Source organism: Shewanella sp. SP1S2-4, from assembly GCF_031932075.1.
In the GTDB taxonomy this organism is placed as follows: Bacteria; Pseudomonadota; Gammaproteobacteria; order Enterobacterales; family Shewanellaceae; genus Shewanella; species Shewanella baltica.
Genome location: NZ_JAUOET010000004.1, coordinates 1 through 57,671 on the forward strand (window position 1 = coordinate 1; position 57,671 = coordinate 57,671).

General features: G+C 44.2%; 60 protein-coding genes, 1 tRNA gene and 1 pseudogene (1 of these 62 running past the window's edge). 9 read left to right on the forward strand and 53 right to left on the reverse strand.

What is annotated here, in order from left to right; all coding sequences use genetic code 11:
- Positions 1-1,263: pseudogene (locus Q4Q52_RS06025) on the forward strand (flagellar hook-length control protein FliK); the annotation flags it as partial.
- A gap of 42 nt (positions 1,264-1,305) precedes the next feature.
- A complete protein-coding gene (locus Q4Q52_RS06030) occupies positions 1,306-1,614 on the forward strand; it encodes an EscU/YscU/HrcU family type III secretion system export apparatus switch protein (RefSeq protein WP_311897805.1) in 309 nt (102 codons plus the stop codon).
- Positions 1,615-1,683: 69 nt separating this feature from the next.
- Here Q4Q52_RS06030 and Q4Q52_RS06035 read toward each other — a convergent pair whose 3' ends face one another.
- The 50 genes from Q4Q52_RS06035 to Q4Q52_RS06280 form a co-directional block, all read right to left on the reverse strand.
- The gene (locus Q4Q52_RS06035; RefSeq protein ID WP_006082379.1) at positions 1,684-2,082 is read right to left on the reverse strand and encodes a DUF2802 domain-containing protein; all 399 of its coding nucleotides are present in this window, start codon (positions 2,080-2,082) and stop codon (positions 1,684-1,686) included.
- A 228-nt stretch (positions 2,083-2,310) separates the two neighbouring features.
- Positions 2,311-2,805, reverse strand: a complete 495-nt coding sequence (locus Q4Q52_RS06040; protein ID WP_006082380.1) for a chemotaxis protein CheW — start codon at positions 2,803-2,805, stop codon at positions 2,311-2,313.
- A gap of 7 nt (positions 2,806-2,812) precedes the next feature.
- Positions 2,813-3,820, reverse strand: coding sequence for a chemotaxis protein CheW (locus Q4Q52_RS06045; RefSeq protein WP_311897806.1), 1,008 nt, complete (start codon positions 3,818-3,820; stop codon positions 2,813-2,815).
- Positions 3,804-4,595 carry a ParA family protein gene (locus Q4Q52_RS06050; protein WP_220590720.1) on the reverse strand — a complete coding sequence of 264 codons (792 nt, stop codon included), beginning with the start codon at positions 4,593-4,595 and terminating at the stop codon, positions 3,804-3,806. Before Q4Q52_RS06050 ends, Q4Q52_RS06045 begins: the two co-directional genes overlap by 17 nt.
- Before the next feature lie 66 nt (positions 4,596-4,661).
- The gene (locus tag Q4Q52_RS06055; protein ID WP_311990194.1) at positions 4,662-5,201 is read right to left on the reverse strand and encodes a membrane anchored protein in chemotaxis locus; all 540 of its coding nucleotides are present in this window, start codon (positions 5,199-5,201) and stop codon (positions 4,662-4,664) included.
- Positions 5,202-5,214: 13 nt separating this feature from the next.
- Complete coding sequence (locus Q4Q52_RS06060; RefSeq protein WP_311990098.1) at positions 5,215-6,342, reverse strand: chemotaxis response regulator protein-glutamate methylesterase; 1,128 nt, start codon at positions 6,340-6,342, stop codon at positions 5,215-5,217.
- Positions 6,343-6,362: 20 nt separating this feature from the next.
- Positions 6,363-8,594, reverse strand: a complete 2,232-nt coding sequence (locus Q4Q52_RS06065) for a chemotaxis protein CheA (protein WP_311990099.1) — start codon at positions 8,592-8,594, stop codon at positions 6,363-6,365.
- A gap of 15 nt (positions 8,595-8,609) precedes the next feature.
- Complete coding sequence (locus Q4Q52_RS06070) at positions 8,610-9,347, reverse strand: protein phosphatase CheZ (RefSeq protein ID WP_106651064.1); 738 nt, start codon at positions 9,345-9,347, stop codon at positions 8,610-8,612.
- Between the two features lie 13 nt (positions 9,348-9,360).
- Entirely contained in the window at positions 9,361-9,744 is a 384-nt protein-coding gene (gene cheY, locus Q4Q52_RS06075) for a chemotaxis response regulator CheY (RefSeq protein ID WP_007649667.1), read from the reverse strand.
- A 47-nt stretch (positions 9,745-9,791) separates the two neighbouring features.
- Complete coding sequence (locus tag Q4Q52_RS06080) at positions 9,792-10,505, reverse strand: RNA polymerase sigma factor FliA (protein WP_028761175.1); 714 nt, start codon at positions 10,503-10,505, stop codon at positions 9,792-9,794.
- Positions 10,498-11,379, reverse strand: a complete 882-nt coding sequence (locus Q4Q52_RS06085; RefSeq protein ID WP_006082389.1) for a MinD/ParA family protein — start codon at positions 11,377-11,379, stop codon at positions 10,498-10,500. The genes Q4Q52_RS06080 and Q4Q52_RS06085 overlap by 8 nt, the downstream gene beginning before the upstream one ends.
- 4 nt (positions 11,380-11,383) lie before the next feature.
- On the reverse strand, positions 11,384-12,766 hold the full coding sequence (gene flhF / locus Q4Q52_RS06090; RefSeq protein WP_220590723.1) for a flagellar biosynthesis protein FlhF: 1,383 nt from the start codon (positions 12,764-12,766) through the stop codon (positions 11,384-11,386).
- An 11-nt stretch (positions 12,767-12,777) separates the two neighbouring features.
- Positions 12,778-14,877 carry a flagellar biosynthesis protein FlhA gene (gene flhA, locus Q4Q52_RS06095; protein WP_220590724.1) on the reverse strand — a complete coding sequence of 700 codons (2,100 nt, stop codon included), beginning with the start codon at positions 14,875-14,877 and terminating at the stop codon, positions 12,778-12,780.
- A 184-nt stretch (positions 14,878-15,061) separates the two neighbouring features.
- Positions 15,062-16,192, reverse strand: coding sequence for a flagellar biosynthesis protein FlhB (gene flhB / locus Q4Q52_RS06100; protein ID WP_220590725.1), 1,131 nt, complete (start codon positions 16,190-16,192; stop codon positions 15,062-15,064).
- Between the two features lie 18 nt (positions 16,193-16,210).
- Positions 16,211-17,008, reverse strand: coding sequence for a flagellar biosynthetic protein FliR (fliR, locus tag Q4Q52_RS06105; RefSeq protein WP_220590726.1), 798 nt, complete (start codon positions 17,006-17,008; stop codon positions 16,211-16,213).
- Positions 17,009-17,012: 4 nt separating this feature from the next.
- Complete coding sequence (gene fliQ / locus Q4Q52_RS06110; RefSeq protein WP_006082394.1) at positions 17,013-17,282, reverse strand: flagellar biosynthesis protein FliQ; 270 nt, start codon at positions 17,280-17,282, stop codon at positions 17,013-17,015.
- 18 nt (positions 17,283-17,300) lie between these two features.
- On the reverse strand, positions 17,301-18,047 hold the full coding sequence (gene fliP / locus Q4Q52_RS06115) for a flagellar type III secretion system pore protein FliP (RefSeq protein ID WP_311990100.1): 747 nt from the start codon (positions 18,045-18,047) through the stop codon (positions 17,301-17,303).
- Positions 18,044-18,472 carry a flagellar biosynthetic protein FliO gene (gene fliO / locus Q4Q52_RS06120; RefSeq protein ID WP_063884843.1) on the reverse strand — a complete coding sequence of 143 codons (429 nt, stop codon included), beginning with the start codon at positions 18,470-18,472 and terminating at the stop codon, positions 18,044-18,046. The genes fliP and fliO overlap by 4 nt, the downstream gene beginning before the upstream one ends.
- Before the next feature lie 29 nt (positions 18,473-18,501).
- Positions 18,502-18,882, reverse strand: a complete 381-nt coding sequence (gene fliN, locus Q4Q52_RS06125) for a flagellar motor switch protein FliN (RefSeq protein ID WP_028761182.1) — start codon at positions 18,880-18,882, stop codon at positions 18,502-18,504.
- A gap of 11 nt (positions 18,883-18,893) precedes the next feature.
- Entirely contained in the window at positions 18,894-19,925 is a 1,032-nt protein-coding gene (fliM, locus tag Q4Q52_RS06130; RefSeq protein WP_063884842.1) for a flagellar motor switch protein FliM, read from the reverse strand.
- A 48-nt stretch (positions 19,926-19,973) separates the two neighbouring features.
- Positions 19,974-20,501 carry a flagellar basal body-associated protein FliL gene (gene fliL, locus Q4Q52_RS06135; RefSeq protein WP_063884841.1) on the reverse strand — a complete coding sequence of 176 codons (528 nt, stop codon included), beginning with the start codon at positions 20,499-20,501 and terminating at the stop codon, positions 19,974-19,976.
- 88 nt (positions 20,502-20,589) lie between these two features.
- Positions 20,590-22,779 carry a flagellar hook-length control protein FliK gene (locus tag Q4Q52_RS06140; RefSeq protein ID WP_311990101.1) on the reverse strand — a complete coding sequence of 730 codons (2,190 nt, stop codon included), beginning with the start codon at positions 22,777-22,779 and terminating at the stop codon, positions 20,590-20,592.
- Between the two features lie 259 nt (positions 22,780-23,038).
- On the reverse strand, positions 23,039-23,485 hold the full coding sequence (fliJ, locus tag Q4Q52_RS06145; protein ID WP_006082402.1) for a flagellar export protein FliJ: 447 nt from the start codon (positions 23,483-23,485) through the stop codon (positions 23,039-23,041).
- 29 nt (positions 23,486-23,514) lie between these two features.
- Positions 23,515-24,852 carry a flagellar protein export ATPase FliI gene (gene fliI, locus Q4Q52_RS06150; RefSeq protein ID WP_311990102.1) on the reverse strand — a complete coding sequence of 446 codons (1,338 nt, stop codon included), beginning with the start codon at positions 24,850-24,852 and terminating at the stop codon, positions 23,515-23,517.
- Positions 24,821-25,837, reverse strand: a complete 1,017-nt coding sequence (gene fliH / locus Q4Q52_RS06155) for a flagellar assembly protein FliH (RefSeq protein ID WP_012197384.1) — start codon at positions 25,835-25,837, stop codon at positions 24,821-24,823. The genes fliI and fliH overlap by 32 nt, the downstream gene beginning before the upstream one ends.
- Positions 25,824-26,876: a flagellar motor switch protein FliG gene (fliG, locus tag Q4Q52_RS06160; protein ID WP_006082405.1), complete on the reverse strand. Its 1,053-nt coding sequence runs from the start codon at positions 26,874-26,876 to the stop codon at positions 25,824-25,826. The genes fliH and fliG overlap by 14 nt, the downstream gene beginning before the upstream one ends.
- Positions 26,869-28,551, reverse strand: a complete 1,683-nt coding sequence (gene fliF, locus Q4Q52_RS06165; protein WP_006082406.1) for a flagellar basal-body MS-ring/collar protein FliF — start codon at positions 28,549-28,551, stop codon at positions 26,869-26,871. The genes fliG and fliF overlap by 8 nt, the downstream gene beginning before the upstream one ends.
- A gap of 45 nt (positions 28,552-28,596) precedes the next feature.
- Positions 28,597-28,932 (reverse strand): flagellar hook-basal body complex protein FliE, encoded by a 336-nt coding sequence (gene fliE, locus Q4Q52_RS06170; protein ID WP_311990103.1) that lies wholly within the window; start codon positions 28,930-28,932, stop codon positions 28,597-28,599.
- A gap of 229 nt (positions 28,933-29,161) precedes the next feature.
- Complete coding sequence (locus Q4Q52_RS06175; RefSeq protein WP_106651076.1) at positions 29,162-30,505, reverse strand: sigma-54 dependent transcriptional regulator; 1,344 nt, start codon at positions 30,503-30,505, stop codon at positions 29,162-29,164.
- Entirely contained in the window at positions 30,498-31,580 is a 1,083-nt protein-coding gene (locus tag Q4Q52_RS06180; RefSeq protein ID WP_012089707.1) for a PAS domain-containing sensor histidine kinase, read from the reverse strand. The genes Q4Q52_RS06175 and Q4Q52_RS06180 overlap by 8 nt, the downstream gene beginning before the upstream one ends.
- Positions 31,581-31,689: 109 nt before the next feature.
- Positions 31,690-33,123, reverse strand: a complete 1,434-nt coding sequence (locus Q4Q52_RS06185; protein WP_011847309.1) for a sigma-54 dependent transcriptional regulator — start codon at positions 33,121-33,123, stop codon at positions 31,690-31,692.
- A gap of 286 nt (positions 33,124-33,409) precedes the next feature.
- Positions 33,410-33,820, reverse strand: a complete 411-nt coding sequence (fliS, locus tag Q4Q52_RS06190; RefSeq protein WP_006082411.1) for a flagellar export chaperone FliS — start codon at positions 33,818-33,820, stop codon at positions 33,410-33,412.
- A 6-nt stretch (positions 33,821-33,826) separates the two neighbouring features.
- The gene (locus Q4Q52_RS06195; protein ID WP_311988496.1) at positions 33,827-34,147 is read right to left on the reverse strand and encodes a flagella biosynthesis chaperone for FliD, FliT; all 321 of its coding nucleotides are present in this window, start codon (positions 34,145-34,147) and stop codon (positions 33,827-33,829) included.
- Positions 34,148-34,175: 28 nt separating this feature from the next.
- Positions 34,176-35,546, reverse strand: coding sequence for a flagellar filament capping protein FliD (fliD, locus tag Q4Q52_RS06200; protein ID WP_311990104.1), 1,371 nt, complete (start codon positions 35,544-35,546; stop codon positions 34,176-34,178).
- A 43-nt stretch (positions 35,547-35,589) separates the two neighbouring features.
- Positions 35,590-35,976, reverse strand: a complete 387-nt coding sequence (locus Q4Q52_RS06205) for a flagellar protein FlaG (RefSeq protein ID WP_311990105.1) — start codon at positions 35,974-35,976, stop codon at positions 35,590-35,592.
- Positions 35,977-36,119: 143 nt separating this feature from the next.
- A complete protein-coding gene (locus Q4Q52_RS06210) occupies positions 36,120-36,938 on the reverse strand; it encodes a flagellin (RefSeq protein WP_311890008.1) in 819 nt (272 codons plus the stop codon).
- Positions 36,939-37,206: 268 nt separating this feature from the next.
- The gene (locus Q4Q52_RS06215) at positions 37,207-38,028 is read right to left on the reverse strand and encodes a flagellin (RefSeq protein ID WP_311890010.1); all 822 of its coding nucleotides are present in this window, start codon (positions 38,026-38,028) and stop codon (positions 37,207-37,209) included.
- 94 nt (positions 38,029-38,122) lie between these two features.
- Positions 38,123-39,334, reverse strand: a complete 1,212-nt coding sequence (gene flgL, locus Q4Q52_RS06220) for a flagellar hook-associated protein FlgL (RefSeq protein WP_311897832.1) — start codon at positions 39,332-39,334, stop codon at positions 38,123-38,125.
- 11 nt (positions 39,335-39,345) lie between these two features.
- Positions 39,346-41,271: a flagellar hook-associated protein FlgK gene (flgK, locus tag Q4Q52_RS06225; protein ID WP_311990106.1), complete on the reverse strand. Its 1,926-nt coding sequence runs from the start codon at positions 41,269-41,271 to the stop codon at positions 39,346-39,348.
- A gap of 40 nt (positions 41,272-41,311) precedes the next feature.
- Positions 41,312-42,454: a flagellar assembly peptidoglycan hydrolase FlgJ gene (gene flgJ / locus Q4Q52_RS06230; RefSeq protein WP_311990107.1), complete on the reverse strand. Its 1,143-nt coding sequence runs from the start codon at positions 42,452-42,454 to the stop codon at positions 41,312-41,314.
- A gap of 17 nt (positions 42,455-42,471) precedes the next feature.
- Complete coding sequence (locus Q4Q52_RS06235) at positions 42,472-43,563, reverse strand: flagellar basal body P-ring protein FlgI (RefSeq protein WP_115334213.1); 1,092 nt, start codon at positions 43,561-43,563, stop codon at positions 42,472-42,474.
- A gap of 11 nt (positions 43,564-43,574) precedes the next feature.
- Positions 43,575-44,249 carry a flagellar basal body L-ring protein FlgH gene (flgH, locus tag Q4Q52_RS06240; protein ID WP_006082421.1) on the reverse strand — a complete coding sequence of 225 codons (675 nt, stop codon included), beginning with the start codon at positions 44,247-44,249 and terminating at the stop codon, positions 43,575-43,577.
- Positions 44,250-44,260: 11 nt separating this feature from the next.
- Positions 44,261-45,049: a flagellar basal-body rod protein FlgG gene (flgG, locus tag Q4Q52_RS06245; RefSeq protein WP_006085642.1), complete on the reverse strand. Its 789-nt coding sequence runs from the start codon at positions 45,047-45,049 to the stop codon at positions 44,261-44,263.
- Positions 45,050-45,059: 10 nt separating this feature from the next.
- Positions 45,060-45,803, reverse strand: coding sequence for a flagellar basal-body rod protein FlgF (gene flgF / locus Q4Q52_RS06250; RefSeq protein ID WP_126491503.1), 744 nt, complete (start codon positions 45,801-45,803; stop codon positions 45,060-45,062).
- Positions 45,804-45,975: 172 nt separating this feature from the next.
- Positions 45,976-47,337: a flagellar hook protein FlgE gene (gene flgE / locus Q4Q52_RS06255; RefSeq protein WP_311890017.1), complete on the reverse strand. Its 1,362-nt coding sequence runs from the start codon at positions 47,335-47,337 to the stop codon at positions 45,976-45,978.
- A gap of 81 nt (positions 47,338-47,418) precedes the next feature.
- Positions 47,419-48,189, reverse strand: coding sequence for a flagellar hook assembly protein FlgD (gene flgD, locus Q4Q52_RS06260; protein ID WP_220590745.1), 771 nt, complete (start codon positions 48,187-48,189; stop codon positions 47,419-47,421).
- 24 nt (positions 48,190-48,213) lie between these two features.
- Positions 48,214-48,630, reverse strand: coding sequence for a flagellar basal body rod protein FlgC (flgC, locus tag Q4Q52_RS06265; protein WP_006085646.1), 417 nt, complete (start codon positions 48,628-48,630; stop codon positions 48,214-48,216).
- A 2-nt stretch (positions 48,631-48,632) separates the two neighbouring features.
- Positions 48,633-49,037: a flagellar basal body rod protein FlgB gene (gene flgB, locus Q4Q52_RS06270; protein WP_011847319.1), complete on the reverse strand. Its 405-nt coding sequence runs from the start codon at positions 49,035-49,037 to the stop codon at positions 48,633-48,635.
- Between the two features lie 143 nt (positions 49,038-49,180).
- Entirely contained in the window at positions 49,181-50,020 is an 840-nt protein-coding gene (locus tag Q4Q52_RS06275) for a protein-glutamate O-methyltransferase CheR (protein WP_006082430.1), read from the reverse strand.
- Between the two features lie 107 nt (positions 50,021-50,127).
- Complete coding sequence (locus Q4Q52_RS06280; protein WP_006082431.1) at positions 50,128-51,048, reverse strand: chemotaxis protein CheV; 921 nt, start codon at positions 51,046-51,048, stop codon at positions 50,128-50,130.
- 205 nt (positions 51,049-51,253) lie between these two features.
- On the opposite strand from Q4Q52_RS06280, the gene flgA reads away from it, so the two are divergent.
- The 3 genes from flgA to Q4Q52_RS06295 all read left to right on the forward strand — a co-directional run bounded on the left by flgA (position 51,254) and on the right by Q4Q52_RS06295 (position 52,788).
- Entirely contained in the window at positions 51,254-51,961 is a 708-nt protein-coding gene (gene flgA / locus Q4Q52_RS06285; protein ID WP_311990108.1) for a flagellar basal body P-ring formation chaperone FlgA, read from the forward strand.
- A gap of 75 nt (positions 51,962-52,036) precedes the next feature.
- Complete coding sequence (gene flgM / locus Q4Q52_RS06290) at positions 52,037-52,360, forward strand: flagellar biosynthesis anti-sigma factor FlgM (RefSeq protein ID WP_107948432.1); 324 nt, start codon at positions 52,037-52,039, stop codon at positions 52,358-52,360.
- A 2-nt stretch (positions 52,361-52,362) separates the two neighbouring features.
- Positions 52,363-52,788 (forward strand): flagella synthesis protein FlgN, encoded by a 426-nt coding sequence (locus tag Q4Q52_RS06295; RefSeq protein ID WP_006082434.1) that lies wholly within the window; start codon positions 52,363-52,365, stop codon positions 52,786-52,788.
- Positions 52,789-52,923: 135 nt separating this feature from the next.
- On the opposite strand, the gene Q4Q52_RS06300 is transcribed toward Q4Q52_RS06295, so the two are convergent.
- Entirely contained in the window at positions 52,924-53,373 is a 450-nt protein-coding gene (locus tag Q4Q52_RS06300) for an LPP20 family lipoprotein (protein ID WP_006085649.1), read from the reverse strand.
- Complete coding sequence (locus Q4Q52_RS06305; protein ID WP_006085650.1) at positions 53,370-54,002, reverse strand: FlgO family outer membrane protein; 633 nt, start codon at positions 54,000-54,002, stop codon at positions 53,370-53,372. Before Q4Q52_RS06305 ends, Q4Q52_RS06300 begins: the two co-directional genes overlap by 4 nt.
- A 279-nt stretch (positions 54,003-54,281) precedes the next feature.
- Between Q4Q52_RS06305 and Q4Q52_RS06310 the strand changes: the two genes are divergently transcribed.
- The 4 genes from Q4Q52_RS06310 to Q4Q52_RS06325 all read left to right on the forward strand — a co-directional run bounded on the left by Q4Q52_RS06310 (position 54,282) and on the right by Q4Q52_RS06325 (position 57,171).
- Positions 54,282-55,448 carry a flagellar assembly protein FlgT gene (locus tag Q4Q52_RS06310; RefSeq protein ID WP_311990109.1) on the forward strand — a complete coding sequence of 389 codons (1,167 nt, stop codon included), beginning with the start codon at positions 54,282-54,284 and terminating at the stop codon, positions 55,446-55,448.
- 55 nt (positions 55,449-55,503) lie between these two features.
- A tRNA-Arg gene (locus tag Q4Q52_RS06315) sits at positions 55,504-55,579 on the forward strand.
- A gap of 51 nt (positions 55,580-55,630) precedes the next feature.
- Positions 55,631-56,923 (forward strand): 6-hydroxymethylpterin diphosphokinase MptE-like protein, encoded by a 1,293-nt coding sequence (locus Q4Q52_RS06320; RefSeq protein WP_311990110.1) that lies wholly within the window; start codon positions 55,631-55,633, stop codon positions 56,921-56,923.
- Positions 56,923-57,171: a hypothetical protein gene (locus tag Q4Q52_RS06325; protein ID WP_311990111.1), complete on the forward strand. Its 249-nt coding sequence runs from the start codon at positions 56,923-56,925 to the stop codon at positions 57,169-57,171. The genes Q4Q52_RS06320 and Q4Q52_RS06325 overlap by 1 nt, the downstream gene beginning before the upstream one ends.
- 43 nt (positions 57,172-57,214) lie before the next feature.
- Here Q4Q52_RS06325 and Q4Q52_RS06330 read toward each other — a convergent pair whose 3' ends face one another.
- Positions 57,215-57,671, reverse strand: the final stretch of a protein-coding gene (locus tag Q4Q52_RS06330; RefSeq protein WP_311990112.1) for a hypothetical protein. 551 nt of this gene lie beyond the right edge of the window; the window shows 457 of its 1,008 coding nt (coding positions 552-1,008); the start codon falls outside the window, past its right edge; its stop codon occupies positions 57,215-57,217.

The window sequence follows — 57,671 nt, forward strand, 5'->3', positions numbered from 1 at the left end:
AAAACAACAGATGCAATGCCTGTCAAAGTAACAATGTCAACGATACTGAGCACCCGAGATTCAAGTCAGGTACTCGCTACGCCATCCGTTCTGAGTCATTCATCGCCATCACAAGCAATTCAACCTAGCTCTTCGACTGCGACTTTCGAGCAAATAACAAGGAATTCATCCTCATTGGATGCTGGACTTGTAAAGAAATCGGCTGATACCTCGCATCAAGACCCTAAAACGAATAATAACCAGATAATACAAAACCCTAAGAGGTTGGCTCCAACGCCTACGCTTGCCAATGTAATCACTAGTACTAATATTGGTGCTCAAAGTGCTGAAGCGGTGGAAGTAGTGCCTACTGTGAGTCAAAAAAATATTTTAGGGCTCAATACGCAAAAAAATGATCTACATGGCAATGACACAAAAACCGACAACCCTATGAAGGTGGCTGATGTTTTGCAAAAAGCGTTTAATAAAGCGGGGGCACTTCCTATTGAGTTGTCCCGTTCTAACAACAGCTCAAATTTAGCATCAGAGTTGTTAAAGCACTTACCGCATATAGGATTACCGCCACTCAGTCAGTTAAATGATTTAGATGAGCTCAAGGCCAATATCCTCGGGCTAACGAGTCTTAACCTTGCCACACCTCTGTCAAATCAAGCCTCAATGTTCATGAATGCCAGTGCGATTACCTCACTATTTCAACTACTACTAGGCTTTAAGGCTAATAATAGTTCGAATTCAATGAGTAAGAAATTGGCCGATTATCTTGAGCAACTGCAAGCCAAAGTCGGCTTTTCCACTAAACAACTTGGCCAACTAAGTAAAGCTGGCGGTCTTGATAGCATGGGGAAATTGGCCTCAAACTTACATTTGTACCAACAGGCAAGCAATGAGAATGCAGGCAATTTAGTCTGGTTCTTTGCCCTGCCCTATGGCATTAATCAACGCCACGAGCAATTGGAAGGTAAATTTGAGCAAGAAGTTGATTCAGATGATCCAGAGAAAAAAGCGGGATGGCGTTTACAGCTCAAGTTTAATTTAGCACAAGGTCCACTGCTGATTGCAGCTCAGCAGCACAATCAACAGTTAGATATCCAGTTTAAAGGCAATAGCCAAATGCTACTCAATAAGGTCAATAACTTTTTAACGCCCTTAAGCCAAAAACTATCACAGCTTGGGTTTACGCCAGGCGAGATCACGACACAAATAGCGCAAGTACCAGCAACCTTATTACCTGGTGATCATTTCCTCGTCAAGACGAAGGCTTAGCTAGGGTAGGATACTAAATTTGAATACTTTAGGAATAACCCAATGAGCGAAGAGAGAGAACCTAAACAAGCTGTCGCGCTGAGCTATGATGGTCATAACGCGCCTAAAATTGTGGCAACAGGTGAAGGGCTTATCGCAGAAGAGATTATTGCTTTAGCCAAGGCTAACGGTGTGTATATCCATCAAGATCCCCATCTAAGCCATTTTCTACAGTTGTTAGAGCTAGGAGAGGAAATTCCTAAGGAGCTTTATCTGCTTATCGCCGAACTGATCGCATTTGTGTATATGCTCGACGGTAAGTTTCCCGAGCAATGGAATAATATGCATCAAAAAATTGTTGAGAAGGCATAAAATAAAAAAGCCAATTTAAAGAAATTAGCTTTTAGTGTTCAATAGGCAATAACTATCAATCTTTTGCGATCACTTGCGATGAAGTCGGATCAATAACTCGGCTTCCGCTTTGGGTAGTTCGCATTCTTTAATCAACTCATCCACACCAGCGCCAAGCGCCACCATTTTCATGGCTCGAGTATAAAGCTTTGCCTGTGGGTCCTGTTGAGTTGTCTCTTCTATCCGTTCCGACTGTTGAAGTAGGCGTTTTTCTAACTCAATCACACGACGACCGACTCCGATAGTGCCACTGCGCAACTCTTGCAACTCACGCTTAAATGACTCTCGCTGACGATCACCTTCTTTGACTAAGACGGTTAACGCTTCGACCTTGCTTCTTAGTTTGCTCAATTGTTTTTGTAAAAAGAGTACTAATCCTAAGCATGCGATGACATAGACTAACGCTGCGATCAAAAATTCATCGCCCATTAAAAATCCTTATACTCACTCATAGCCATAAATTAGCAGGCATTCCAACTGAGTTATCTATTCCAAAGTGCTGTACATAAATGACTCAATATCATTAGCCATTGTTCAAACCGCGATAAAATACTTTATCTATCCATAAATCGTAAAGACTTAGAATCATCGATTTATTCGCAAATACACAAAATAGCTGAATGAATTAATATCATTCAGCCTTATCTCGCTAATTGATTAAATCTGAGTCAATTCGGCCCATTCTTCATCGGATAATAACTTGTCGAGATCGACTAAGATGAGTAATTCATTGTCGCGATTACTCACACCTTGAATGAATTTAGCACTCTCTTCCGTTCCGACATTTGGTGCATTGTCGATTTCTGAGCGGCGTAAATAAACCACTTCGGCAACACTATCAACTAAGATGCCAATGACTTGCTTTTCAGCTTCGATGATAACGATTCGAGTTGAGTCATCAACTTCGGCAGACTGCAATCCAAAACGTGAGCGGGTATCAATAACTGTGACAACGTTACCACGTAAGTTAATGATGCCTAATACGTAATAAGGCGCACCGGGCACGGGAGCGATTTCAGTGTAACGCAATACTTCCTGCACTTGCATTACGTTGATGCCGTAAGTTTCATGGTCTAACTTAAAGGTAACCCATTGTAATACTGCATCATCTTTACTTGCAGCGACTGCTGCTACATTTCTTGTATCTTTCATGTTTACCTCAACCAATTGAGTCCTGACAACCTAAACCCGCATTAAGCATTTCAACTAAGGCTTGTACGTGCAAAATGCCACACATCTGCTCTTTCACTACACCCGCTAACCAAGGGCGTTTACCCGCTTGACTACGCCAGTTGACTTGCGATTTATTAATTTTTACCGCATTGACTAAGGACTCACAAGTTAATCCCCAGTTACTGCCTTCTAGTAGTACAAGATATTGATAATTTACCGATTGCGCCAGTTTATCTGAATATTTTTCTGGCATAACCCACGCACAAGTGTCGACAATATTTAATTGCTCTTCCCTATGCGTTTGTACACCGAGAAACCATGCGGGTCTGCCAAAGATATGGTTTATCCGCTCAATTTTAACTATTCCGCCTAAACTGACCAAAGGCACAGCCAATGTCAGCCCTGCTACTTTAAAGAATAGTACCTGAAACTCATCATCGAGCACTTCTTGCAAATCTTTTGTCACACTAGGAGGCGTAATACCGACTTGTGTTTCTGGCACAACCACTGGCTCAACGACTTCTTCAGCAATTATTTCATCATTAACTGGCTCTTCAATAGCAGGCTGTGCTTGTGGTACTTCCACCACGGGTTGAACATCAACAGCAGGCGTAACTTCGACAAAAGATGGTGTCGGTTCTACTGTTTTAGCCTTAAGTACAGGCGCCAGCAATTTTTCTAGCGCTTGCTTATCCACTTGAGAAGCAATCTTACTTACAGGTGCAACAAACTCATGTTGTCTTGGCGTCGCTTTTGGTTGTAGCTGTACCGTTGGCGTTATCGCCCTCTCATGAGCTTGTGATGCAGCCGTACGACCATTTTCAGCCAAGATTGCTGCATCAAGTAATGCCGCCTCCGTCTGATTAGTGGCAACATTTTGATTTGAGTCAGCTTTTACTATGCTTTGAGGAGAAACTGCCTGACTTGGAGCGTCGTCTTCCTGCAGCAATAATGCGAAAAAATCAAAAACAGTTTCATCAACCGATTTTGACATGGCCAAACTCCCCAACTAATAAAAAATCTAATAATCTTTCATAGGCTTTTACACCACGACATCCACTCGCATAATGCGATGCAGGTAAATGTGCCAAACTGGCATCTCTAAACTTAGTATCGACTGGAATCACGTCCTTCCATAGGGTTTCAGTGTATTCTGTGCCCAGCACTTGCAAAGCAGCGGGTGATGCCTTAGTACGTTTATCGTACATGGTTGGCACGACAGTATAGCTGTAACGCGTCTTTTTAGATCGCCCCATCAACTCCATCGTTTTTATCATCCGCTCTAGCCCTTTAATGGCAAGAAACTCAGTCTGCACGGGAATAATAATATGCTGACTTGCCGCAAGGGCATTGACCATTAAAACACCAAGTACGGGTGGACAATCAACGATAGCCACATCATATTCATCAGCAACTAACGCTAATAAATTACGTAAAACTAACCCCATCCCCTCTTGATGACCTAAGGCTCTGTCTAATGTTGCCAATGCCATAGTGGCCGGCAACAAGTCGAGACCATCGACTAAGGTTGGTACTACATGGGATAAAACGAGTTCTTTAGAGAGGCTTTTATGGGCCAGAAACACATCAAATAAAGAGCCAGGAACCTCTTCAGAATCAATGCCTAAATAATAACCTAGCGAAGCGTGTGGATCGGTGTCAATCATAAGCACACGCTTGCCACGCTTAGCTAAGATTCCCGCTAAACTCGCAACCGTCGTGGTTTTGCCTACACCACCTTTTTGATTCGCTATGGTCCAGACTTTCAAGAAGTGACCCCCACATAAATTGATTCAATGCTAATAAATGAGAATATTTAACACGCATTCCAAAGGTTATTGCTCTTCTCTCGTCGTAACTCGGATACCACCATTGGGTAAACTAATCACTTTAACTCCATCGGCATTTTCAGAAATCACCACTGGCAGCATCTGTGCATTTTTCGGTTCAATTGACTGATTAGGTTCAATAGGCGAAGTCGCAGTCTCGACATTCTTATTTGGCGTCTGGAGCAGCGTAGGAACTAAAGGTTGCTGATTAGCGTTATCCTTCGTCGTATCCACCCCAGAATTCTGCTTATTCAGCAAAGGCGGAACACTAATCTGGGTAGATTCAGGACCAATTGTCACAGCCTTTTGTTCACCAGGAGTAGCCAATTGCAGCATAGCTTTAGTTTGATCAGGATGAGACGCTAACCAAGCAGCAATTGCTTCAGCTTGTTCATCAGGGACCATTAACAGTACCTGAGTCGATTCCAAACGATTTATCTCTTCTCTCAACAAACTATTTTTATGCCGATAATCGAGACTCAAGGCGCCAAGACACAAAATAGCAATCGCCATCAGCAAAATGATGAGCACACTATTCGTGCTCATCGGATGCAGACTCTTAGACACGAACAGACTCTTTTAAAATGCATTCAGCCATGTTGTCTAACGCAATCGACTGAGTGGCAATACCAGCACTAGCGACAGCCTGCGGCATGCCATAAACCACACAACTGGCTTCATCCTGCGCCCAAATGGTCGCACCGACTGCTTTCAACATGCGGGCACCTTCTCTGCCATCCGCGCCCATACCAGTTAGCACAACGGCAAGGACGTCACCGCTAAAGGCTTTGGATGCAGAAGCAAAGGTGATATCAACGCAAGGCTTATAGTTCATGTCTGCACTGCCAGCAATGACCTTTAATCGACCACTTGCGCCAGTACGTTCAACCATCATTTGCATTCCGCCTGGCGCTAAATACGCACAACCTGGTCTAAGAAGATCGCCATTCGCGGCTTCTTTTACTTCAATCTTACATAAACCATTCAAACGACTTGCAAATGCTGGCGTAAAAGCTGCTGGCATATGCTGGATTAATAAAATCGGATGCGGATAGTTTGCCGGGAATTGGGTAAGAATTTTTTGCAAGGCAACTGGACCACCAGTAGATGTGCCGATCAGCAGTATTTTATACTGCTTACCGCTTGCACGAATCGACGCTGCTGTTGAGGTCCTCACAGGAGCCGTGGCTGGAGTATGCGCCGCTATACTCGTTGTCCCTAAAACGCTACTTGTTGGACGCACGCTAGATGTTGAAGCGACGACAGGACGTGCAATAGGACGAAACATTCTGCGGCGTCCCAATGCCTTAACTCTCTGCTGCAACAATAAAATAGCATCATCTTTATTGGTAGCAATGTCTTCAAAACGTTTAGGTAGAAAATCTAACGCACCAGCATCTAAAGCATCTAACGTTGCTTTAGCGCCATCATGGGTTAAAGAAGAAAACATCAAGATCGGAGTAGGACATTTAGCCATGATCTCACGGACGGCAGTAATGCCATCCATCACGGGCATCTCAATATCCATAGTGATAACTTGAGGATTAAGCTCAGTAGCCATCTTCACCGCTTCGGCCCCATTTGAGGCCGTCGCGATAACTTCCAGTTCAGGATCTTGATTGACTATTTCACTAACACGTCGTCTGAAAAAACTTGAGTCATCAACGACTAATACTTTAATGGCCATTCCATTCCTTAGCTTGGAAACTAATTCTTACTTTTCGCATAATGCTTTAACAATCCAGGGACATCTAAGATCAGTGCGATACCGCCATCCGATGTAATCGTCGCGCCAGCCATCCCAGGAGTGCCATGTAACATAGCACCAAGGGGTTTAATCACCACCTCTTCTTGGCCTATTAGGGCATCGACCACAAAACCAATTTGCATCATACCTAATTGTACAATCACCACATGACCATGCTTTTTATCGCCATGTTTAAAGGTGGTTTTGTTTCTATGTAGCCAGTGCTCCAAATAGAACAAAGGCACAGCCTTGTTACGCACTATGACAGTGAGTTGTCCGTCGACGATATTGGTCTTAGTGAGATCGAGATGGAATATCTCGTTCACGCTAGACAGAGGTAATGCAAACACTTGTTTAGCGACATCAACCATTAAGGTCGGCATAATCGCCAGCGTTAACGGTACTTTAATCTCAAGTATCGTGCCCTTACCTTTCATAGAATCAATATGCACTGTGCCGTTAAGCTGAGTGATACGGGTTTTTACCACGTCCATCCCAACGCCACGACCAGAAATATCTGAAATCTCGACCTTAGTCGAAAAACCGGGCGCAAAAATCAAATTATAAGCTTCGCTGTCAGTCATTCGCGAAGCTGAATCTTCATCGAGCACACCGCGCGTTATCGCGATTTTTTTCAGTTTTTCAGGGTCCATACCTGCGCCATCGTCTTCGATTTTCAGCAGTATATGGTCACCTTCCTGACTTGCAGATAAGGTAATAGTACCCGTTCTCGGCTTGCCATTGGCTTCACGCTCGTTTGGCATTTCAATACCGTGATCCACAGAGTTACGCACTAAGTGGACGAGTGGATCGGCAAGCGCTTCAACTAAGTTTTTATCTAGGTCGGTTTCTTCACCGACCATGATCAAATCAATTTCTTTATTGAGCGTACGCGCAAGATCACGTACTACCCGAGGGAAACGACCAAACACTTTCTTGATCGGTTGCATACGGGTTTTCATCACAGCGCCCTGTAAATCGGCTGTCACGAGATCTAAATTCGCAAGGGCTTTAGACATTTCCTCATCATCACGACTGATGCCTAAGCTCACTAATCGATTACGCACTAATACTAACTCACCGACCATATTCATGATTTGGTCGAGTCGTGCAGTATCAACACGAACCGTGGTTTCACCTTGAGGCACATTTGCTGAACTTGCTTTAGCAGGTGCTTTCTCTACAACCGCGATGTCTACTTTCGGTTTTGCGGCAACAACGGGGGCTGGCGCTGCAACTTTCGCAGGCTCAGGAGTCACTGCGGCTTTAGGTGCAGCTGCCACAGCTGGCGTGACTGGCGACGCTTTTACGTCAGCTTTCGCAGGTGCTCCGCCTTTACCATGGAGTTCATCAAGTAATCTTTCAAACTCATCATCGGTAATTTCATCGGCATCGACTATAGGTTGAGGCGTAGGTGCGGCGACAACCTTTGGTTTAGCCGGCACTTCTGCCTCGACTTTAAACTTGCCAGAACCGTGAAGTTCATCAAGCAATGCTTCAAACTCGTCATCAGTGATGTCATCGCCCGATGCAGGAGACGCTTTAACTGGCGCAGCTGGCTTAGCGACAACAGGATCAGAGACCACGGCGGTAGCCGCCGCAGGACCTTTTCCTGAGCCATGAAGCGCATCTAATAAAGCTTCAAATTCAGCGTCGTTGATATCATCAATACTTGAAGATGAGCTATGACTTATCTCTATAGGGATGTCTTGTGGGACGGGAGTTTCAACAATGGTTTCAACGACAGGCTCAGGTTCGACAATTTCGACCACCTCTGCAGACGCAACTTCAGATGGCAATGGCGCACCTGAACTCAGCATTTTAAGCCTAGCCAACAAACCCGAATCGGCAGGATCTTGCTGCTCGCCCTGCTGCGTTTGAGCAAACATGGTATTAATTGCATCAACAGCCTGCAAAATAATATCCATCAGCTCTGCATTGACGCTACGTTTACCAGTCCGTAATAAATCGAAGGTATTTTCAGCCTCATGACACACATCGACCATGGGAGTTAAGCTAAGAAAGCCTGCGCCACCTTTAACGGTGTGGAACCCTCTAAAAATGGCGTTTAGCAAGTTAGTGTCATCAGGATTATTTTCAAGCGCAACGAGTTGCTCTTGCAGAAGCTCTAAAATTTCACCGGCTTCGATTAAAAAGTCCTGGAGTATCTCTTCATCTACATCAAAGGCCATCAAATTGACTCCCAGTTAGAAACCCAGACTCGATAGAAGATCATCCACTTCGTCTTGACCCGTTACTACATCTTGACGAAGCTCGGCATTCATTATCGGCCCTTCCGCTTCAATATTATTTTTCTGAGCAATCTGACTTTCAATCATAGGCTGCTCACCAAATACCGTCAGCATAGAAACCAGATTACTTTCTACTTCCATAACCAGATCAATAACACGACGTATCATTTGTCCTGTTAAGTCTTGAAAATCTTGCGCCATCAATATTTGATTTAACAATTCACGCAGTCGAGTCGAGTCATTTGAACTACGGGACATAAGATCTTGGACATCGTGGCAAAGAACCTTAAACTCGCTGAGTTCTATTTCCCGGCGCATTAATTTGTCCCAAGATGGCATGACTTTTTGAATATTTACCGTTACGGCATTGGCCAAAGGTAAACATTCTTCTACCGCATCCATGGTTTTATTTGCCGCTTGTTCAGTCATGTCAATAACGTAATTTAAACGTTGTTTGGCATCGGGAATTTCTGTATTGGCTAATTCAGCTAGACGATTATCAACTTGAAAATCCATTAAAGCGCTATGAAGTTGCCGAGTTAATTTCCCTACCTCTTCAAATAATTCTCGTTGCAGTGGAGCAGCAAGCTCCCGAAATAAATCATCTGCCTGACGTTGCTCACCGACACTTAATAATTCAACCAAGTGCTGAGCTTGTTCGAGCGTGATGAGCCCTGATGTTTGTGACTTCATAGCTCATCCTTGCTCAAGCGAGTCGTTCGAATATTTTATCTAGCTTCTCTTTCAGCGTTGCAGCGGTAAAAGGCTTAACCACATATCCATTCACTCCCGCTTGAGCGGCAGCGATAATCTGTTCACGTTTTGCTTCAGCTGTCACCATTAATACGGGTAAATGCTTTAGCGAATCATCTGCGCGAATTGCTTTTAACAGATCGATGCCTTGCATACCGGGCATATTCCAATCTGTAACAACAAAATCAAAATCCCCCTTTTGCAACATCGGCAGGGCTGTTGAGCCATCGTCTGCTTCTTGGGTATTGTTAAACCCCAAGTCTCGCAACAAGTTCTTGATGATACGCCTCATTGTCGAAAAATCGTCAACAATGAGAATCTTCATATTCTTGTCCAAGGTTTCCTCCGGTGAGCTGACATTCTGTGCTCGATTAATAATTATACTTATGTCCAGTGCTTGAGTTTAGCTTTCAATCGCAACATTGCCTGACTTAATATCTGGCTAACACGCGATTCACTGACCTCAAGAATGGCGCCAATCTCTTTTAAATTCAATGCTTCATCGTAGTACAGGGATAACACTAATGCATCTCTTTCAGGCAATAATTTAATTGCCTCAACCAGCGCAGAATGAAATTGGTTCTCAGCTAATGCTTCAAATGAGTCATCATCGGACCGATCACTCACTGTAAGTATATCCTGAGATACGCCTAAGTCTTCTATCCCTATGATTTTTCCGACAGAAACATCGTTAAGAATATGATGGTACTCATCGAGCGTCATATCAAGTTTTTCTGCAATTTCTGTGTCGCGTGCATCACGGCCCAGTTCTTGCTCTAACTCATCAATAGCATGTGCAACCTTGCGGTTATTACGATGAACGGAACGAGGCACCCAATCACCACGGCGAATTTCATCTAACATCGCCCCTCGTATACGTATGCCGGCGAAGGTTTCAAATTTCGCACCCTTGCCACCATCAAACTTGGATGATGCTTCTAATAAACCCATCATCCCAGCTTGGAGTAAATCATCTAGCTGCACTGAGGCAGGTAATCTGGCGAGTAAATGATGCGCAATTCTTTTAACCAACGGAGCATACTGTTCAACGATCGACGATTTATTGTCTAAACAAGTATACGCAGCGGCTTTATTCACTCGTTTTTTCCTCTTGAAAATCTGGTCGTTGCACTAAACGCTCAACGAAAAACTCCAAATGCCCACCAGGTTGCTGCGGTACAGGCCAGCTCAGAATTTTATTTGCCAATCCTTGATACGCAATCGCCGCTGGTGATTTAGGATAAGCTTCAACTACCAGTTTTTGCTTACGAACTGATTTACGTAAGTTTTCGTCAAATGGAATAGTTGCAACTAATTCAAGGGCGACATCTAAAAATCTGTCGGTCACTTTACTGAGTTTAGCAAATAATTCCATACCTTCGCGTAAACTACGCACCATATTGGCAACTATTTTAAAACGGAACACGCCATGCTCACGGCTGAGGATTTTTATCAGGGCGTAGGCATCAGTTATCGATGTGGGTTCATCACAAACAACGACCAGCACATCCTGCGATGCACGTGAGAAACTGAGCACCATATCTGAAATCCCAGCAGCAGTATCTACGACTAGAATATCAAACTGAGTCCGCATCTCACTGAAAGCGCGAATTAACCCTGCATGCTGCGCTGGGCTTAATTCCACCATCCCTTGCGTCCCTGAAGTGGCTGGCACTATGCCAATTCCCTTAGGGCCGCGAACGATAATATCGTCAAGCTCTGCATCACCAGAGAGAACATGGGAGAGGTTACGCTCGGCACGAATACCCAGCATGACATCGACGTTTGCTAAGCCAAGGTCAGCATCAAGTACCAAGACACGCTTGCCTTTTTCGGCTAATGCCACAGCTGTATTAATGGAAACGCTGGTTTTGCCAACGCCACCTTTACCACCTGTGACCGCGATTACTTTCACTTTTTCGTTATAGGGTTGATTCATCATACGTAAACCACTTGCTTGATCCAGGGTCATAAATCTACTCAAATGCACAGGCCATATTATCTGACCACGCTGTGTCTTGTAATGATTGTTGTTCTGTACTATCTAACGCTGCGAGTGCCTGTTGGGCTAAATCTAAGGTATCCGCAACTTTCATATCTTCAGGAACTCTTTGCCCATCAGTAACATAACTTAATGGTAATCCGTTTTGGATCAACACACTTAATGCCCCTGCTAACGACACAGATTCATCGAGTTTTGTAAGAACGACACCAGATAGGGGAATGCGTTTAAAATGATTGACTGCATCTTGCAATACACGGCGCTGTCCTGTCGCAGACAGTACCAGATAACTGCGGATAGGTATCCTGCTATTTGCAGTTAAATTATCAAGTTGCTGGTAAAGACGCATATCTCGCTGTCCCATGCCAGCCGTATCTATCAATACTAGCTTGCGATTTCTAAACTGATAAAGAATTTGCTCTAATTCATTCAGATCATGAGCTTGCTTTACAGGGCAGCCCATTATTTTGCCATAGGTTGCTAATTGCTCATAGGCTCCGATGCGATAATGGTCTGTCGTTATCAAAGCAACATGCTCTGCACCATGATGAGCTGCAAAACGGGCCGCAAGTTTAGCTAATGACGTGGTTTTGCCGACACCGGTTGGGCCAACTAAGGCCACCACACCGCCCTGCTTAACAATGTCATCACCTTGATTATCAAGCAAGTTAGCGAGACTTTGAGGTAAAGCTCTGACTAATTCTGCAGGCGTATAATGTTGGCTCAGCGCCGCTAATTTATTGGCAACCGCTGGGGAAAATTCTGCCTCAAGTAACTTGGCTTCGAGCATAGCTCCGACAGGGTCGATACGTTTTTTATGTTCTGTCATCAAAGAGGACACTTGATGTGTTAACAAATTACGCAATGAAGCTAGCTCATCACGCATTGCCTCAATATCGGCATTTTGTTTCTGTGATGTTTGTGGCTTCTTATCAAAAGCAGCAGGCGCTTCGCGACGCTCTACTTTGGCAGTAGCCGGCGCTTGTAAGCCCTTAGCCCATGCAGGTAAATCTGCATCAACTTGCTGATGCGACATCTGTTGATTCAAACGACTTTGCTGCTTCTCTAACAAGGCTTGTAATGAGTCAGCAGGTGCCGCAGGCTTTGCACGGGTTTCTACTCGTATAGGCTGCTTAGCCCCTAGGGATACGAGGTCGTCACTCACGTCCATAAAGGTTGGCGCTGGCGCAGTAGCTGCGGTTTTTGCTTTAGGCTCATCATAGTCAACGGCAGCGACAATTTCGATGCCACCATTCACTTTCTTATTTGACATAATGACGGCATCTGAGCCGAGTGTTTCTTTCACTTGGGCCAGTGCGGCGCGCATGTCTTTGGCAAAAAATCGTTTAATCTTCACTTATGCGTCCTCTACTGGCCGACTGCAGATACGATACGTATTTGCTTCTCATCAGGTATTTCTTGATACGAAATGACTCTGAGATTAGGAATAGTATGTTTAACAAAGCGTGACAGCGTCGCGCGTAACATACCTGACGTCAACAATATGGCGGGTTGTCCGACCATTTCTTGCTTCTGAGCCGCATCGGCAAGGGACTGCTGCATGCGTTCTGCAAGACCGGGTTCAATATTTGGACCATCACCACCAGTTGCTTGCATTGATTGATGCAACATCTGTTCCAACTCTGGCGCCAATGTAATGACGGGGATTTCTAACTCTGGACCAGAGATCTCTTGGACTATCATACGTTTCAATGCGATACGTACTGCAGCGGTCAAAACTTCAGTGTCATTACTCTTAGTGCCGTATTCTAACAAAGTTTGCACTATTGTACGCAAGTCTCTGACTGAAACCCCTTCATTTAACAGGTTCTGCATCACTTTTACGACATGCCCGAGTGGCATGACATCAGGAATAAAGCCATCCACCAGTTTAGGCGAGTGTTTCGCAAGCATATCCATCAGTTGTTGCACTTCTTCGTAACCTAACAACTTTGCAGCATTATTGGTCAGCAATTGGCTAATATGGGTTGCTACAACCGTAGCGGCATCAACAACCGTATACCCTAATGTTTGGGCATGCTCACGTAATTCAGGGGCAATCCATACCGCTTCAAGACCAAAAGCTGGGTCACGCGTTTCAATACCATCGAGCTTGCCATAGACTTGGCCAGGGTTAATCGCCAATTCGCAGTCGTGTCGAATATCCGCCTCACCAACAACTACGCCCATTAATGAAATGCGATAGGCATTAGGCGACAAATCTAAATTATCGCGAATATGCACTGCTGGCACTAAGAAGCCCAGTTCTTGGGATAACTTTTTACGTACGCCTTTGATACGGCTTAATAACTCGCCACCTTGACCTTTATCGACCAGCGGAATTAAACGATATCCCACCTCAAGCCCAATAGTATCAACATGATGCACATCATCCCAGCCCAACTCTTTAGGCTCCTTATCTTGCCTCTCTACAGGGCCAGACTTAACTTGCTCTAGGGCTTTAATGCGTTTTGATTCATTACGCTTATAGACAAAATAAGCGGCACCTGCCGTCATAAAAGCAAAACTTAAGAACGCCATATGCGGCATGCCAGGAACGATTCCCATGACAAATAGGACTCCAGCAGCGATACCCAATGACTTATGACTGTCAAACATCTGACTCATCATCATTTGGCCCATATCACCGGATTCATTTTGACGGGTCACCATCAATGCTGCTGCGATTGACAATAATAACCCAGGGATCTGCGCCACTAGACCATCACCGATAGTCAGCAAGGTATAAATTTCAACCGCTTCAGAAAAACTTAAGCCATGCTGAACAATACCTATGATGAAACCACCTAAGATGTTGATCACTAGAATCATGATACCCGCAACGGCATCACCTTTTACAAATTTTGAAGCACCGTCCATCGCACCATAGAAATCCGCTTCACGGGTCACTTCTGCTCGACGTAATCTTGCTTGTTCTTGATTCAAAGTACCGGCATTTAGGTCGGCATCAATTGCCATTTGCTTACCAGGCATAGCATCTAAGGTAAAGCGGGCACTCACTTCAGCAATACGACCAGCACCTTTAGTCACTACCGCAAAGTTGATAATAATCAAAATGATAAAGACAACCAAGCCAACGGCATAGTTACCGCCAATCACCACGGAACCGAAGGCTTCAATCACCTTACCTGCTGCATCGCCACCATTATGGCCCTCGAGTAATACCACACGAGTTGAAGCAACGTTCAGTGCAAGGCGAAGTAATGTCGCCACAAGTAATACCGTTGGAAAGGCGGCAAAATCTAACGGCCTATCGGTATAAATTGCGACTAACAATACGATGAGCGCTAAGGCTATGTTGAATGAGAAAAGTATGTCTAATAAGAATGGAGGAATAGGTAAAACAATCATGGCCAATGCAGCAAGCACAACCATAGGCGTACCAATGCCTTTGAGTGAGCTCAGCCGCATTTGTTTTACTTGACCAAGAGTCGCTTTAACATCCATTCGCTATAACCTAAATTTTGACGTGTAAGAAGCGAAAAGCAAAAAACACGCCAACAAAATCAACCTGACTAATTAAGGAGAATTATACCTATGACTCATTGATATAAAGAAGAAATAATATTGGAACATTCATATAAAGTGACATCATCTTGTGTATCACTCACAAGTGTCAGATGCTGCAAACTTAATATTTCAATTCATCAGGAATGGGCTGATTAAGCGGAACTGGAATAGGTTTACGACCGCGTCCTTTCTGATATTGGCGTAACTGGAATACATAGGCCAAAATCTGTGCCACAGCAGTAAACAATCCTTCGGGGATTTGTTGATCCAACTTAGTCGTATGGTATATTGCTCTCGCAAGCGGCGGTGCAGATACAATGGCTACATCATGGGCGCGGGCAATCTCACGAATTTTAAATGCGACGTCATCAACGCCTTTAGCGATGACAAAGGGTGCAGCGGAGCGTTTTACATCGTATTTAATCGCTACTGCAAAATGCTCAGGGTTAACAACGATGACATCGGCATTGGGTACTTCAGCCATCATTCTGCGCTGAGCCAACTCATGCTGCATCTGCCTTACTCGCGATTTCACTTCAGGCTTCCCTTCAGTGTCTTTATATTCATCCTTTACTTCTTGTTTGGTCATCTTAAGTTGCTTGTTGTGATTCCAAATTTGGAACGGCACGTCGATGACGACAATCAATAAAATAGAGGAACACAACAGGATAAACATCCACACAAGTAAATCTAATGCGTGGTAAATATTACCAGGAAGATGATCACTAGATAGCAACATAATATCATTGAAGTAAAAGCTCAGTAATAAATACGCAGAAAATGCCACCACAGAAAACTTGGCAATCCCCTTCGTCAGCTCAACTAACGCCTGCACACCGAACATGCGCTTCAAACCTGCGACTGGGCTCATTTTACTGGCCTTAGGCATCATGGCTTGGGTAGAGAAATTCATCCCGCCAAGGGATATATTGCCAATGAAAGCGACAACCACAATTAACAGCATAATTTTTGCCATGGGCCAGGCGATTTCGCTCGCGACAACGCCCCATACATTAAACATTTCTTCAGTATCAAAAATTTGCGCCCTGTCCATGGTGAAAACAGTCTCAAATACCCGAGTTAAACTTGTGGCTAGACTTGGACCTAACATATAAAAGCCACATGCAGCGGAAATTAATACCGCTGCTGTACCGAGTTCTTTCGAACGCGCAATTTGTCCTTTTTCCCGCGCCTGTTCGAGACGTCTCCCAGTGGGTTCCTCACTGCGTTCACCGCTTGACTCTTCAGCCATGGGCTGCTCCTAATACCGTCATATCAAACCATCGGCGTTACATTGAAGCGCTAACATATCGCAAAGCAGCACTTGAGCCGCAGTCCACACTTCATCAAAATGGGCCATAACAGGTGTTAAGGTTAACCAGAGAATAAACAATCCGCCAATCATAGTGATCGGAAAACCAATAGAGAAAATATTTAATTGCGGCGCGGCGCGGGTCATCACACCGAAGGACAAGTTCACTAATAACAAGGCAATAATCGCGGATATCGACATAGTTAATGCCGCACCAAACATATACGAGCCCCAATCTGCTAAAGCACGGTAGCTAGTGAGGGTTAATCCTTGATTAGAAATGGGTAGGGTCTCAAAACTCGCCACCAACATACGGATCATCAATAGATGTCCATCGACGGCTAAGAAGATTAATGTCGCCAATAATAGAAAAAAGTTACCAATAACGGGTGTTTGCTGACCCGAACCAGGATCAACCATAGAAGCAAACCCGAGACTGGTTTGCATACCAATAATCTGGCCGGTTAATACGAAAACTTGCATCACCATTTGAGTCACAAACCCCATGGCAACACCAATAATGATTTGCTGCGCAGTAATAAATACTGCACTGAGTGAAAATAGATCGGCATTTTGAACAGGAGGAAGGACTGGTGCTATCGCAAAGGTAATCGCCATGGCTAATAGTAAGCGCACACGAGTTGGAGTGGTTGCGGCCCCAAATACCACCATCACCATTAACATGCTAGCAACCCGAAACAGTGGCCACATATAAGCGGCAATGGTCTGCATTAACGTATCGAGCAGCAGCTCCATTGGATTAGCCTATTACTTGCGGGATGCGATTAACCATCTCGACAAAAAAGTCCATTAGGGTTTCAACTAACCAATGTCCCATGAACATCAAACCGAAAAGTGTCACTAACAATCGCGGTAGAAAACTTAAAGTTTGCTCGTTAATCGAAGTCGCGGCTTGAAACACGGCGACAATCAAACCAATACCCAGCCCAGGTAATACAATTGCAGACACCATCATGACAATAACAGCGAGAGCCTCACGAAAAATATCAATTAGCGCCTCTGGACTCATTTGCATATTCTCCCTTGGCTACCCGAAACTATTCGCTAATGTCCCTAGGACTAAGCTCCAACCATCGACGAGCACAAACAGCATGATCTTAAATGGTAGCGACACTATCATAGGGGATAACATCATCATACCCATGGCCATTAAGATACTGGCCACCACTAGATCTAACACTAAAAACGGCACGAACAACATAAAACCAATTTGAAAAGCTGTTTTTAGCTCGCTGGTAATAAAGGCGGGTATCAGCACGCTCATCGGGGCTTCTTCGGGCGACTTAATGTTTTTGTAGCCTGAAATTTCGATAAAAGTTTTTAAGTCTGTGGTCCTAACTTGACCTAACATAAAGCTTCTTATTGGTTCTTTACCTTTTTCGAACGCTTGCTGCAGGGTTAACTGCTCCTCAATGTAAGGCTTAACCCCTTCGTCATAAATCCGGTCAAATACCGGCGCCATAATAAAAAAGGTCATGAATAAACTCATGCCAATTAATACTTGATTGGAAGGTGTTTGTTGTAAGCCAATAGCTTGACGTAATATAGACAGAACAATGATGATCCGCGTGAAAGAGGTCAACATGATGAGCATCGCAGGTAAAAAACTCAGCGATGTCATCAGCAGTAAAATCTGCATTGTGACTGAGTATTCTGTGGAGCCGTCTGGTCCTGTTATTACAGTCACTGCAGGCAAAACACCATCAGCGGCCCATGCCGACGGCATGCATAACAGAATAACTAAGCCAACTAACGCGAGGATACGTGTTGTCATTGTTTTAATTTCGCCTGACGTAGCCGACTCGCAAAGGAATCAGACTCTATATGAATAGGTTCAACTAACTTATCAATCAAACTCACCTGCTGCGAGCTAACGCCAAGTAAATATTGCTGCTCCCCCACCTGCACTAAGACTAAACGCTCTTTCTGACCGAGCGAAGTCACGGCTATGGTTTTTAAAACACCGTTGGTCGTAGGAACTAAATTGAACCGTCTTAATAAATAAGCTAACGCAAAAATTAAGAGTAAAACCAGAATTAAGCCACCTAACATACTCGCTAGGGTTGCGACTTGGGAAGGTTCAGCCATTTTTGCGGCCGAAGATGTCACAGCTGTTACGCCTTGAGTACTATCGCCTACAAGACTCTCAGTTTTTGCTTGAGATACTGCAGCTAAACTGAGTATTACCGATATGGTCATTCTGGTTCCAACTTTCGTTGATGAGACAATTATTTAAGCTTTTTAATTCGCTCGGTTTGACTGATCACATCGGTTAAACGAATACCGAATTTATCGTTTACAACCACAACCTCACCATGCGCAATCAGCGTACCGTTAACCATCACATCTAAAGGTTCACCCGCAACTCTGTCGAGCTCAACCACAGAACCTTGGTTTAACTGCAACAAGTTACGAATACTGATATAGCTACGGCCCACTTCCATAGAGATAGTGACGGGGATATCTAAAATAGTGTCTAATTTCGCCGCTTCTGCTTTAGAGATAGGTCTCGAATCATCAACTAATTCATCGAGCTCAATCGCGTTAGCTTCTTCTAAAGCTTGTTCTGCCATTGCTGCAGCCCAATCATCCGTATCGTCTGTGCTCATCTTACTTCACCTTATAATTCTGATATATCGCGAGATTTACCCTTGCGCGTCACTAATTGTAGCTCGGATTTAACGGTTTCTGGCCGAGGGATCTTTTCATATATTTTAAGTGCTAGGTTATCTCTAGAACGGCCCATTTTACAACGATATGTCGGTAAATCCTCGATTTTCATCATAATATATTCCGGTAACTCAATCGGAATAATATCGCCCGCTTTAAAATTCATCACATCTTTGAGCGTTAATTCATGTTCCACAATGTTGGCATCGAACCCGACCTTCACATCCATGATTTCATCATGCAATGCCTGCGACCAACGCATGTCAGTATCTTGCTTATCACTTTGAACACCCGCATCGAGCAACTCGCGAATCGGCTCAATCATGGAATACGGCATAGTGATATGGAAATCACCGCCACCACCATCAACTTCAATATGGAATGAGTTAATCACGACAACTTCAGTAGGACTGACAATGTTGGCCATGGCAGGATTGACTTCTGAGTCCAAATAATCGAACTCCACATCCATCACCGGTGCCCACGCATCTTTATAATCTTCAAAAATTATTTTAAGCAATAGCTGTACGATACGTCTCTCAGTAGGCGTAAATTCCCGCCCTTCGATCTTGGCATGGAAACGGCCATCTCCCCCAAAGAAGTTATCCACTAGGATGAACACCAATCTGGCTTCCATTGTGATCAATGCTGTACCTTTGAGCGGACTAAAACGTACCATATTCAGACTAGTAGGAACGAATAGCGTATGTACATACTCTCCAAACTTGAGCATCTGTACACCGTTGATCGACACTTCAGCAGCGCGACGCATCATATTAAACATACTGATCCGCAAATGACGTGCAAAACGCTCATTCACAATTTCCAGCGTCGGCATACGCCCACGAACAATGCGATCTTGGGAAGAGAAATCGTAGGAACGCGCATCATGACCAGCGGAATCAATTTCGTCATCATCATCGACGTCATCAACCCCGTGCAAGAGTGCATCAATCTCGTCTTGGCTTAATAAATCACTCACTATATTGCCTTCGCCTCTTTAGATTACTTACCCACTATCAGTAAAGGGTTATTGCATCACAAAACCAGTAAACAGCACTTTCTCGACAACTTTACGGCCAGTGACCGACTGCAGGGTATTTTGCACGCTTAAGAGTGCTAACTGGCGTAATTCATCTTTACCCGCTTGCGTACTGAGTTTTTGCACATCTGCGCCACTGAAAGTCGTTAAAAGCGCATCTTCAATCAGCGGAATGTGTTTTTGTGTCAGCACATCATCATCTGTGCCACGTACCATTAACTGTACTTTAATCTCAACTAAACGAGCGCGATCAGGGCCAGGCAGGTTAAACAAAAAAGGACGTGGCATAGGCACATAGGATGCGGTAGTCAGCGCACCACTTTCAGCAGGAGTTTCTGTTTGTACGGCTCCGTCAGTTGACGTCGTGGCGTCCTCAGAACTACTACCAAGGAAAAACCATAGGGCACCGGCAATAAGCAGTGCAACTAAAACCCCCACTCCAATAAAAATAAAGAGCTTTTTTTTACTTTTGGGAGCTTCGGTGTTCTCAAGTTCTAACGATTCTTCCTTAGCCATTCACTATTCTCTTTAATTTAGGCAGAAACTCTTACGTTTTATTAATATGAAAACGTAACTATATAAGTCATCGCTATAGGTTACCTACTTAAGCGTAATAATCTATACCTGAATTTACACTAGAAGCTTGATTTAAACCTAAATGTAGCTCTTCTGCCGAGATTTCATCCACATCAGCCCCACTTGAACCGCCACCGTCGCCAAAACTTCCCTCTCGACGTTCACCTTGGCCACCTTGAGACACATGGCTATCCGCTAATTGCATCCCTTGCTCCTGCAGTAACTCGCGTAATCTTGGCATAGCTTGTTCAACTAAATCACGCGTCTGTGTCTGAGTGACATGGAACTGTACTTGGGTCTGATCGCCATGCACTTGAATTTTTACCAGCATATGTCCAAGCTCAGGGGGATCGAGCCTAATTTCAGCATGTTGAATACCTTGACTCACCATAGTGATCAACTGTTGCTTCATCACAGGTGAAAACCGTTGGATCATCTCTTGCATTTGGTTTTGTTGTTCGACACCTTGGCGTAATGACAACTGAACTTGCATCGTTTCCTGACGATTGACTTGTAGTGGCGTCGATGACTGAGCTAAAGCAGAAAATGACTTAATGTCAGTCGTTGATACCTTGTCTTCATCCCCCATAATGAATGGCTTAGCGTCTCTTTGAGCATCGAGTGTCACACTGTACTTCGCATCCTTTAGCAAAGTACCCGCATCCATTGCTACTTTTGAAACATCAACATTGATCTCGGTATCAGTCATTGCGCTATCCTTCGGATCAACTGCGTTACCTAAGATATTCTGTGTATCCAGTGTTGTAACTATAGGCTGAACTTCTACTTTGCTAACCGCAATATCGACATTAGCATTTCGGCTTACTTGCTGGGGTATCGTAATCTCAACATTGCGAACTGTTGGTTTATTACTCTCTACAGAAACAGTATCAGCATCGACCTCGTCCGTGCTAGAAGTATCAATCAGCTTGGAGCTTGCCAAGTCCAATGTATCAACTATTTCATCAGCGATTAAAGATGTTGCAGACATTTCATTCTTAGTAGTCGATGGCGCTAGGGTTTCAGACCGCAAAGTTTGACTCGCAGGGCTAAACTTCAACATTGATTCATCTACGTCGTCAGAAGTTCGCAGTGCCTCAGAATTAAGATCCAACCTTGCTCCCCGCAGTTCAGCGTTTACACTCGCAACTTGATTCGCATATTTATCAGTTGAAAATGATTTATCGTCTTTAAGTTCAGTCACATCAGCGTCTTTCAATATCACGCTTTCTAAAATTTTTGATGGTGCTGTTTCTGCTGCATTTTCAAGCTCTGATAAGTCTAAACTTTCAGATATTTTACTGTTCGGCGAAATGACTTGTGCCTTGAGAGAGGCGGAATGTGATTCAAGGCTTTTATCCATAGACGACTGTGATTTTAATGCCTCTACCGCCTCATCAAGTAAAACTTTCTTCCCCTGTATTGCTTCAACAGATAATTCGTCGGCTGCGTCTTTGTCAGCCCGTATATTTTCAATTGGCAATGCCTCTACTGATATTTTAGTCGCTAACAATCTTTCTTTGGGTAATACCTCTACTGATACTTTATCCGTAGACACATTATTAGTGCTATCAGTCTCATCTGATGACGCAGTATTTAGTTGAAACTGGTCAGTTAACTTTTTGAGTTCTGAGGAAAATGAAATGTCAGTATCTAACATCTTTTGTAGGCCCGATAGCTCGCCATTTGAGGACTTGCTATTACTTTTCTCAGTTGCCAGGTTAACTTCACTTGACGTTAAAATATCAGCCTTACCTTGCGCTGAGCCTGAGATGTCGACAACTGGAAGCTCAGTGTTCATCGCTTTCATTGATGCTTGTATACCCGTCAACTCAACGGTACTGAGAGCATCGCTTTCCAACAAAGTATCACCAGACTCATTATTGTCCTCTTGGGAAGAGCCAAACGGCAAACTCTCTCCCTCTGATGCCGTTTTCTTCATGTCATTTGCCATACTGATCTGGGCGAAGATAAGATTAACGTCAGCGTCATCCGTTGATATGTCTTTATCTTTTACTTTATCAGTAGAGGCGATCTGCACTTTATCGTCAGTATTCGCGACAGCCTTTTTAGGCGCGGAAATAGAAAATGAGCTAGCGGAGACAGACGCAAGTGTAGATGAAAAGTCTTCATTATTAGACTCTTGGGAAGATGTCTTAGCGGAATTGGCCGCAGAGTTGCCTGTTTTACTCAACAGGATATTGGTCATTTGTTGCATAAGTGCTCCCAAACATCACCCAGCAGAAAAAGAAAATGGCTAGGTAGAAACGTCAATTAAACACTGCGGTTGCAGGGTCATGGACTAAATCAAAGCAAATAAGATGCCAAAACTTCAGTTTTTACTGCGGCATATTGAAAAGAATAAAACTCAGGGAAAAAAGTCGAACAAATGTTCTGCACCATAAGCGGCAACAGAAAACTGAACTCATAGAGGTTAGTGAATGGCAAAGATACCGATCATTTAACGCACCATTACACTAACGCTGATGACGGCGATAAAACTGCTGAGAAGCAAATTCATCGGTCATTTTCTGCTCCCGTTTTTGTTCAACAACTTGGCGCTTCTTCTCTTTACTCGCTAAGAGTAATTCCACAGCCTTACGTTTTTTTTGTTTTTCCAACCAATGCTGTTGTCGATATTCTTTTTGTTTTTCACCGTCGGCTACAACGCGATTTTGCTGAGTAATAGCGTCATCAATCTGACGAATAAAGCGATGAAACTGGTGATAGTGACTGGCACTAATGGCTTGGCCTTGCTGGGATTGCATTTGCTTCATGTATTCTAAGCGATAGTTATTGAGTGCACTGAGTTGATTCAGCCGTTTTTGACACTCTAACTGCGCCGACTTTAACAATAACGCCGCTTGTTCTTCGGCATCATTGGCGAGCTTTAACACTAACAACAAGGGATCGGCGTTAGCCATACTAGACCTCGATTAATTCGATGACGCCATTATTTGCACTGTGCGGCAAGTTGCCCGAGCATGACTTGGCTATCGGCAAAACTGAATGCATCACGCATGGTTTGGCGTAAAAAAGCATTCATCGCCGGCTGTAATCGTATCGCGTTATCGATTCGAGGATCGCTGCCTTGGGCATAAGCACCAATTGAAATCAAATCCCGATTTTGCTGATACAAGGAATAGGTTTGTTTCACGCGGCGCATCGCTTCCAAGTGTTCATTGGAGATCACCATAGGTGCTACCCGGCTAATGGAGGCTTCAATATCAATCGCAGGATAATGCCCAGAGTCCGCAAGCGAACGTGACAAGACTATGTGACCATCAAGAATCGCCCGCGATGCATCGGCAATGGGATCCTGTTGATCGTCCCCTTCCGTCAACACAGTATAAAATGCCGTAATTGAACCTTGACCTGGGCCACCGTTGCCAGCACGCTCAACTAAACGCGGCAGCTTGGCAAATACTGAAGGCGGATAGCCTTTGGTGGCTGGCGGCTCACCCACAGCCAAAGCAATTTCCCGCTGCGCCTGGGCGTAACGCGTCAAACTATCCATTAATAACAAGACGTTATAGCCTAAATCGCGAAAGTATTCGGCAATGCGAGTCGAGGTTTCACAGGCGCGCAGGCGCATCAGCGGCGAGGTATCTGCAGGGGCGGCAACAACAACAGAACGCGCTCGACCTTTTTCACCAAGAATCTCTTCAATAAACTCTTTTACTTCACGGCCACGCTCGCCCACCAGCCCAACCACAATAATGTCGGCAGTGGTACCGCGAGTCATCATACCTAAGAGCACACTCTTACCCACACCTGAACCAGCAAACAAGCCCATACGTTGGCCTTTGCCCACTGTCAGCATGGCATTAATGGCGCGAACACCGACGTCCAGCGGCTCGGTAATAGCACGGCGAGATAATGGATTAATGGCAGCGCTATGTCTTGGCGCTTGTTGATCTGTCTGCAACGCACCTAAACCATCTAAAGGCACACCGTTGCCATCGAGCACGCGTCCTAACAGGGACAAGCCGACATTGAGTCCAGTTTGTTCCCCTAAAGGCACCACCCGGGCACCGGGTAATACTCCACGTAATTCTTCGATAGGCATTAAATACAGGAGTTCGCCATCAAAGCCGACGACTTCTGCAATTAACTCGCCCGCCATGGTTTCGATGGAACATAAGCTGCCCACTGGCGCACGGCAACCGCTCGCCTCTAAGGTTAAGCCAACAACACGCACGAGTTGACCACTGGCCACAGCTCGAAATGGCGGCACTTTTTCCTGATGGTGATTCAGCCTATTCAGCAGTTGGTGTTGGCGATTTTGCATCTGTTCCGGCATCCGATTGGGTATCTAAGTGCTCACCTGTGTTTGAGGTAGATTGCATGTCCTCAGTGTCTTGGTTAACCGTATCGACAGCTTGGTCATCAGGCGTTTGATCATCAAGCTCAGACTCAAGCGCCACAGCCACTTGTTTGGCAGTATCTTCAGCTTCAATCGTCTCTTGCAGTTGATGCTGTTTATCACTCAAATGCGCATGTTGATTTCGTAATGACTCAAACACAGTATCGATGCGCGATGAAAGCGTTAAATCCACTAAAGAGCGATGACTGCTCAGAATACAATCGCCTGCACTTAACGTCGGATCGACTTCAAGTTCCCATTTACTGCGGGTCAGTTGGGCGGTGGAATAAAGTTGTTCGACAAGGATCACATCGTCAGGATGCAGCCGAATAGTCACCGCTTGCTCCTTAATGGGTAGCGACTCTATGCCTAAGCGTAATGCCGAAAGCACTTGTTCTGGATGGGTTTTTAATTCGTGGCCTATGACAGATTTAGCTAATGTCATACTCAAGTTCAGTAGGGAGAGCTCAATATCGCCATCGAGTAATTGCAATGGCTTTTCAAATTGCGTTAATAAGGCTTCAAACCGCGAAAGTAAAACTTTGGCTTGAGCTAAACCGGTTTCTAATCCTTGCTCATGCCCTTGGGCGAGCCCTTCGGTATGGCCTTGCTCTAAGCCTTCTAAGCGACCTTTTTCTAGCCCTTGCTCGTAACCTTGTTGTTTACCTTCGGCAAACCCTTCTTCTTCAGCTTGGGCGCGAATGTCTTCAATCTCGGCCATCGTCGGCGGAGAAACACTCTCAACCGTCGTCGGCTTAGCGGCTTGATGATTCGAATGGCCGAACAAATTCGAGATAGAATCGTCATCGGCTTCAGTCACATCTGGCAGTGCCCAGTGACTAAACTCAATATCACCGTCGCTCAAGACCTTATTTGACGGTTTATTGTCGCTCGGATTAGAGGAACTCATCGCCACCACCGCCGCCTAACATAATTTCGCCGCTGTCACTTAAGCGACGGGCAATAGACAGGATTTCTTTTTGGGCGACTTCCACTTCACTGATACGGATTGGGCCCATGGCCTCAAGATCGTCACGCAGCAATTCAGCGGCACGTTTTGACATGTTGCCCAAGATTTTTTCTTTCAGCTGATCATCTGTGCCTTTGAGCGCCTTCATCAGTACATCTTGCTGCACTTCACGGAGCAGTGCTTGAATACCACGGTCATCAACATCAATTAAGTTTTCAAACACGAACATCAAGTCTTGGATTTGCTGCGCCATTTCTTCGTCAGACTCGCGCATAGTTTCCATCAACTGACTTTCGATACCCGTATCTAAATAGTTCATGATGTTGGCAGCCGCTTTTAGGCCGCCCATTTTCGCGGCCTGTGCGCCACCTTGACCAGCAAACTGTTTCTCCATGATGTCGTTCAGCTCTTGCAGTGCAGCGGGCTGTACTTCTTCAAGATTCGCAATCCGCATCATCAAGTCTAAGCGAGTATTTTCAGGGAATTGACCAAAAATTTCCGCCGCCTGATCGGGTTCTAAATAGGACAACACGATCGTTTGGATCTGAGGATGTTCGTTTTGAATAATGGTCGCTACTTGGCGTGCATCCATCCATTTCAACGAATCCAAACCTTTAGCACCGCTGCCCATGATAATCTGTTCAATCAGATTACCTGCTTTATCTTCACCCAGCGCGGCGGTTAAGGCTTTACGAACGAACTCTTCGCTGTTGAAACCAATAGAAGAATACTTTTGTATGTCATCGAGAAACAGCTTATGTACCCCAATGACTTTTTCTTGACCAAACTCATCCATTGCCGCCATCGCCATACCCACTTTTTGCACTTGCTTCGGCTCTAAGTGTTTTAAAATGGATGCAGCATCGGCCTCACTCAAACTGAGGAGTAAGATCGCGGTCTTTTCGACACCGCTAATGTCTTTAATGTTAAAGGCAGGTGGGGCCGCTGGAGCCACTTCTTTCGTTTTATTCTCAGCCATTGTCTTGTAACCAGTTTTTCACGACTTGAGTAGAGAGCTCAGGCTCATTAGCCACGAGCGCACGGATAGCTTTAATCATATCATCATCTTTGTGCAAATTAGGGATATGAATTGAACCATCATCGGCATAACTGTATTCCGCCTCTTGTGTATTGAGCATCCCTAGCGTATCTGCCGCGTACTGGTCCTCAATTTCGGCCAGTTCGTTACCCAATCTGCCATCCTCAGGCATATTCACACTGTCAGGATAGATTAAGCGTTTCAGCATAGGACGTACCACAGCTAAAATCAGTACCAGAATCACTAGCGCACCAATACCGAGCTTAATCGCACGCCAGAACCAAGGTTGTTCCCACAGTTCTAGTGCAGGCAAGTCTTCAACCAATTGATCCATAAAGGGAACAGTTACCACTTCTAACACATCACCCCGTTGCGAGCTAAAACCTACCGCACCTTCGAGTAAACGACGGATATTGGTCAGCTCTTGTTCAGTACGGGCAACACGCGCCACTTGACCATTTTCTCCGGCAGCACCGGGTTTAAAGTCCACAGCAACCGACACACTAATGCGGCGAACGGCGCCAACTTGCTGACGGGTATGGCTAATGGTGGTATCTAACTCAAAATTACGGGTTGCTTCACGGTGAGAATTACCTGCAGTGGCAGACTCGGTCGCTTTAGTCGCATCTTGCGGAATGTTCGATTCCATTGGCGGTTGATTCGATAGCGCCCCAGGGATCCCACCTGAAGATCCGCCAGTGGTATTATTTTCAACGGTCATTTCGCTGCGTAAAGACGGTAAATCTGGGTTATAACGCTTAGAGGTTTGCTCGACCGCAGTAAAGTCCATGCTGACATCGACTTGAGAGGTGAAATTATCAGGACCTAAGATAGGTACCAAAATCGATTCAATCTTAGTGCGATACTCGGCTTCTTTTTGCTGTACTAATTCAAGCTCGCGACGGGCTGTCGCAGACGCGCCATCTTGGCTGCCTGAGTTTAATAAACGGCCGTTAGAGTCGGTCACAGTCACCCGTGATGGCTCTAAACCTTGAACAGCAGAGGCAACGATATCGACGATAGCGTCGACTTCACCTTGGCCTAAACCGCCACGGCGGGTATTGATAACCACAGTCGCACTTGGTTTTGAGGCATTGCGGGCAAAGACGTTTTCTTTAGGTAACGCGAGGATCACTTTGGCGCGGCTAACACTTTGTAGTTGCTCAATTGCACGGGCAAGGTTTTCTTCTTGGCTGTGCTTAAGACGGGCTTGCTCCATACGTTGGCTAACACCAAAGCCGCTGTCTTGATTCAAGAAATCTTGACTGGCCGCAGGGCTGTCAACGCCTGCGCGGCTCAGCATCATTTTCACTTCTTGATATTTATCTTCGGGGACTTTAATCACGTCCACGTCGATTTGATACTTAACTTTATTTTTATCAAGCACATCTAATACTTGAACCATTTCCTGAGTTTCCATTTTACCCAATGGACGATACTCAGGCTCCTGTGCCCACAGCATGACAAATACGGCTAAGGCCAAACAAATCGCCAAGGCTAAAATCATAGTTACTTGACGCATCATATCGACACCGCCAAGGTTTCCCATCATTCCTGACTTATGTTCTTGCTGGACACCTTGGTCAGCTAAGTCGGAATTGGATCCGACAATCATTTCTGTGCTCACGATTCGTACCTGCTAATTGGGTTATTCACTGGCCTAGACAGGCATGCTCATTATTTCTTTATAGGCTTCGACAAGCTTATTACGCACTTGTACCGTTGCCTCGAAGGCGACGCTGGCTTTCTCACGGGCGATAACAGTATCTGACAACGAGACCGTAGTATCTCCCATTTCTAAGCGCGTCGCGAGGTTTGATGATGTTGACTGTAAACCGCCGACATTGCCGACGGCTTGCGAGAGTAACTGACCGAAGTCCGCACCACTGGTGTTATTAACTTGCTGCATGATATTTGGCTGAACGCCAAAAGACGGCGTAATTTCGCCTTGGAGTTTCTGCATTTCTTGCAGGAATGAATTTGCGCCTATTTGCATGCTGAGCTCCCAGTCGTCGAGTTCTTGACGATCAAAATACCTATAACGGGACAATGCAAAATAACGGCCAAGTTTTCAAATGGTCGTGATTGATAATAAATTGACGGGATAAGAAGACGTTAAAACTAAGGATTCTGGATAAAATAGGCCACTTTTGCGGTGGTATATTTTAATAAATGCAGCCTCACACTCATGTTGAGGCCGCAAGATTATCACTTGAACTTGAAGACTAATTTGGCAGTTGAATGCCCATATCACGCATTCTTGCCATCTTGTATCTTAAGGTTCGGGCGCTTATCCCCAGTTTTTCAGCGACCAGTTTGCGGCTTCCTTGGCATTGATTAAGGGTTTCTAAAATAATCACATGCTCCTGCGCTTTAAGCTCTTCGCCTAAACCGTCTGGCTCGGCAGCAAATTGATCTAGGTCTTCGCCGCCTAAAATCACATCCTGCGCATCAATAATAATGTCATTGGCGGTGATCACTTGACCGGCTCTTAATATCAAAGCCCGCTGGATCACATTATCGAGTTCACGTACGTTCCCCGGCCAGCGATGACTCAATAAACGTCGACGTGCATTTTCATCCAACTCAGGCACATCGGCGACATTCAATGCCTTGGCATGCTTAACCAGTAAATGGCGCGCAAGAGGCAGAATATCCGCAGGACGTTGACTTAATGCGGGCCAAGCTAAGGGGAACACGTTGATTCGATAGTAGAGATCTTCCCTAAATCCACCGGCTGCTACCACGGCTTTTAAGTCGCGATTGGATGTGGCAAGCACGCGTACATCGAGCTTAATGGTTTTACGGCCGCCTAAACGCTCAACTTCACGCTCTTGCAATACCCGCAATAACTTAGCTTGTAAGCCTAAATCCATCTCAGAGATTTCATCTAGCAGCAAAGTGCCACCTTGAGCCTGCTCAAATTTCCCCGGACACGCTTGATAGGCGCCAGTAAATGCGCCCTTTTCATAACCAAAAAGGGTAGCTTCAAGCATATTCTCGGGAATTGCAGCACAGTTAATGGCCACAAAAGCTTGATCGGCACGGCTACTGTGTTGATGAATATAACGGGCCAAGACTTCTTTACCCGAGCCGCTTGGGCCTAAGATCATGACCGAAGCATCGGATGCAGCAACCCGCTGAGCCAGTGCCAATAAAGCTAAACTCTTCTCATCGGCAACTACTGGCTGATCCACATTTTGTTTTAACGGCAAATAGCGGGAAACTTGATTGAGCAAGACTTCTGGCGCAAAAGGTTTCGCTAAGTAATCGACAGCGCCCAATTTAATGGCATCCACCGCACTACCAATCGTGGCATAAGCTGTCATCAACAATACTGGCAACTTAGGATGATGTTGCTGTAGGAAGTTTAATAATCCTAACCCACCAATGCCTTGCATCTGCACATCACTAATGACTAAATCAAATTGATGTTGTTTCAAGGCTAAAATAGCGTCTTCACCCGAGGCAACATCAATGCACTCATACTGAGCCAACATTAAGGTATCCAACAAGGCTTCACGCAATGAGGCATCATCTTCAACGAGCAATAACTTTGCTTCAGACATGGGTAATCTCCAAAGGTAATATCACCGCAGATTTAGCCCGTGGGAAGACTAAAGACACAGTGCAACCTTTATTCGGTAAGCAACTTAATTGCAGTTGTCCTCCATGATTACGCACCACAGATTGCACAACCGCTAACCCGAGCCCAGTTCCCTGCGACTTAGTCGTAAAGAAAGGTTCAAGTACCTTCTGCTGCATATTGGCATCTAAACCTTTGCCATTGTCGATGACATTCAGTAGTAACTGATCGCCCTCTTCTTTCGCCTGAATACGAATCTCAGTGGCGCCAGCTTCGATACTGTTCATCACTAAATTGTTGATTGCCGAGCTTAAAGCATTTGAATTGGCTAACATCGAACTGCTTGATGCATCATCAAATGACAAATCACAACCTTGCTTCGCCGCTATCGGCTCACAATTTGCCAATACATTGTCGATAACCTCAGCAAGCGTAATCAAATCTCCCAGTTCATCCTGACGGCCTTTCGCCATCAATAGCATGTCGTTAACCTGACGCTCCAGTTCATTAAGCCTATCAACAAGCTTTTGCTGGAATTTTGCTTTAGCGGCATCGGATAACTTAGGACTTGCAAGATTAGAGGCATATAGCAAAGCGGCAGATAAAGGCGTGCGCACTTGATGTGCCAAGGTCGCAACCATTTTACCCAGTGCAGATAAGCGTTGTAGATGGGATAGATTTTTCTGTAATAATCGAGTTTCAGTCAGATCAGTTAATACAATTAATTGACCAGGCTCTGGCGTGAGTGGCGTAATTGCTAATTTAACGCGGCGGCCATTACGCAGTGACACTTCGTGACCATCATCGTCCTGTGGCGCAAAGGCACTGTGGATCACATCAATCCAGCGAACGCCACACAAGGAGCGCTCTAGTAATTCAACTGCAACCGGATTGGCATCCGTGACTATACCGTCGCCATTGATAATCACCACGCCGGATGGCATAGCCTGTAAAATATGCTCCATTCGATTGGACATATTAGCGGCCTCACGCAGTTGGTTCCATTGTTTGCTAGTGTGCTTGAATGACTCAATTTGCGCTAGTGGGTTGGCTGACATAGTCACTCCGTCAAAAAATTGCTTATGACGGAGTGACTGCAGTATCTATGCCAAATTAGAAATTGAACTTTAGAGGTTAAAACGACTTATATAACAATAAAATAGAAAACTAGTCTTTGGTCATTCCGTACTTACGCATTTTTTCTACTAGCGTTGTACGACGTATTCCTAGCATCTCAGCCGCGCGAGCAACAACGTTATCTTGCAGCTCTAGCGCCTGACGTATCATGTCGATTTCCAGTTCTGCTAATAAATCCTTAAGGTTCACGCCTTCAGGTGGTAGCTCACTTGGGAAACGCGTCTCAGGGATTTCAACCGGCTCTTCATCACTAAAGATAGAAGCCAAAGCATCACGTTCCTGTTGCTCTTCGCTCATCTCTACACAATATTCGGGCACATCGATATGGCGATACTTAACGGGTAAGTCGTTAACATCAACCAGTCCACCCGGATATAGGATAGTGAGGCGTTCGACTAAGTTAGACAGCTCACGCACGTTACCCGACCAAGCATGCTCTTTTAACGACTCAATCGCACGCTGCGTAAAGCGCACCTTGCCACGGCCTTCGTTGTAGACTCGGCTCACCAACTCTTGTAATAGCAAAGGCACATCGTCCTTGCGATCACACAACGCGGGCATTTCGATCGGGAATACGTTTAGGCGGTAATAGAGATCCTCGCGGAACTCATTCACGCTGATCATGGTTTCTAAATCTCTATGTGTCGCTGCTACAACGCGCACATCGGCATTGATGGTCTTAGTGCCGCCAACACGCTCAAATACCCGTTCTTGCAGTACACGAAGCAATTTAACTTGCATCTGCAATGGCATGTCACCAATTTCATCGAGAAATAGTGTGCCACCTTCCGCCAGTTCGAAACGGCCCTTACGAGAACAAATTGCCCCAGTAAATGATCCCTTCTCATGACCAAAAAGTTCACTCTCTAACAACTCTGGCGGTATAGCACCACAGTTAACAGGAATAAAAGGGCCATCACGGCGCTCAGACAAATAATGGATATTACGGGCGACCACTTCTTTACCGGTACCCGATTGGCCCAGTACTAGTACAGTCGCCTCAGATGTCGCCACTTGATTAATCAAGTGCCTTACATTGGCAATACCATCACTGCGCCCAACCAAGCTTCGGAATAACTTAGTTTGATTCGCACTTGTGGGGACTTGAGGGCGTTTAACTTGGCCAAATACTTGGCAGAAGTGTAGTAATTCGGTGAGTTGAGGATAGGTTAAAGGTTCCTCAATGTTTCCAAGAATGTTAGACACTTGCAGATCGTCAACGTTGCCAAGCAACAGCATAGGTTGCCATGGATGTTGACCCGCGATGTTTTTAAGTGCATCAGCATCCATAACATCAGTTAGGATAACTAAAGCTCGAAAACGAGTATCTTGGAGGCTAGCACTTAATTTTTCGGCGTCAATTTGTGCAATTTGCTCACCTAAAAAATCAAAAATGCAACACAGGCGATTTAATCGCTCTGATGGGGGGCCGATAAGTAAAATTCGTTGATCTGTTTGCATCATTCAGTAGGCCGTAAAGCTCTAATATGTATTAATTCGCATTAATTATTTATGATTAGTTGCTGTAAAAGCTTAACAAATTCAATGTAACAATCTGTGCCACCATCACTACTGTGATGAATATTGTATTATCAGCAGACGAGAAGCAAGCCTCAGATGAGGTTTATGCCAAACTGAATTGATTTTAGTTCATTTATGCCATGATTCTAGCTAAAAACGTCAAATATTTGACTTTAAGCCAAAAAAAAGACGCAACCAGTGCGTCTATTTTTAATCACCAAATAAGATATTAACCCGCTTCAGAATGCGCAGAAATATTATGTTTATCTGCAGGAATCGCATCCCAGCCTTCTTTGATGGTACGTAAAACCTCACATACATCATCAATCGCTTTCACATCATTATTGATGTTAGCTTCAGAAATTTTACGCAACATGAAATCATAAAGATCGCTCAGATTTCTTGCTATCTGCCCACCAGCATCCATATCTAAGCTATTGTTTAAACCAGTAATAATCCCAATGGCTTTGCCAATATACATACCTTTATTAGACAGATCATTTTGTTCAATCGCAAGACGACTCTGCGCCAGACGTTGTAGCGCTCCCGCAAACATAAGCTGAATAATACGATGTGGTGAAGCTACAGTAATTTCACTTTCTAATGAAACCTTACGGTATGATTGCAGTGAACCTCTCATAAACACCTACCTATTTGAATCTATAGTCTTATAAACACTAATCTGGCGTTTATTTTTACTACCTGCATGTAATAATGCTTGCCTATCAGCCATTACAACACTTGCTTTACTCGTGTACTCTTGAGTAAGGTCAAGTTGACGTTGAAGATACTCAACATCTGTCATATTCGCATCAGCCACTAATACATCGAGTAAAAGTTGACGCTCTCCAACCAGTACTTGCAAATTCGACACCAACTCATCAGTTTGAGGTTCTTCAGCAGGGATCTGAGTCAATTTATTTAAGATTTCACTCAAGATAGCATTAAGCTTATTAAGTTGTTGCACTGACAACTCCCTTACTCATTAAAGTTTATTATCCTTTCTTAACCGCACCAGGAAGTGAATTAATACGATCAATGAGGCCACTACTCTGTTGATTAAGTTTGCCAACTACAAGATCCATCGCATTAAATTGCTTAGTTAAACGCGCTGTTAACTGATCCATTTTAAGCTTAAAGGCTTCTCTTTGATCTGTGATTTGGCTTTGCTGATTGGTATATCCGGTTTGACGAGAGTCAATTAGTCCACGTGACTTAACATAGCTGTCAGCAAGATCATAAAAACGATTGGCAAGCCCTTTATCGGGCGTTGAAAATAACGCCTCAACACTAGACATATCCTCTGAAAGCACTTTATCAAGTTTAGTATCATCAATAGATAACTTACCATATCTATCTGTTTTAATGCCTATGTCATATAGGGCAATCGAATTACCACCATCAGTATCAATTCGCTCACTCGATATGCTTCGTAATTGAGATTCTATCGAGCGAACCATAGAGTCGCCCTGTAATGCAGCTGCGGTTTTCTTGTCCTTATCATAGGACGACATCTTATCAACGGCAGTGGCTAAGCTATTATAAGCGTCAACAAAAGCTTTAACATTGGTCTTAACCGCATCATCATCTTGTTCAATTTTTAACGTAGTCGTTTTAGAAACATCAGCATCAGTTAAATTTAACGTCACACCTGTAATGGCATTCTTTACCTCATTAGATTGTGAGGTAACTTGCTGATTATCTATATAAACAATTGCATTTTTAGCATCTTGAAGCGTGGAAATATTTCCCGCACCAAACATATCATTTAGTCCAGTTCCAGACGTGTCATTAGCTGTAATACTGATTTGATTGTCTTCACCCGACTTATTAGAGCTAAAAATCAATCGACTGCCAGCATCACTGGTAATAACAGTTGCTGTTACACCTACATTATCTGATGACTCATTAACTTTTTTAGCAATAGCCGCAAGTGAGTCGGTAGCAGAAACATCAACAGAAAAGCTCTTACCATTAATGCCAAAATCTAAACTTCCTTCACCAACTGGCAGTGCAGGATCTGCAACATTGGTTCCTGCAACTTTATGGTTTACCGCAAGTTGCTCAACTTTAATACCATAGCTACCTGCCTGAGCTGTCTTGTCCGCAGTAGCAGTTATATAAGTTTCATTACTAACAGAGATTTTCCGTTGATTAAGAGCATCGCCTGTTTGTAGTTTTTTTAAGGCATCTTGAAACGTAGACAACGCACTCTTTAAAGTTCCCATAGCAGAAACCTTTGCTTTAATGCTGTCCTCTGTTTTATTAAACATCGCTTCTTTCGGTGTTTTTTCAGCATCGACTAGAACTTGCACAATTTCACTAATTTTAAGGCCAGAACCCATGCCTGTCGCAGTTAATGCCATATAAACCTCTCACTCTTCAACGATTACTACAAGTAATGTATATCTAGGCCTCTGTTTTCATCAAAAGCCCAGTGACTTCAGATAATTTCTCAGCTAGAGCTAATGCTTCTTCACTTGGCATTTGCCTAATAACATCACCAGTATCTCGGTCGAGTACAGTAACAACAGCTTGCCCTGAATTTTCATCAACTTTAAATGCTAAGCCCTTACGCATCATAGACATCATATCAGACAACTCTGTGGCAACCTGAGTCAACTTACTCGGATTCAGTTCATTATCAGCCGCATCTTGTTCTACAGTTTGTTCAATAGCCGACACCGCAGTATCCCGCTTTAAATCCACATCTGAAGCAGATGCTTTTAGCGGCACTTGAGCTAATTCAACCTTATTGTGAATCATAGAAGGTGAACTTGCTATATTGATATCCATAGCCATACCTCAGCAAATTAAGTAATTGTTTTAATTAAACTTAAAAAACAAATACACTATAAAGCTTAATTAACCTTTTAATGTGGCAAAGGGAGATCCGTCGCCGAACCTCCCTTATCACTTATCGACTTTACTACTTTATATTACAGTAGTGATAAGGCCACTTGAGGTAATTGGTTAGCTTGTGCCAACATTGCAGAACCTGTTTGTTGCAACACTTGGTTCTTGGTCATTTGTGATGTTTCTTTCGCAAAGTCAACATCTACAATACGGCTCTTAGCATCAGCAACGTTTGCTTGTGTATTTGCGCTGTTGCTAATGTTATGTGCTAAACGGTTTTGAATAGCACCCAAATCAGCGCGTTGTGCGTCAATAGTCTTAATCGCTGCATCAATTTTTGCTAATGAAGATGCACGGTTAGCTGAAGTAGCATTCGTTAATGAACCAACTGATAATGACGTTTTATTACTCGCTTTTACAGTAACTTTAATGTCTTCACCGTCTTGTGCGCCCACTTGGAAACTCTTACCGGCTGAAAACCCACCAGCTAATAGTTTAGTAGTACCAAAAGCAGTTGTTTTACCAATCTCATCGATTTCAGTAGCCAACTGATCCATTTCTTTTTTAAGAGCATCTAAATCGGCAGAACTGTTTGCACCGTTTTCAGACTGAACCGTTAAATCACGCATGCGTTGTAACATGTTAGTTTGTTCTTGCATCGCACCTTCAGAAATTTGGGCGATTGAAATTGCATCGTTGGCGTTGCGCATACCTACATCCAAACCACGCACTTGGCTGTTTAGACGGTTCGAAATTGCTAAACCTGCAGCGTCGTCTTTTGCGCTGTTAATACGTAGACCACTGGATAAACGTTCCATTGAAGTGGCCAAACCGCCTGCAGATGTGTTTAAATTCTTTTGAGCTTTTAATGATGTGACGTTTGTGTTTACTGTAATGGCCATGATTCGTTTCCTCTTTATACCTGGCTTGTGAACTTGCCTGTCTACTTAAGCCAGGCGGGTCTTAGTGGTTACAGTATATTTAACGGCAGCACCTTTTTTATCTTTAGGATTATTTTTAAAAAATAATAACTTTTTAAAAATAATCATTTTTTCAAATAGATAACTATCTTTAATAAAAACTTTGCCTACTTTCCTAGAAGATTCTAGAACAAGTAGGCAAAAGCACTTCAATACCATTGCACATCAATACCATTGCACATCAATGGCATTAACCAAGGAGAGATAGTGCAACTTGAGGTAACTGGTTAGCTTGGGCAAGCATTGCAGAACCCGTTTGTTGTAATACTTGATTCTTAGTCATTTGCGATGTTTCTTTTGCAAAATCGACATCTACGATACGGCTCTTAGCGTCAGCAACGTTTGCCTGAGTATTTGCGCTATTACTAATGTTATGCGCTAAACGGTTTTGAACAGCACCCAAATCTGCACGTTGCGCATCAATAGTTTTAATTGCGGCATCAATTTTAGCCAAGGATGAGGCTCGATTAGCAGATGTTGCGTTCGTTAAACTTGCTACAGACAATGAAGTTTTATTACTCGCTTTTACAGTAACTTTAATATCTTCACCATCTTGAGAGCCTACTTGGAATGTTTTGCCTGCTGAAAAAGAGCCAGTTAACAGTTTCGTGGTACCAAAAGCAGTCGCTTTACCAATTTCATCAATTTCTGTCGCCAGCTGATCCATCTCAGCTTTCAACGCTGTTAAGTCCGCTGAACTGTTTGCACCATTTTCAGACTGAATCGTCAAATCACGCATACGTTGTAACATGTTCGTTTGTTCTTGCATCGCACCTTCGGCGATTTGAGCAATTGAAATCGCATCATTTGCATTTCGCATCCCCACTTCTAGACCGCGTACTTGGCTGTTCAAGCGGTTAGAAATAGCTAGACCCGCAGCGTCGTCTTTAGCGCTGTTAATGCGCAAACCACTTGATAGACGTTCCATCGAGGTCGCTAAACCGCTACTAGAAGTATTTAAATTCTTTTGTGCCTTCATCGAAGTCACGTTGGTATTAACTGTAATAGCCATGTTGAGTTCCTCTTCCTAGTTATACCGCCAAGGCTTGGAGCTTGGCTAAATTTTTAACAATTTATCTTACAGATGGATAGGTACTTGCTTTCTGTTAAATAAAGTCGAACAGGGAAACAGAACCCACCTTACTAAACACGTTAGAGACTGCGTTCAATGCAAGCTGCTGCTTTTCAAATTCCGTAATCGCTGATGCATAATCGAGATCTTCCAAGAGTGATAGTGCTGAAGTGTTCACCACTTTCTCCTCGGTATGAGTCTCTGTGTAACTTTCGACAACTTTCAGATTATTCCCCGCCACACTTCTGGCAGAACTAATTTGATTGACGCCACTATCAACGTTATTCAATATCTGTGCCAACTGCGCTCGCCCTTGGGGAGTGTTGGCAGAATTAGGATCTTCAATTAATGCAATCGCACTGCTGATCGTATCGAAAATACTGACTTCGGCCTGCGGCTCCATGGTGAAACTATCGCCAGCGCTGGGTTTTCCATCAATTTTAACGTCTATACCATTAAAACTAACGGGATTGGTTGCATCAAAATTAGCAACGTTTGCGACGGGATTATTGGCAGAATCGAGCACTTGTAAGTTAGTACCACCGGCACCATTATCAGTGAAGTTAAACGTATATGAATCAGCCACATAAGTTGCTGCATCAGCAATTTTTGCCGTTTTAACGCTAAACTCACCCTGCTGGCTGGCCAAATAATTGACGCTATAATCACCAAGTCCATTGGGGGCTTTCATAAACGCGCTATCGCCAGGGATGTTTGTCCCCATGGCCACACCGGTTTGCACTAAACTATTTCTGACGCCAGAATCACCGCTATACACAATTTTAGGCGGCGTCGAGTTATCAAAAGCAAAAGGTTCTTTATCGGTACTGAAACCGGAGAACATATAATTGCCAGATTCATCCTTACTATTCGCAATAGAAAGCAACTCTTCCAAGCTGCCTTTCATCTCATCGGCAATCATTTGCCGCTCAGTTTCAGATAGTGTGCCGTTTATCGCGCGCATAACTTGCTCACGCATCGAGCCGGTTAAATCTTCAGCACTACCGAGTTTACTTTCCGTAACGGCAAGACGATTCGTTGCATAATCAATGTTCTTAATGAACTGATCGACGAGTGCATTTTTCTGATTCAGATTATCGATACCCTGTGACGCCACAGGATCGTCACCAGCAGTGTTGACTTTCTTACCACTACTCAATTGGTCAAGAATTTTGCTGGTCGCCGTTTGCTTTTGCAGCACACTGGTAATGCTTTGATTAAAGAGCTGCGCGGATGATAATCGCATAGTTAAATCTCCTAACGCACTGAGGATAATAAGGTGTCAAAAATCTGCTGTGCGGTCGTCATGATCCGCGCAGAGGCTTGATAAGCTTGTTGAAAACGCATTAAATTTGCAGCTTCTTCATCTAAATTCACGCCCGACTCACTCTCTACTCGCGCATAAGCTTGCTGATACACGGCCTCTGCCGAACCTGTACGCACTTCGGCCGCTTTCGTTTTACTGCCGATGTCAAGCTTAGTGTTCTCGAACACATCCGCTAAGGTCGATTTACCATTATTCATCACTTTACTTTCGCTCAATTTGGCCATAGCGACAGCATTGGAGTTATCGCCCTCGGCGAAGGATAAATCGAAGGTAAATCTGTCATTACCCGCTGCAGCTGTGCTGTCAACTTCAAAGGTAAAACCAAAGGCGCTGATACTCGGTGGGGTATAAGTTGTAGCAGCCCCAAGTGATGTTCCTGCGGCATCGAATGCTTCATAGGTTGGAGGTACAGCAGTAGTGTCGAGCTTTATCGTCAACTCACTGCCCGTCACAGGGAAATTTGCGGCATTGCGATTGCCAATTTGAGTCAACTTAACTTGAGTATTACCCGAGTTAGCGGCATCAGCGGTAATCTTTGGGGATGCGGCGGCAATGCCTTTAGGGTCTTTCATGACCACTTCAATGCCATTTGAGGCGCCCGCTGTTGGGCGAATGGCAAAACGATCCCCCGACGCCATTGCGCCTGCTTTTATGTCAATTGAAAATCCAGCACCACCCGATAACGTCGAGCCAGTTAACGTCAGCGGTGTTATCCCCCCCGTTTCCGTATCTCTCAACTCATAAGTTGCAGGCGCAGTAAATGACAGTTCATAGGCACCGCCAGTTAATAAACTGGTGTCATCTATGGTAACGCCTAACGTTGCATTACCCGCATTATCAGAAAAACCTGCTACACGACCCAAGGACATCATAGGATCGTTGATATCTTTAAAGATATTGGCACCGACTTGCCCATTGAGGTCAATGCCATGCGCTTGCATTTTGTTGAAGTTATCCGCCACGCCCAACGCTAATTGGTCAAGCTCATGACCTGCGGGAATTAACGTCTGGTCACGATAATCAAACATGGCTCCTAGCTGACCGCCAAGTTTACTTGGGTCAACTGTAACGCTTTGCGAGCCAATACTTGAGTTAAGCTGTAACTCTTTAGGAAATGGGTTACCCGCTTGAGTTCCCATACTCATGGCAATCTCACCGGAAACCAGCATCACAGAGCCACCGAGCATAATACTCTTGGCGCCATTTTCTTGCGGGATGACATTCACTTGGGCGTACTGGCTCAGCTCTTGAACGAGTGCGTCTTGCTTATCGAGCAACTGCGCATCTTGATTCGGCGACTTCATCAGCTCTAGATTTAAATTGGCGAGTTCTGTACCTATCTCATTAATACGTTTAGTCATGCCAGTTATCTGGTCATTAGTCTGATCGAGCTGGCCATTCAAATAAGACTGCATCTGATTCAGGCTGCTGGCAACTTGCTGCGCATTCGTTATGGTTGAGCTGCGGATGCCCAAATCAGCGGGTAAGTCCGCCACGCTATTCAGCCCTGCAAACAGGCCATTTAAGCTTTGTGGCACCACTTTACCTATCTGAGAAAACAGTTGATCGAGTTCGCTCAATTTACCATAGCTGGCTTCGGCGGCACTGAGCGTTGTTTGGCCAATGCGCAACTCTCTTGCGGCATAGTCATTGTAGATTCGCTTAACGTCATTTACGTAAGTTCCTGTGCCATAAAAACTACTACCTAAACGCTGCGATTCAAGAGTCGACTGAGTTGCCACTTGTCTGTGGTAACCCGCGGTATTGGCGTTAGCAATGTTATTACTGGTGACACCCAGTTGCGACTGGGAGGCAAGCACCCCAGTTCGCGCAATATTCAGCAGATCAACGGCCATTAGTTGACACTCCTATGAACAAACAGGGTTGTAAGGTTCATCATTTGTCTTCTCCTGGCAGAATTGATTTCAGCTCTTCACTGATGGACTGCATCACTTTAATGACTTTTTCAGCATATCGAGGATCTGTGGCATAACCCGCATCCTGCAAAGCTCGAATGAACTGAGTTGGGGACGCTGCCACTTTCTTCGCATCTTGATAACGATCACCATTAGCAATGAAGGACACAAAATCGTTAAAGCTATGTTCAAAGTCGCTGTAAACACGGAAGTCAGCTTTTTGCTGCACTGCCACACCGTGTTCGAATTCTAAGGTGCTGACGTTCGCTTTATCGCCCTGCCAACGGCGATCAGCTTTAATATTGAATAGGTTATGGCTCGGTGCGCCGTTATTGCCGCGAACAATTTTTTGTCCCCAGCCAGTTTCAAGCGCTGATTGCGCCAACAATACTTCTGGTTGAGTACCTAATGCTTTTGCCGCTTTTTCAGCGTGTGGGTACAAGGTCGCCAAAAACTCTTCGCGACTACCGAAGCGGACTATTTTCTGGGTTTCCCTAAAGGCCGCCGTCGGCAAAACTTGGCCGCTAATCACAGGTTCAACGACAGAAAGTGACTGTTCGCTCCAGCTTGGCTTAGGTGTATCAATCGCCAGTAAACGATGAGGCGTATCAATATCCATTGATGAGTTTGCATCCATGGCGCGATCGGACTCAAATGCTGGTCGAGCAATTGCAGCGGGGACACCATGATTAACAACTGTGGGTTCAACCACTGGAGTGGCTGCACTCTGCATAGGCACATTAAGCGCTTTATCGTCGTGGAGCATTTTCATACCGCCATCGTCACGCAATACCGATGCTGGCGTGAAATGACTGGTTTCAGGGGAGAGTTGCTGCACCATCATATCGGCAAGGCCCAATACCCCTTTGTCAGATAAATCGACCGATAACTGCTGATCGCGCATCTGCTCGTAAAACTGAGTGTATTGGCTATTGAGAGGACTATCAGACTTAAAAACCGCATTGGCATCGCGCATACTTTTCATCAGCATTTGCACGAAAATACCTTCAAATTGTTGGGCGACCTTTTTCAAGGCGCCCTTCTCATCCTTCTGTGCCTGGGCGCGGAGTGAATCTAAGCCGCCCAGGTCAAGAAAATGTGATGAACTTGAAAGCTTTTCCATGATTTTCCCGACAGAAATTAGATGATGATAAGTTCACCATGCAAAGCTCCTGCCACTTTTAACGCTTCCAGTATTGCTAACACATCTGAGGGTGCTGCACCGACCAAGTTAACCGCTCTAACCAGCTCATCCAGCGTAGTGCCTGGATTAAACATAAACATACGGCGATCACTTTCTGTCGCTGTAATCGTACTATTGCTGGTGACGGTTGTTTGACCATTAGCCAAGGCATTTGGCTGTGAAACCTGGGTTGCCTCAGCAATCGTGACTGTCATGCCGCCATGGGTAATCGCCGCAGGGAGTAAACGCACGTTTTGCCCAACCACTATGGTTCCGGTACGTGAGTTAACAATCACTTTGGCAGATTCTTCTGCTGGGATAACATCGAGGTTTTCAAGCGTTGCTAAAAAAGACACCCGTTGTGATACATCACGCGGAGCATTGACCTGAACAGATGTTGCGTCTAAAGGACGCGCCATATCAGGGCCTAATAGCTCATTAATCGCATCGGCCATCCGTTGTGCGGTAGAGAAATCAGAACGACGTAGGTTAAACGTCAAATAATCGCCAGTTGAAAATGGGGTCGCCACACTGCGCTCAACAATCGCGCCATTGGGTATACGGCCAACTGTTGGGGTATTTTGAATGACCTTTGAACCATCTAAACCATCTGCACTAAAACCACTCACCACTAAGCTGCCTTGGGCTATGGCATACACATTACCGTCAACACCTTTCAAAAAGGTTTGTAGCAAGGTGCCACCGCGTAAACTTTTGGCTTCGCCTAAGCTAGATACGGTCACGTCAAGATCTTGACCCGGTTTTATAAAGGCTGGCATATCGGCGTGTACGGCAACCACAGCAACGTTTTTAATCTTTGGTTTGACGTTGTCAGGAAGATTAATGCCGAAATTTTTGAGCATAGTCATAAAGGTTTGCTCGGTATAACTGGTTTTTTCACCCGTTCCCGGCAAACCAACCACTAAGCCATAACCGATCAACTGGTTACTGCGTACGCCCTGCACATTGGCAATATCTTTAATTCGTTCAGCCTGACTAGGTAGGGAAAACACTAGCACGGCAACGGCTAACACCAGTTTATATTTCATGATACGACTCCTTAGAAGGGCCACCAGTCGCTCATAAAGAACTGGCTTAACCAGCCCACTTTTTGAGCATCTGCGAAAGTACCTGTGCCACTGTATTGAATACGAGCATTTGCCATCCGCGTTGAATCGATAGTGTTATCGGGTTTAATGTCCTGCGAGCGAACCAAACCTGTGACGCGAATAAACTCATCACCGTTATTGATTGAGATCCATTTTTCGCCGCGGATCACTAAGCTGCCGTTATTCAGCACTTGCATCACGTTTGCTGAGATGCTGCCATCTAAACTATTGCTCTGATCCGCATCCGATTCACGCTTAGTGTTCATGCTATCTTTATAACGTAAATCAATTGGCACTCCGCCAATGGACACATTACTACCACCAGCAAAAATGGGATCTAAGCTCATGTCAGAGCCTTTTTTGATCTGATTACCTGCACTCTTCTTAGCTTGAGTCGACTCTTTCAAAACGATAGTGATAATGTCGCCAACTTTGTGAGCACGTATATCCGAATACAAACTAGATGCTTGACTGTCTTGATAAATAGAGCCAGTCGCGGCAATTTTTGTCGGCGGAGCCTCTGGGTAGACCGGCGCATAAAAGGGATCATCCGCAAGGGGTTTCTTTTGCGTCGAGCTACAGGCTGCAAGCAATAACGCGACGGCCAACACAAGATATCTAGCCATGATGTTTGCCTCTATAAATTCTGAGTCACATAAGACAGCATTTGATCTACCGCTGAAATCACTTTGGAGTTCATCTCGTAAATGCGCTGACTTTCGATAAGGTTCACCAGTTCTTCGGTCACGTTAACGTTAGAGGTTTCTAAGGCGCCTTGGCGAATCGCTCCCATGCCATCTAACGAAGCGGTACCTTGAATGGGCGTGCCGCTCGCACCGGTTTCCGTATATAAGTTTTGTCCCATAGGATCCAGACCCGATGGATTAATAAAATCCGTCATAGTCAACTGACCCACAACTTGGTTCTCTGCTGTACCTGGGGTTTTCACTGAAACTTCACCCTCAGCGGAAACGGTAATACTAGTCGCATTGTCAGGAATCGTAATCGCGGGTTGCAGCAAGTAGCCAGAACCTGGCGTCACAATCTGGCCCGTATCGTCTAAGGTAAACTGACCATTTCGAGTATAGGCCGCAGTACCATCGGGTAGCTGGATTTCAAAAAAGCCGGGGCCTTCAATCATCAGATCCAATGAGTTATCCGTAGTCAGCATGTTGCCTTGGGTAAACATTTTCTGCGTGGCGACGACTTTGGTACCCGCACCTATGTTTAACCCATTAGGTAACTTAGTGTTAGAAGCGCTGACACCGCCCGCTTGGTTAACTGTTTGGTAAAGCAAATCTTCAAATACTGCGCGACTTTTCTTGTAGCCCACAGTGCTAGCGTTCGCCACGTTGTTCGAGATCACCGCAATGTCAGTTTGCTGTGCGTCTAAGCCAGTTTTACTAATCCATAACGCCGGATGCATAATCTATCTCCTAACTAATACGCATTAATGAAGATGAAGCGCGATCATTCTCTTCCGCGGTTTTCATCATCTTGACTTGCAATTCAAACTGACGCTGAAGGTCAATCAAAGACACCATTTCATCGACAGGGTTAACGTTACTGCCTTCCACTGCGCCACTTTCAACTGCGACGAAAGGATCAGCTGGTGCTGGTTCTCCTGACATTTGTCGAAATAATCCATCTTCACCACGCATCATCTGCGCATTACCGGGATTAACGAGTTTCAAGCGACCAACTTCTTCCACCACTTCAGCGGTAGCGCCCTGAGGTCGAACAGAAATAATGCCATCCTGAGAAATTGAAACCTTCTCAATAGGGAGCGGCAACACTATGGGGCCCGCATCTCCCATAACAGGATTTCCCCTGTCATTGTGTAGTAAACCCGTAGAGTCGAAACTTAAACTGCCTGAACGGGTATAGGCTTCACTGCCATCTTTCGCCTGAACGGCAAACCAGCCATCGCCTTTAATGGCAACATCGAGATCTCGTCCAGTGGTTTTTATGGGACCAGAGCGAAAATTTGCTGACGGAGATTCTGTCATCGCAAACACCCTGGAAGGCAACCCTTCACCGAAGGCTTGCATTGAGCGAGCTTGTGCCATATCGGATTTAAAACCGTCGGTATTAGCATTGGCTAAGTTGTTCGCACGGAGCGCCAGCTCATTCATATTTTGCTTGGCGCCACTCATGGCGACATAAAGGAATTTGTCCACAGACTGCTCCGTCAAATTTTCTACATGACAATAGCAAAGCAAGCATCGTGCCAATAAAGTTGACGTTTAATTTACTGATAGAATTGAAGAATAAGGAAATGAAGTGAATTGATAGCAGGATTAAGGCTAAGTGTTGCCACTGGCGGCAACACTTAGTCAAACAATGTAATGATTAGCGGATTTGTAATACGGTTTGTTGCAGTGTGTTGTTCACTTCAAGGGTACGAGAGTTCGCTTGGAAGTTACGCTGCGCCGAAATCAAATCGACCAGTTCAGTGGTCAAATCGATATTCGATTGCTCTAACGCCGATGAACTGATGCTACCAAAAGTACCACTGTTTGCCTCACCAGCAAGAGCAGGGCCAGAATTCAAACTGGCTTTCCACGACGTATTACCCACTTGTGTTAAACCTTGTTCGTTAGCAAATCGAACCAAGGCAACCCGTGCTAAAGGCACAGTTGAACCGTTCGAGTAACTTGCAGTAATTAAACCATCAGCACCAATTTCAACGTTAGTTAAACGACCAACCGTCGTACCGTCTTGTGTTAACTCTGTTGCCGCAAAAGGAGCAGCATATTGCGTTGGTGCATTAAACTTAATTGTTAAGTCTTGAGTTCCATCCGCTCCAGCACCTAAAACGCCTGCACCACCCACACCTAAAGTCTCAGTCTTAACGACCGCTGGATCACTACCGGTATAGACACCAACAGAATTGAACTTAAGTACAGAGCCCTTCCAACCGCCGGTTGTTTGCGCTGTACCGGTTGAGTCAGGGTTACCATCGCCCGTAGTATCCGTTTGATAAGTACCAGCAGCACCAGCTAGATCGACTTGTTTACCATCAATAGCGTAATAAGCCACCCAATTGCTCTCTCCATTATAAGAGGCATCATTAGGCTTAACAAAATAGGTTGTCATGATATGTGGCTCACCGAGTGAGTCATACATTGTCATTGAAGTAACATTATTGTACGTCTTAGGGTCTAAAGGATCGAATGCAGCAGGGTCAAGGGTACTTTCCTTAGCATTTAGATTCATTTGTAAACTGACATTTTCAGTTTTTACTGGGCTACCTGCAGTATCAGGGATCTGCACTGGTTTCGCTGTAGTCAAACTTACCGATGTCGAATTACCATCTTTATCCACAGGGAATGTCTGCAAAAAATTACCAGCAGAATCAACCATGTAGTTATTTGAATCGACTTTAAATGCCCCTGCTCGAGTAAATGAATGGTCAAGACTGCCTATTTCAGAAGCAGTGACAAAAAAACCACCACCTTTAATTGCCATATCGAGTGAATTACTTGTCAACTGTAAGCTGCCTTGATGGAATTGCTGGGCCACTTGACTCGTTGCAACACCACCACCGACAGCAGTTTTAGAATTTGAAAAGATAGAATTAGCGTAAACATCCGCAAATTCAGCACGCGACTCTTTAAAGCCAATGGTATTCGCATTCGCAATGTTGTTCGCCGTGGTGTTTAAATCTTTCTGTGCGGCAGAAATGCCACTCAATGCAATGTTAAACGACATAATTCACCTCTACTTTTGACTCTATTCAATTGCGGACAACTAACGCCCAATTCGGATTCTAAAAAATTATCTTGTATAAATTTAAGTTTCAGACACAGCTAACACATCGGTTAACTTGATCCCCATACCGCCTCTCAAGTTGAGAATGGCGCCAGTACTGGCCGTACCAAGAGAGACACTGGTCACATGGGCATAAGTTGAAACAGGCAGTTCTTGGGATTTTCCATCCACTAACCCACTCGCCTTAATCGTATAGTTGCCTGCGGTCACAGGTTTTCCATCTTTATCTAAACCATCCCAGTTCACATCGACGTTACCACCGTCACTGCCATCGACTTTAAAGGTGGTCACAACTTGGCCCTTCTCATCTTCAACACGCACAGTAATCTCTGGAATTTTATTAGGGGTACTGACCACACCTTTCATCGTTGGGCTTTCAGCTGAAATATTGCCAGTATCAGTTGGGATCAACACCTTGCGACCAACGAGTCCCGATGCCTGCAGTGCTTGGCTCGACGTCATAACACTGTTTAAATTAACGATTTCATCATTTAACTTACTGATACCATCAACTGTCGAAAATGATGCCATCTGCGCAATCATTTGGTCGTTGTCGACGGGCTTAAAAGGGTCCTGCATCGATAACTGTTGGCTTAATAACGAGAAAAAGTCATCTTGAGTTAACTGTTGGCTTTTCGCTTCCGGTACTATCGAATCTTTTGGCAGACGTATGCCATCAAGAAACGGATTACCCGTTGAACTGGTTGATGAGTTGGTCGTCACAGCATTTGACTGACTCTTATTTTGAGCCGTCTGCGTCGATGCTTGGTTAATTTGATTAATGAGGCTCACAGCTTACCTCCTAAGTAACACATGTTATTTACCCATCCCAAGTGTTTGTTGCAGCATAGACTTAGCTGCTTCAGCGACCTGAACATTCATTTGATATGAGCGCGAAGCAGAAATCATATCTGCCATTTCTTCCATGACATTAACATTCGGTTTATAAATAAAGCCGTCCGCATCCGCCATCGGATGATCGGGCGAGTATTCTTTTAGTAGTGGTTTATCACTTTCAACAATGCCTTTTACCGCCACACCTTGAGAGGCTTGTTGCTGACTTTGCGCTTTGGCCATTTCAGCTTCGAAAATAGGATGACGGGAACGATAGGTCTTATCTACGCTACTCGAGACGGAATCAGCGTTAGCTATGTTACTCGCAGTGGTGTTCAACCTGACCGATTGAGCCGACATTCCTGAGCCAGCAACATCAAATATGCTAAATAAACTCATGATTAATCCCCTCTCAGCGCTTTCTTCATGCCACTAAACTTACTGTCTAAAAAACCAAGCGACATTTGATATTCAAGGGCATTTTGCATAAATGCCGATTGTTCCTGTTGGATATCAACAGTATTACCATCACCAGTATCGGGTTGATTTGGCACGCGGAACTTAACAAATTGACCAGTCAACTCAGCAAGACCAAAATGCTTGTCTGTCTCTTGCATTTCAAGACTATTACGCTGCTGTTGTTGGCCACGGGCGGCCTGCATTGCCGCAGAAAAATCTACATCACGGGCTTTATAATGTGGCGTATCGGCGTTAGCGATATTGCTCGAAATGACTTCAGCTCGCTGCGCTCTAATACCGAGAGTGTACTGATGCACACCCAGTGCATTATCAAAATTGATCGCCATAAAATTGCCTCCTCGTGTTACTCACGGAAATAAAGCAATTCATGTGCCAACATAGGAGAATAATGAGAATAACAATAGGGATGAGCAAGTGATGGGTAAAAAATTACCGACAAATGTCGGTAATTTTCTTTAAAGCAGCAGACTTAAGTCTTTTTCTGGTAATAAATCCCAGGGTTACAACGGACCATGTCAAACTCATCCGTTAAACCAGCAATAGATTCTGATGCACCGAGAAATAAAATCCCTTTTGGATTAAGAGCGGCAGCGAATTGCCGCAAAATTTTTGCCTTTGCCTCAGGCGCAAAATAAATCAGCACATTGCGGCAAAAAATAATGTCGAACTTACCAAGTAAGCTATAACTTTCAAGCAGATTATGTGCCCTAAAGTTCACCAAACGCTTAACATTATCCTTTAACTTCATATTGCCTGAAGGCAAAGCATCAAAAAACTGACGCTTACGCTCCTCGGATAAACCGCGCGCTAATGCCAAGCTATCGTACTCAGCATTTTTGCAACGTTCCAACATGGAAGGCGACAAATCCGTGGCTTGAATTGACGCACTACCCGCAAGCGCACCAGGCTTCTTCTGTTGATACTCAAGAATCGTCATCGCCAATGAATAGGGTTCTTGCCCGGACGAACACGCTGCCGACCAAATCTTAAGTGGACGACCTAAACGACTGTACTCAGGTAACAAAACGTTATGCAATAACTCAAATGGATAACGATCACGGAACCAAAGGGTTTCATTGGTCGTCATAGCATCGATCACTTCAGCCCGAAGCGCACGTTCCGTAGGCTTCATCGAATGCTTAACCACATCGGATAAGGATGGCAGGTTATATTTCCCCATCAGAGGAGCAAGACGACTGCGCACCAGATATTGCTTATTTTCACCCAGTACGATGCCGCTGTGTTGCTCTAAGAACAACCTAAATTGATTATATTCAGCTTCAGCGAGTGATTTATTTGGCACATTCACATCCTAAATCCTATAGCAAGCACCAAAATCAGTGCGAAACCATCATGTTATAAAGTCGAGATTATAGCGTAAAGCGTATCTAGGTACTAACTACTGCACTTACAAACTTACAAACTTAAGTGTTTATTCACGGCAGCAGCCAGTTCGTCGGGATTAAACTTAGCGATAAAGTCATTGGCCCCCACTTTTTGAACCATTGCCTGATTGAATACACCACTTAACGATGTGTGCAGTACCACTTTAATATGCTTGAGCTTAGGATCATCTCGGATCTCAGCGGTCAGGGTATAACCATCCATTTCAGGCATCTCAATGTCTGAGATAATGAGAGGGATTTCATCGGCAACATTGTCCATTTCTTTGGCGATTTCTTTAAGCTTATCTAATGCTTCTCGACCATCTTTTGCGGTATCAATTTGTAAGTTCAATGACTCGAGTGAACGAATAATTTGCTTACGCGCCACGGCAGAATCATCGATAACCATAATATGGTAATGCTGGGTTCTGTCGAGGGTCAGCTTTTCATTGGCTTCTTCACTGATGGCAGTTTTAACCGGTGAAATCTCATCTAAGATTTTTTCTACGTCGAGAATTTCAACCAATTCACCTTCTATCTCAGTTACTGCCGTCAGATAAGAATAACGACCAGCACCTTGAGGCGGAGGCATAATCGCTTCCCAATTCATGTTTATAATCCGCTCAACAGAACTGACCAAGAAACCTTGAACGCTGCGGTTATATTCAGAAATAATGATGAAACAGTTTTCAGTACTCGCTAAAGGTCTACCACCTGTTGCCGCACTCAGATCAATAACTGAAATAGTCGTACCGCGAATATGCGCGACACCTTTAACATAAGGATTAAGTTTAGGCAAAGTGGTCAGTGGCGGGCACTGCAGTACTTCTTTCACCTTAAACACGTTAATCCCAAACCGTTGACGACCGTTTAATTTAAAAAGCAGCAATTCTAAACGGTTTTGGCCAACGAGCTGGGTTCGTTTGTTGACTGAATCAAGAATACTCGACATAACTCTGCCTTGTTGTTCTGTTTATGTACGGCCCTATGACTCGTTTGAGTATAGGCATATTAATTGCTTACGTCTTATCTATCGATAAACATAGTCGAAACTGAGTCAATCTTCTGACAGTAATGCAAATTATTATTACAGTGGTCAGCTTCGAACTTGATAAAAGTATAGGTGCATTCTGGCGTTACAAGCTAGTCTCTTCATTATGAAAGTAAATTTAGTCTGTTTTTTTAGTGTTTTCGCCCTCTTCATGCCCGCTTTTGCGAGTGCAGAGCCTATTGTTCCCACCGTATCGGCCATCTCAGAATTAGCTAAAGCGCTTATTTCAGAAAAGATATCCGTGCCAACTAATGCCAAAGTCGATATTTCGCCGCAATTAGTTGACGCAAGAATGCTGCCGTCACAATGCTCGTCGCCGATTAAGGTTGAATTGGCGAGTGACAGGGAAATTAGTCGTAATAACACCCTAAAAGTCAGCTGCGATACGCAAGAGCTCGCTTACCCTTGGCAAATTTATATCTCGGTGAGAGTGGATATTTTATTCCCCGTTGTGGTCACAACTGAAACCTTAGCGCCTGGCGAACTCATCTCCCCTAGCCAAGTTGAAATCCGTTACATTGAGCAAAATAGTTTGCGGGGCGCTGAATTTAATGACCCTAGTAAATTAGCTGGTGTGCGAGTCAAACGACGCGTCTCAAAGGATAATCCCATATTAAGCAACAACTTATGCTTTGTGTGTAAAAACGACTCGGTATCTATCTATGTTCGTTCTAGCTCATTCGAACTCAAAACAGTAGGCGAAGCCCTACAAGATGGCAATAAAGGCGATCGGATCAGAGTCAAAAATAGCAGTTCAAACAAAGAACTAGATGCTATAGTCACGGGCATTGGCGAAGTTGAAGTAAGAATGTAAAATAATCTAAAGCTTTTTTATAAGCTGCCGATACCCCAGTTAAGAAATCCCGTACACACGACGCTGGAGCCGAAAATGGCAATTGATATTAGCAAACTCAACACTGCAACGACCGCACAAGTTCGTTCAGGTGCAACTAAAACTAGCAGCGATCAATCTGCTCAAGTTGCCACAAAATCGACAACACCACAAAGAAGCGACTCAGTGGTGATTACAGCGCAAGCGCAACAACTGCAAGGAGCTCAGACTAAAATGGCGAGCCTTCCTGAAGTTGATCAAAAGAAAGTGGCCGAAATTAAACAAGCTATCGCCGAAGGCCGCTACAAAATTGACCCCGAAAAGTTGGCTGCCAATATTGCAAGTTTTGAAGCCGAACTTAATGACTTAAATAAAGAGTAACTATGACTGAAATAGCTAAACTGGTAGATCTACAACACGCCCATTTGGCTGTTCTTAAGCAAATCATACTCAAGGAAAAAGGCGCTTTGGTTGACCAAAACGCCGATTTACTGCTTTCTCTTGCTAACGAAAAATCACAATGTCTGAAAGAACTCAAGACTAATGACGATATTCTGGCAAACCACACTGATAAGTCTCAACTCACTCAGCAAAGTGAACTCGTGCATAAAATGGCCGTTGTCAAAGACGCATTAACTGAATGCAAAGAACTGAACGATCAAAATGCCAGTTTAATTGAGATGAATTTAGCCAGCCTGAATCGCTTCGCTCAAGCTTTACAAGCTAGCAGAAACGCCTCCAGCCTTACGTATAACGATAAAGGCAAGACCTCAACTATCTCAAGTTTAGGTAATGATTTAAAAGCCTAACAGGCGCATCAATTCATACTCTGTATTTCCAGCTTCTAAGCTCTGATTAAAAATTAAACTTTAGTACTTTGCAGAAATAGAAAAGCCGCATACTACTCGTATAGTCCGCGGCTCAATAGAGTCATGTAGAAATGACTAGAAATACGTGACTTCTTTCACTCGCTGTGGACGACTCTGTTGTTGATACAGCGCCCATACCTGTGAAAAATCCAGTTCTAACTCAGTGACATAATGATCGCCAGCTGGATAACTCTTAACGACCCGCGCCCCACGGATCACACCAGAAACCGACGCTTTAACATTATCGTCCGTCAACATCCAATCACTGACACTGCTGTTTGCCGTTATTTTCTGCCCATAAACTTGTTCTGCTAATTCACGATAGGCCACAATTTTTGATGCTTGCATGGCCATCAACACTCTTTGTGATTGCTCTTTAGCCGGTTGAGTCGCTAAGGGCGCATATCCTATGGCCGTTAACTTAGGAAAACTCGGCGGCGGCACATCTTCCCATTGCACATATCTATCTTTAGCAGCGCAGCCAGTTAGCATTAGCGCCGCAATAACTAAAAGGTAGCGTTTCATTTTCCATCTCCTAAAACACGGACTTCATTCATGCCTGGACTCGCCTGACGATATAAGATGCCATTTTGTGACACAATTTGCTCCGAAGGCTGCATGTAGTTTGCCAACTCTTTTTGAGTCACAAAAGTTTGAGAGGCCGATACCACACGATTGTTACTTATGTTCACAATCCGAGTATTGATCGCCATACCATTGGTAACGGGGCTCATAGTCGATACAACAAGATGCTCAACGGGAAGATTTTTCGACAATTGTTGCCAATCTCGCGTCAAAATAAAATCCCCATTAGCCGTCACTCTCAAGCCATCAGCTAAATTTAAATCCACTACATTAAACTGAAAGCTATGGAGCGACGTCATTAATCCTTGCTGTAACTGCTGCGCCAACGCATTTGTGCCATTCATGTCACCCACTAATACTGGGGTTGCGACAACAATTGGTTGATCAGAACGCAGAGCATCATTTTGCTTAACGAGCTCTGTCACAATTCGCTGTGCTAAATGGTTGATCACTGCCGTTGGCGGCAACCCATTGCCATCCACTAAACTCGGCTTGGGCGGTGTAACCGATTTAGCCACACATCCACCTAACATCAGTAATGTTAAGGGAATAATCACACGCTTTAGCATTGGATTTACCTCATCTGTGGGTGTACTGGCAATTAAATCACTCACACTCTACGCGTCTCATTTTTGTGAGTAACAAAAGCCAGCAATCTTCGGACCAAAATTGCTCCAGCCCGACATTATTATGCTCATACGCTGTATATCGACTGCGCCAATGGAAACTTTATCGAAAACTCTCGTTAGTCAGGCATGAAATTTGCTTTGTCGGTATATTAGATTAAGTGTCAGGAAACTGGCTCGATTAGCAAGCTCGCCAATAGCTTAGCGATAAGGATTGTATTGATGCACATACCACGTTCAGCTTCGCTCATCATTTTGAGCCTTGCACTGCTGTCTTTGCCTACTCGGGCCGAATGGATAGAAGCCAGTGGTGAAGCGACTATTATCAATGGTAATACGGCTCAAGCAAGGGAAGAAGCGATTAATCAAGCCGTTAGCTACGCGACATTAAGCACGGGCATTCAAATCTCCAGTGAACAACAAACCTCTAACGGAAACCTTACACAGAATAACTTCGCGATAAATCGCAACGCCCAAGCCATCAGCATCCAACTCGTTAGCGAACGAATCCAGGGAAACAAAATTTATGTGTCCCTACGACTCGATCTAAATGATGATCCTACGCAGCAGTGTCCAAATGGACAATTAAAGGCTGCGATTCTAATCCCTCAAGCACAAATTAAAGATCGTACTCAGCTCAGATACGGACAGCTTTCAGGCTTTGAAGAAGTTATTTCCGAAAAACTAGGCAGTGTTATAGAAGATTACTCTTCCACAGGTTTTAGCCACACTCACGCTAAAGAGCTGCTCGACATTAAACAAGATCTAGTGGATATTCGCGGTTATCGACTCCCAAGCTGGCTCAGTGAAATTACCGACAGCCAATATATCCTCCAACCACAAATTATGGATATCTCAATGGAGCCAGTGCAGCCAACCTTCCTAGGATTCTGGAATGAAGCTCCACTCAGGCAATTCCAGTTCAAACTTAGCCTTTATCATGGGATCAGTGGCGAAGAAGTTTGGAGTAAAAGCTACAGCACATCGGCGCCATGGGAATTTGAAGAACAAGCCATTATAGCCCCGAATACGGACAGATTCTGGCGATCATCTTATGGCAAAAATATTACCAAGTTAATGCAACAGGCTACCCATGATTTAGACAGCACACTCAATTGCAGACCCTTACTCGGCCAAGTCGTGAGCCGCCAAGCGGACAGGATCATTTTAAATCTCGGCCGTAAACATGGCATTCGTGTCGGGGATAAATTCCAAGTCGTATTACAGCAAAATCTACCCGATCGACTCAATGAAATGCGCGCCGTCGCAACCAAAAGTCGAGCCACGGTAAAAATCGAACAAGTGAGTGAAGAAAGCTCTACAGCAGTACTTTTAGACCAAAATGCAGCCTACAATGTGCAGATAAACGACATAGCGCTTAAGATTTAAGCAACTAAATCATAAGCCTTTTAATCAGAGATAAAACCAGTATAATCACTGTCGTCTCTCTATAGCTCAACAGGATAGAGCAGCCGCCTCCTAAGCGGCCGATCGGGGTTCGAGTCCCTGTGGAGAGACCAGATAGTGACCTTGGTGATATCAAACTCCCAGAAATCTTCCGGAGAAACGGAATGACTGAGCTATTTGCGTCTAATCTCAATATTATCGTCAAGCGTTGGCCTATCGTAGCAGCTGCAATAAAATCAAGTCCATTTGATCACCTTAAAGCTCACTTAGTTATTGGAAGTAATCAAACAATCAGTGTTAATGGTATTCAATTAAGCAGCCGACACGATCGTATTGCAGAAGCCAAGCTGTACATCAATACCCTTCCAAAAGATGTAAATAGTGTGACAGTTTATGGTGTGGGTATGGGAGATGTTCCGACACTATTAATTGAAAAAAAATCGATTAATACGATTAAAGTCTGCTTGCTTAATACGTCACTATTCTCATTATTGATCACCTATACAGATCAATCAGAATGGCTTAGTCATCCCAAAGTTCAACTACTCGAGCCCCAAAAACAAAATCGCCTTGATCCGGTCTATATTGCCATCACCCCAGACTTAAGTTTAGTCTCAAATGAAAATGCCAGTTTACGTGATTTGCTGGTTTACGAAAATAATATAGAATTTGTGAATAGCAAACATAAATTAGATGACCCTGTAATTAAAGCAAGATTCTCAGAGAATCTCTCTTTTCTCAAATTAGATCCTGATGCCGCAATGTTAAAATTAATACACAAGCAGCACACAGCTTTTGTCATAGGATCTGGCCCTACACTAGAGGAACATTACGGTTACCTAAAATCACAGCGTGATCGCCCTAGCAATGATAGGCCATTGCTGATAGCAGTAGATACATCGTTCAAAGCATTAATGGGACAAGGTATTATTCCTGATATTCTCGTTAGTATCGAGCATAATATTACACAAGAGCATCTACCAGAAAGTATTCCTGAAACAGTAACGCTAGTCTATTTCCCTAGAATACCCGCGAAAGTAATTGGTTCTTGGCCTGGCCCTCGTTTTAATGCGTATTCAAAAGGGAAAATTTACGATCAGCTTCATAAAACATATCCAAAATTACGTTTATTTACTAATGGCAGCGTGATTCATCCAGCCATAGATCTTGCAGTACACTTAAATATCTGGGAAATTACATTATTCGGATGTGATTTTAGCTATCCAAATAATAAAACCCATGCTTTTTGGAAGGATGGTGAAATTGGCCCTAAGGCGGGGAATGCAAAACACTGGATAATCAATGGTAGAGGCGAGCGAGTTGCAACTGATCTTAACTTTAGAGCCTACCTTAGAAACTTGGAACATTATATAGCAACTAAACCTCGTATAAAGTTTTATCAATCAAACCTATCTGGTGCGAAAATCAAAGGAACTCAATTCAAGGATTGCAAATAATGCTGCATAATAATCAAGCCTTAGACGTTCAACTAATTAATACAGCGCAACAATTCCGTTTGGGAAAAGAGGCCGAAGCCTCTAAAAGATTAAGAAATTGCATAGATTTACTTGAGTCAGAACTGAAAAAATTAAAGGATATATCAGCCATTTCTAACATAATACCATTAATGTTAGCCGCTCAAGAACGACAAGACTGGCTTGGACTAGCAGATTACTTAGAATATGAACTTCCAGCATTATTATAACTGCTATTAAACTTTAACTATTATATGTGAACTATTCATCAGATTATAAGTTCTGATAAAACCCATTAGGTTCATACATCACAATTTTAGAACCACAAGCACCAATTTTTACACTCACATGAATAAGTTTTGTCAAGCTTCTTTTTATTGCATCATGTTTATCAGGGGGAGCAAGGAACATTAAGAAACCGCCACCGCCAGCGCCTAGGAGCTTGCCTCCATATGCACCAGCAGAAACTGCAGATGTATAAATTTCATCAATATCAGAAGATGATATATTATCTGCCAACTGTTTTTTTAAAAGCCAAGATTCGTGCAACATCTCACCGACATCTTGTATGTAACAGTGGCTACTTTGCATAATATCTCGAGCTTGATATGCCATGTTGAACATAGATTCGAGTTGACTTTTCCTTGAATCCAAATTTGCAATTTTCTTCTCAGCTATTTCACTTGATATTCTACTTAAACCCGTAAAAAATAACATTAAATGAGCATTT

Bases quoted from the DNA above. Each gene is read 5' to 3' on its own strand.
- Q4Q52_RS06310 (WP_311990109.1), top strand. From the start codon at position 54,282: ATGCACATACCACGTTCAGCTTCGCTCATCATTTTGAGCCTTGCACTG.
- flhB (WP_220590725.1), bottom strand. From the start codon at position 16,192: ATGGCTGAAGAGTCAAGCGGTGAACGCAGTGAGGAACCCACTGGGAGA.
- Q4Q52_RS06280 (WP_006082431.1), bottom strand. From the start codon at position 51,048: ATGTCGAGTATTCTTGATTCAGTCAACAAACGAACCCAGCTCGTTGGC.
- flgA (WP_311990108.1), top strand. From the start codon at position 51,254: ATGAAAGTAAATTTAGTCTGTTTTTTTAGTGTTTTCGCCCTCTTCATG.
- fliO (WP_063884843.1), bottom strand. From the start codon at position 18,472: ATGACCATATCGGTAATACTCAGTTTAGCTGCAGTATCTCAAGCAAAA.
- fliL (WP_063884841.1), bottom strand. From the start codon at position 20,501: ATGGCTAAGGAAGAATCGTTAGAACTTGAGAACACCGAAGCTCCCAAA.
- flgL (WP_311897832.1), bottom strand. From the start codon at position 39,334: ATGCGATTATCATCCGCGCAGCTCTTTAATCAAAGCATTACCAGTGTG.
- Q4Q52_RS06235 (WP_115334213.1), bottom strand. From the start codon at position 43,563: ATGAAATATAAACTGGTGTTAGCCGTTGCCGTGCTAGTGTTTTCCCTA.
- fliF (WP_006082406.1), bottom strand. From the start codon at position 28,551: ATGATTGTCGGATCCAATTCCGACTTAGCTGACCAAGGTGTCCAGCAA.
- Q4Q52_RS06300 (WP_006085649.1), bottom strand. From the start codon at position 53,373: ATGAAACGCTACCTTTTAGTTATTGCGGCGCTAATGCTAACTGGCTGC.
- Q4Q52_RS06045 (WP_311897806.1), bottom strand. From the start codon at position 3,820: ATGTCAAAATCGGTTGATGAAACTGTTTTTGATTTTTTCGCATTATTG.
- Q4Q52_RS06305 (WP_006085650.1), bottom strand. From the start codon at position 54,002: ATGCTAAAGCGTGTGATTATTCCCTTAACATTACTGATGTTAGGTGGA.
- fliP (WP_311990100.1), bottom strand. From the start codon at position 18,047: ATGACAACACGTATCCTCGCGTTAGTTGGCTTAGTTATTCTGTTATGC.
- fliQ (WP_006082394.1), bottom strand. From the start codon at position 17,282: ATGAGTCCAGAGGCGCTAATTGATATTTTTCGTGAGGCTCTCGCTGTT.
- Q4Q52_RS06030 (WP_311897805.1), top strand. From the start codon at position 1,306: ATGAGCGAAGAGAGAGAACCTAAACAAGCTGTCGCGCTGAGCTATGAT.
- flhA (WP_220590724.1), bottom strand. From the start codon at position 14,877: ATGGATGTTAAAGCGACTCTTGGTCAAGTAAAACAAATGCGGCTGAGC.
- Q4Q52_RS06180 (WP_012089707.1), bottom strand. From the start codon at position 31,580: ATGTCAGCCAACCCACTAGCGCAAATTGAGTCATTCAAGCACACTAGC.
- Q4Q52_RS06140 (WP_311990101.1), bottom strand. From the start codon at position 22,779: ATGCAACAAATGACCAATATCCTGTTGAGTAAAACAGGCAACTCTGCG.
- fliE (WP_311990103.1), bottom strand. From the start codon at position 28,932: ATGCAAATAGGCGCAAATTCATTCCTGCAAGAAATGCAGAAACTCCAA.
- Q4Q52_RS06065 (WP_311990099.1), bottom strand. From the start codon at position 8,594: ATGGCCTTTGATGTAGATGAAGAGATACTCCAGGACTTTTTAATCGAA.
- fliN (WP_028761182.1), bottom strand. From the start codon at position 18,882: ATGAGCACAGACGATACGGATGATTGGGCTGCAGCAATGGCAGAACAA.
- flgK (WP_311990106.1), bottom strand. From the start codon at position 41,271: ATGGCCGTTGATCTGCTGAATATTGCGCGAACTGGGGTGCTTGCCTCC.
- fliR (WP_220590726.1), bottom strand. From the start codon at position 17,008: ATGGAGCTGCTGCTCGATACGTTAATGCAGACCATTGCCGCTTATATG.
- Q4Q52_RS06215 (WP_311890010.1), bottom strand. From the start codon at position 38,028: ATGGCTATTACAGTTAATACCAACGTGACTTCGATGAAGGCACAAAAG.
- fliI (WP_311990102.1), bottom strand. From the start codon at position 24,852: ATGCAAAATCGCCAACACCAACTGCTGAATAGGCTGAATCACCATCAG.
- flgC (WP_006085646.1), bottom strand. From the start codon at position 48,630: ATGAGTTTATTTAGCATATTTGATGTTGCTGGCTCAGGAATGTCGGCT.
- Q4Q52_RS06040 (WP_006082380.1), bottom strand. From the start codon at position 2,805: ATGAAAGATACAAGAAATGTAGCAGCAGTCGCTGCAAGTAAAGATGAT.
- fliJ (WP_006082402.1), bottom strand. From the start codon at position 23,485: ATGGCTAACGCCGATCCCTTGTTGTTAGTGTTAAAGCTCGCCAATGAT.
- Q4Q52_RS06210 (WP_311890008.1), bottom strand. From the start codon at position 36,938: ATGGCCATTACAGTAAACACAAACGTCACATCATTAAAAGCTCAAAAG.
- Q4Q52_RS06325 (WP_311990111.1), top strand. From the start codon at position 56,923: ATGCTGCATAATAATCAAGCCTTAGACGTTCAACTAATTAATACAGCG.
- Q4Q52_RS06085 (WP_006082389.1), bottom strand. From the start codon at position 11,379: ATGACCCTGGATCAAGCAAGTGGTTTACGTATGATGAATCAACCCTAT.
- flgM (WP_107948432.1), top strand. From the start codon at position 52,037: ATGGCAATTGATATTAGCAAACTCAACACTGCAACGACCGCACAAGTT.
- Q4Q52_RS06060 (WP_311990098.1), bottom strand. From the start codon at position 6,342: ATGGCCATTAAAGTATTAGTCGTTGATGACTCAAGTTTTTTCAGACGA.
- fliH (WP_012197384.1), bottom strand. From the start codon at position 25,837: ATGAGTTCCTCTAATCCGAGCGACAATAAACCGTCAAATAAGGTCTTG.
- Q4Q52_RS06055 (WP_311990194.1), bottom strand. From the start codon at position 5,201: ATGAGCACGAATAGTGTGCTCATCATTTTGCTGATGGCGATTGCTATT.
- flgB (WP_011847319.1), bottom strand. From the start codon at position 49,037: ATGGCGATCAATTTTGATAATGCACTGGGTGTGCATCAGTACACTCTC.
- Q4Q52_RS06295 (WP_006082434.1), top strand. From the start codon at position 52,363: ATGACTGAAATAGCTAAACTGGTAGATCTACAACACGCCCATTTGGCT.
- fliD (WP_311990104.1), bottom strand. From the start codon at position 35,546: ATGGCATTAACTGCGACAGGCATGGGTTCTGGCCTTAAAATTAGTGAA.
- fliS (WP_006082411.1), bottom strand. From the start codon at position 33,820: ATGAGAGGTTCACTGCAATCATACCGTAAGGTTTCATTAGAAAGTGAA.
- flgJ (WP_311990107.1), bottom strand. From the start codon at position 42,454: ATGGAAAAGCTTTCAAGTTCATCACATTTTCTTGACCTGGGCGGCTTA.
- Q4Q52_RS06175 (WP_106651076.1), bottom strand. From the start codon at position 30,505: ATGTCTGAAGCAAAGTTATTGCTCGTTGAAGATGATGCCTCATTGCGT.
- flgG (WP_006085642.1), bottom strand. From the start codon at position 45,049: ATGCATCCGGCGTTATGGATTAGTAAAACTGGCTTAGACGCACAGCAA.
- Q4Q52_RS06070 (WP_106651064.1), bottom strand. From the start codon at position 9,347: ATGAAGTCACAAACATCAGGGCTCATCACGCTCGAACAAGCTCAGCAC.
- flgH (WP_006082421.1), bottom strand. From the start codon at position 44,249: ATGGCTAGATATCTTGTGTTGGCCGTCGCGTTATTGCTTGCAGCCTGT.
- Q4Q52_RS06035 (WP_006082379.1), bottom strand. From the start codon at position 2,082: ATGGGCGATGAATTTTTGATCGCAGCGTTAGTCTATGTCATCGCATGC.
- Q4Q52_RS06320 (WP_311990110.1), top strand. From the start codon at position 55,631: ATGACTGAGCTATTTGCGTCTAATCTCAATATTATCGTCAAGCGTTGG.
- Q4Q52_RS06185 (WP_011847309.1), bottom strand. From the start codon at position 33,123: ATGATGCAAACAGATCAACGAATTTTACTTATCGGCCCCCCATCAGAG.
- fliG (WP_006082405.1), bottom strand. From the start codon at position 26,876: ATGGCTGAGAATAAAACGAAAGAAGTGGCTCCAGCGGCCCCACCTGCC.
- Q4Q52_RS06205 (WP_311990105.1), bottom strand. From the start codon at position 35,976: ATGGATATCAATATAGCAAGTTCACCTTCTATGATTCACAATAAGGTT.
- flgE (WP_311890017.1), bottom strand. From the start codon at position 47,337: ATGTCGTTTAACATTGCATTGAGTGGCATTTCTGCCGCACAGAAAGAT.